The organism is Agromyces sp. G08B096 (assembly GCF_040267705.1).
Lineage (GTDB): Bacteria > Actinomycetota > Actinomycetes > Actinomycetales > Microbacteriaceae > Agromyces.
Window position 1 is genome coordinate 1 of sequence record NZ_CP158374.1, and the last position, 55735, is coordinate 55735.

Sequence of the window (55735 nt, forward strand, 5' to 3'; positions counted from 1 at the left end):
AGGCGGTTGCTCGTTAACAATCCACAGCTTTTCCACACTTGTGGGGAACGTCCCCCGAGCGGGGCGCACAGCGCGTGCAGGCCGCGGCTCGAGGCATCCGTCAGCGGACCCTCGAGGTCTGCTTGATGCGCGCCGTGAGCTCGGTCACCTGGTTGTAGATCGACCGACGCTCCTTCATGAGCTCCGAGATCTTCTTGTTCGCGTACATCACCGTCGTGTGATCCCGGTTGCCGAACAGCTGGCCGATCTTCGGCAGCGACAGGCTGGTGAGCTCGCGGCAGAGATACATCGCGATCTGCCGCGCCGTCGCCACCGCCTGCGAACGGCTCGAACCGTAGAGGTCGTCGACCGTGAGCTTGAAGTAGTCCGCCGTCGCGGTGATGATGTCGACCGGCGCGACGACGTTGTCGGTGTCGTCGGTGATGAGGTCCTTCAGCACGGTCTGGACGAGCGGCATGTCGACCGGCGTGCGGTTGAGGCTCGCGAACGCGGTCACCCGGATCAGCGTGCCCTCGAGCTCGCGGATGTTGCTCGACACCTTCGACGCCATGTACTCGAGGATGTCGTCGGGCACCTGCAGCCGCTCCGACTGCGCCTTCTTGCGGAGGATCGCGATACGGGTCTCGAGGTCGGGCGCCTGCACGTCGGTGATGAGGCCCCACTCGAAGCGGCTGCGCATGCGGTCCTCGAAGCCGGTGAGGTGCTTCGGCGGCACGTCGCTCGTGATGACGACCTGCTTGTTGTGGTCGTGCAGGGTGTTGAAGGTGTGGAAGAACGCCTCCTGCGTCTCCGCCTTGCCCTGCAGGAACTGGATGTCGTCGATCAGGAGGATGTCGATGTTGCGGTAGCGCTGCTGGAACAGCGATCCACGGTTGTTCGCGATCGAGTTGATGAAGTCGTTCGTGAACTCCTCGCTGGAGACGTAACGCACGCGGATGCCGGGATACAGGCTCATCGCGTAGTGCCCGATCGCGTGGAGGAGGTGGGTCTTGCCGAGGCCGGAATCGCCGTAGATGAAGAGCGGGTTGTACGCCTTGGCCGGCGCCTCCGCGACGGCGACCGCGGCCGCGTGCGCGAAACGGTTCGACTGGCCGATGACGAAGCTGTCGAACGAGTACTTCGGGTTCAGCCGGGAGTCGCGCGGGCGGTCTCCCCCGGTCGGCTCGAACACGGCGTGCGGCGTCTGCGGGAACTCGGCTGCCTCGGAGAAGTCGTCCGCGTAGCCCGCGGAGCCGATCGGGCCGCCGGGCATGGCGGCGGGGCCGCCGGGCATGGCGGCCGGACCGTCGTCGTGCGCCGGACCGTCGGCCCCGCGCTCCTCGAGCTCGGGGTTCACGACGACGTAGAACGAGCTGACGGGGCTCGGTGCCTCGATCGCGCCCATCGCGTGCAGGAGCGGGACGCGCATGCGCTGGTTGAGCATGCTCGCGGTGAAGTCGTTCGGCACCTCGAGGTAGAAGGTGCCGGCCGCGATGCCCTTCGGTTCGACGAGGTTCAGGAAGCCCTGCAGCATCGGGGTGATGGCCTCGTCGCCGGCCAGTCGGTCAAGGACCGTCGCCCATGTCTCGGAAATGGGCTGTTCCGTCATCGTTCCCCGCAATCGTCTGGGCACCTGGCTGCGCCGCTCGTCGGTCCCCCGATCGACATGCGAGCGGCGCCAGGCAATTGTTCACAGCGTTATCCACGGCCTGTGGGCAGTCCCTGCGGAACCGCGGATTTCCGCGTCCGAAGCTGGGGATAACTGGTCTCAAACCGTAGCGAATGAGTGCGGCGGCGACAAATGCCGCGTCAGGGATTCGAAGGTCCGGGCGTGTCGTTCCACAGCGGATCCGCAGGCTGCTGGGATACTGTCGGATTCGATCCGCGCCTCCCGCACCGGCGGCCGGTTTGACCGCGTGCCCCTGAGGCCGTAGTTTTAATCAGTTGACCGCAGCCCGTACGGGCACCCTGCTTTCCCGACGACCGCACGTGTGACGCGATCGCTCGAGGAGATCCGAATCGCCGGAGAAGAAGAATGAGCAAGCGTACCTTCCAGCCGAACAACCGCCGCCGCGCCAAGAAGCACGGCTTCCGTCTGCGCATGCGCACGCGCGCCGGTCGCGCGATCCTCGCGGCTCGTCGCCGCAAGGGTCGCACCGAACTCTCCGCGTAGTCACTCGGTGCTCGCCAAAGCCAATCGCATCACGAGCGCCGACGACTATCGCAGCGTCGTGCGCCGTGGGGCGAAGGTCGCCGGTGCCCACACCGTGAGCTACGTGCGCTCACGGGAGTCGGGCACCGACGCGCGCTTCGGCTTCATCGTCTCGAAGAAGGTCGGCACCGCCGTGCGCCGCAACCTCGTGCGCCGCCGGCTGAAGGCCGCCGGCCACGAGGCCGTGCGCGACGGTGCCGCCGGCTTCGACCTCGTCGTGCGTGCACTGCCGTCCGCAGCCGAGGCCGACTTCGCGTCGCTGCGCGACGAGGTCCGCCGGGCGGCGCGATCTCGCGCAGCAACCGCCTCGCAGCACCGCGGCACCCGGGCGGATGCCTCCTCACCGCCGTCCCCGCACGACGGAGCCGCTCGTGCGTGACGCTGCGCTCTTCGTGCTCCTCCTGCCCCGCAACGCCGGGGTGCTGCTGATCCGCGCGTATCGCAAGCTCATCTCACCGCTGTACGGCGACGTCTGCCGCTACTACCCGTCGTGCTCCGCCTACGGGCTCGGGTCCGTGCAGCAGCGGGGCCTCCTGGTCGGTAGCCTCCTCACCGCGTGGCGCATCCTCCGATGCAATCCCTGGAGCCCCGGCGGCATCGACGATGTGCGCGCCGCGCGCCACGGGCGCTACCGCACGACCCGGTTCGGATGGGTGCTGCCCGCCGCGTGGGTGCGGGATCAGGTCGCCACCGCCACCGACGACCACTCCGACCACGCGCATGCGCAGCTGCCGGCGCAGCTCGAGTACGCCTCCCCTGCCAGTTCCCGAAAGGCCTGACCTCCGCAATGGATCCCATCAGCATCATCCTCTGGCCCATCAAGTGGGTCATCGAGCTGATCCTCGTCGCGTTCCACTCGCTGTGGACGTTCATCGGCATGGACCCCGATCAGGGCGTCACGTGGGTGCTGTCGATCGTCGGTCTCGTGATCGTCGTGCGCGCGGCGCTCATCCCGATCTTCGTCCGCCAGATCAAGAGCCAGCGGCGGATGCTCGAGGTCGCGCCGCAGCTGAAGAAGATCCAGGACAAGTACAAGGGCAAGAAGGACCAGTTCTCGCGCGAGGCGATGTCGCGCGAGACGATGGAGCTCTACAAGCGGACGGGCACCAACCCGCTCTCCTCGTGCCTGCCGCTCCTGCTCCAGATGCCGATCTTCTTCGGCCTCTACTCGGTGCTGAACGACGCACAGCACGACAAGGCGGGCGTCGGCCTGTTCACGCAGGACCTCGCGAACTCGTTCGCGAACTCCGAGTTCCTCGGTGCCCCGCTGAAGGGCACGTTCATCGGCGCCCTCAACGGCGAGTTCCCCTGGCAGACCATGGTCATCGCCGTGACGATGATCATCCTGATGACCGCGTCGCAGTTCATCACGCAGCTGCAGATCGTGTCGAAGAACATGTCGCCCGAGACCAAGGCGAGCCCGATGTTCCGGCAGCAGCGCATTCTGCTGTACCTGCTCCCCCTCGTCTTCGCCTTCTCCGGCGTCGCGTTCCCCATCGGCGTCATGTTCTACTGGCTGGTCTCGAACTTCTGGACGATGGGCCAGCAGTTCGTCGTCATCCGCAACATGCCGACCCCGGGCAGCGAGGCCGCGAAGGCCCGCGAAGCGCGCCTGGCGAAGAAGGGCAAGCTCGTCGTCGAGCAGCCCGAGGTCGCCGAGGAGCCCGCGAAGAAGCAGCCCACGCAGCGCCAGCAGCCGGTCGGCAAGCAGCGCGCCAAGAAGCAGAACAACCAGGGGAACAAGTCATGACCGACGTGCAGCACGACACCGCCGAGCGATCCATCGGTCAGCTCGAAGAAGAGGGCGACATCGCCGCCGACTACATCGAGGAGCTCCTCGACATCTGCGACCTCGACGGTGACATCGACATCGATGCGCGCAACGGTCGCGCCTATGTCTCGGTGAACGCCGGCGAGGGTGCCAACCTCCGCCTGCTCTCGAAGCCCGAGACCGTCACTGCGCTGCAGGAGCTCACGCGGCTCGCCGTGCAGACGAAGACCGGTGCCTTCTCGCGGCTCATCCTCGACATCGGCGGGTCGCGGGACGCGCGTCGCGACGAGCTCGCTTCGCTGGTGTCGCGCGCCGTCGAGCGGATCGAGGCCGGCGCGGCCTCGGCGGCGCTCCCGCCGATGTCGTCCTACGAGCGGAAGCTCGTGCACGATCTCGTCGCCGAGCGCGGGTTCCACTCGGAGTCGAGCGGCGAGGGCGCCGAGCGCCACACGGTCATCACGCGCGTCGGCTGACGCCTCGCCACCCCGCAACGACGTTTCACGTGGAACGATGACCGACCGTCTCGAACTCGAGCCCGAGCCCGCCGCAGCATCCGCGCTGTTCGGCGAGCACCTCGCGACGGGCCGCGCCTTCACCGAGTCGCTGGCCCGCCATGGTGAAGAACTCGGCCTCATCGGGCCGCTGGAACTGCCGCGGCTCTGGACGCGGCACATCCTGAACTCCGCGCTCGTGGCGCCCCTCCTGCGCCCGGGGCGAGTCGGCGACGTCGGCTCGGGCGCCGGTCTGCCCGGCATCGTGCTGGCGATCGCTCGACCGGACGTGCAGTTCACCCTCATCGAACCGATGGAGCGGCGCGTCGCCTGGCTCGAGCGGCAGGTCGCCGAACTCGAGCTCGAGAACGTCGAGGTCGTTCGTGCTCGGGCTGAAGACGCCAAGCTGTTCGGGCGGCTCGACCAGGTCACCGCGCGCGCGGTGAGCGCGCTTCGGACGCTCATCCCGATCACCGCTCCCCTGCTTCGCGATGGCGGCGAACTGGTGCTTCTCAAGGGAGCCGGCGTCGACGGCGAGATCGGCGCGGCCGAGAAGGTGTTCCGGAAGTTCCACGTGCACGACGCCGAGGTGCTGGTCCTCGGTGAAGGTGTACTGAGCGAGGTCACCCGGGTGTTCCGGGCCATCGTTCGCTGACCACGTCAGTTCGGTTGCGGTGTCCGCGTGCGCAGGCGATTCTGCGGCACACCGCTCCCCCGGACTCGGCGTCAGAGCACGTCATTCGTCCAACGAGAGTCGATAGCGAGCGGGCGACGTCGACCGTCGTCGCCGACCTACGGTGCTTGAGTGGGCTCGGCGAAACGTTCCGTGGAGCCGAGGATGAGGAACGGGGACTCCGCTAACGCCTCCTCGAGCGGGGACCACCTCACGCTCTACTCCTGGCCAGAGAGGTGTTTCAGATCGTCGATCAGTGCGGCCGGGCTGAAACCTACAGGAGGGTTCTCGCGAGTCGCGAATGCCACGGTGGACACCCGATCCCGGCGAGTACGTACCCATGCCGCTCGCGGATGCGCGTGACGACCGCGCGCAGCTGGAACGGATTCCAGCCGCCCTCGAAGTAGCCGTCGGGAAGATTCGCGAGGAGTGCGTTCTCGCGTTCACTAGGGAGGCACTGGACGACGTGTGATTCCTCGACAAGGAGATCCGCTCTCCGGTTGAGCTCGAGGAGGGCGTCGATGTCGTGCGCGTCGGTGGGAAGCAGGCCGCGCAGCCCCGCCCCCGGCGCCCGCGTGCTTCGGGTCACTGAGCGCCTGCTGTGTCGCTCGGAAGAGTGGTGCGTCGAGTGCCGGACCATCGCCAGCTCCGTCGTGGTGTCGCCGCAGACGGTGATCGGGGCCGTACTCGGATCTCGCGTGCCCGCTCGTGTGGAGCTACTGCTCGTGATAATCCAACGCGAGGACGCAGCGCCCCGCGCCAGCACGGTCGCGGCAACGTGCTGGAACACCTCGAACAGCGATGACCACGAGGGAGCCCCCCGGATGTTCGCGACGCCGAACATGTCGACCCTCCTCGGGTGGTGGGATTGTCGGCTCATACTCACGGTCGACTCATCGTCGGGAGTCATCACTCTCTGTGCACCGGCCGAGGGCCGGATGGCTGACGGTCGGCGCGGAGTATGGATGTATCGGAAGAACTGACCCCTGTGCGATCGACGTACCCGTTTCTGCGATCGACGTACCCGTTTCACGTGAAACGAGTTCCGGCCTCCCCGTCGGGGTCATGGTCTGGCGCAACCCTCGCCGCAACTGTTGGGCCCTGACCGGCCCCGCCCATCGCGTACAAGCGACGAACGCGCGTCCCAGCGGGATCGATCGTCATGCGTCATCGACGTTTCACGTGAAACATCGCGCTGTCATGCGGAGCGTGACTGACGGCGCACTACTTCATCGCCCTCTGCCGGAAGCGCCGAGCCCAGGGCTGTCCGGGAAAGGCGAGTCGGTCGCCAACTAACGTCCAGCGGCCGACTGAGTCGATCTCAGATGTTTCACGTGAAACGCCCACACTTCGGCGGCGATCGCCGCCCTCCGCTTTCCATCGATGCGCAGAAATCTGACGCCCTCTGGCGATCGACACGGTCCAAGTCGGAGCGCGCGGTTAGGCTGGTGTGTCAGGTCCGGCGATCGCCCTCGCGACCGTCGGGCACACGCACGACGAGCGCGGTTGGAGAATCCGGAATGGCGAACGGTGGGGGTCGCGGCTGGTTCCGCAGACGGACGCACCACGACACCACACCACCCGAGCACACCGAGAACGAACCCGAGGTCTCCGCGTCGATGCCGCCTGCACCCACTACTGCCCCGGCGGACCATCGACTCGCGCCGAACCCGTCAGTCGAATCCGACGCGTCGACGAACCCGACCAGTGCCACCGGTCCGACGACCCCGATCCCGCTCGACGTCGCGCCGCCTTCGGAGCTGGCCGAGGGGACACCGTCCGCCTCCTCCAGCGCAGGCGCCCGGCGTGCCGCGATCGACTGGGACGCGGAGACCGCCGCCGCTCTCTCGGGCGAGGATGAGCCGGCGTCGGCCGGCGATGAACGCTGGCGAGTTGTTACGGGGCCGACGGGCGCCGATCAGATGCTCGAGGACATCATCCGTGAAATCGTCGGGGATGCGGCCGCCGACACCGTCTCGTCCCTGCATCCGCCGACGGGCCAGGATCCCTCCGGTGCGGTGGCGAGTCTCCGCGAGCCGGATGATCACGCCGATCTCGCGGCGTCCGCGCGCATCGCGAACACGCCGCCGACGGTCTCCGAGCCGCAGTCGTCGGAGGCACCACGGGCGGCTGTTGCGCCGACTCCGCCGAACGGGGGCGGCGCCGAGGGTGCCGACGGTGCACCGGCTGTCGAGCCTTCGAACGCCGGACGCTCGCCGGCTATCGGCGAGCTCATCTCCCCCGTCCCGCCCGCGCCCGCCGACGATCCGTGGAAGGAACAGAGCGACGAGCCGCCCGTTCCATCCATGGCGGACGACGCGCCCGCAACTCCGCCTGAACCCCCGGCCGCGACCACCGACTCGCCCGTCCCCGCGCCGGCCACCGAGCCGTGGGCGCCCGTGGCGACTGAACCGGCTCCGCCCGTGGCGACTGAACCGGCTCCGCCCGCGACAGCCGTCGCCTCGACGGCGGCCGCTGCTGCCCCCGCTCACTCGCCCGCACCACCTGATGTTTCACGTGAAACATCGACGATCTACGGAGGAACTCCCCTGGCCGACGAACTGATCGACGAGACTCGTCGACGCATCGCGCTCGAAGAGGCCGTCCTGCCGCTGCCGGCAGAAACGCGTGTCTTCACCATCTCGAATCAGAAGGGCGGGGTCGGCAAGACCACGACGGCGGTGAACCTCGCCGCCGCCCTGGCCCGGTCCGGCGCCCGAGTGCTGGTGATCGACCTGGACCCGCAGGGCAACGCCTCCACCGCGCTCGGCGTGGACCACCGCTCGGAGCAGCGAAGCGTCTACGACGTGCTCGTGCAGGATCTCCCCCTCGCCGAGGTCGTTCGACCGTCGACCGAGCACGAGCGTCTCGACTGCGTTCCCGCGACGATCCACCTCGCCGGTGCCGAGATCGAACTCGTCTCGCTCGTCGCGCGCGAGCAGCGACTCCGGCGGGCGCTCGACACTCATCTCGCGCAGATGGAGGAGCCGTACCACTACGTCTTCATCGACTGCCCTCCCTCGCTCGGGCTGCTCACGATCAACGCCTTCGTCGCAGCGCGCGAAGTGCTCATCCCGATCCAGTGCGAGTACTACGCCCTGGAGGGACTCTCGCAGCTGCTCAGCAACATCGAGCTCATCGAGAAGCACCTCAACCCCGTCTTGCGGCTCTCGACGATCCTGCTGACCATGTACGACTCGCGCACCAACCTCGCTCAGCAGGTCGCGCAGGAGGTTCGCGACCACTTCCCCGAGCAGACGCTCGGCACGATCATCCCCCGCTCAGTGCGAGTGTCCGAGGCCCCGAGCTACGGGCAGAGCGTGATCTCGTACGACTACGCCTCGAGCGGGTCGTTGTCCTATCGTGAAGCCGCCGCCGAGATCGCTCGCCGCGGCGCACCCGTGCTGGAGGAGAAGAACTGATGGCGACCAAACGAACCGGCCTCGGCCGTGGCATCGGCGCACTCATCCCGACCGGCGACGACTCGCCGAGGGCCACCCGCCCGGTCGACGTCTTCTTCCCGGAGTCCGACCGCTCTTCCAACGCGGCGGGTACGGAGCACACCACGACGTCCGATGGGGGCGCGACCGCCTCCGCCGGCGCAACCACCGCCGTCGGCGTGGTCGAGCAGGCTGCGGCCTCGGAGGGCCTTCTCGCCGTGCCGGGCGCTCGCCTCGCCCGCCTGAATCCGCACGACATCGTGCCGAACGCGCAGCAGCCGCGCACGAACTTCGACCCCGAGGACCTCGCCGAGCTCGTGCACAGCGTGCGCGAGTTCGGCGTGCTGCAGCCGATCGTCGTCCGGCCGCATCCCGAGGAGGCGGGCAAGTACGAGCTCGTCATGGGTGAGCGTCGCCTCCGGGCAAGCAAGGCCGCGGGACTCGAAGCGATCCCTGCGGTCATCAAGGACACGGCCAATGAGGCCATGCTCCGCGACGCACTCCTCGAGAACCTGCACCGTTCGCAGCTGAACCCGCTGGAAGAGGCATCCGCCTACCAGCAGCTGCTCGCCGATTTCGGCATCACGCAGGAGGAGCTCGCGACCCGTATCGGCCGCTCGCGTCCGCAGATCTCGAACACGCTGCGCCTGCTGAAGCTGCCCGAGTCGGTGCAGTTGCGCGTCGCTGCGGGGGTGCTGAGTGCCGGCCACGCACGCGCGATCCTGATGATGCCCGACGCCGAGTCGATGCTGCGTCTCGCCGACAAGATCGTGAACGAGGATCTGTCCGTCCGCCAGGCCGAAGCCATCGCAGCCGGGACGCCGAAGCCGGCGAAGCAGAAGCCGGCCGCGGGGAAGCGGCAGGAGTTCCTCGACGACCTCGCCACCCGGCTCGGCGATCGCCTCAACACGCGCGTGAAGATCAACCTCGGCGCGCGGAAGGGCACCATCAACATCGACTTCGCGACGGTGCAGGACCTCCGACGCATCCTCACCGACCTCGGCGAGGAGCTCGAGGGCGTCTGACCCGCGTCTGCAGAACACCGGAGGGGTGGAGTGCTCAGGCACTCCACCCCTCCACTGTGTTCGGCGTGGTGCCGAGGTCCGTCGCGATCAGCCGCGTGCGGCGGCCCGTCGAACCAGCCCGTCGTACACCTCGGCCGCGGTGCGACCCGACGCCTCGATGGCGAGCGGAACGAGTGAGGTCTCGGTGAGTCCGGGCACCACGTTCGCCTCGAGGAACCACGGGCGGTCGTCGGCGTCGACGATGAAGTCCACCCGCGACAGGTCTTCGAGTCCGAGCGTGCGGTGCGCGAGCACCGCAGCTTCGGAGACGGCGGCGGCCACGGACTCGGACAGCCGCGACGGAGCGTAGAACGTCGTCTCGCCGGCGTTGTATCTGGCCTGGAAGCTGTACACCCCGTCGATGGGCACGATCTCGACCGGCGGCAGGGCGACGGGTCCCTCCCCCAGATCGATCACGGTGACGGCGATCTCGGTGCCGAACACGCGTCGCTCGACGACGGCCACCTCGGCGTAGGTGAACGCATCGACCATCGCGCGGGGCAGTTCGTCGGGATCGTCCACGATGGTGACACCCTGGGCCGACCCGCCGGAGGCGGGCTTCACCACGAGGTCGCCCTCGAGCGAGCGGCGGACGACACGGAGCACGCTCGCGGCGCCGAGCTCGCGGAACGACTCGTGCGAGAGGACGATCGAGTCGGGCACGGCGATGCCGGCGTCGCGAACGAGCGAGCTCGCGACGGGCTTCGACCAGGCGCGACGCGCCGCGGACGCGGGCGAGCCGACGGTCGGCACGTCGAGCGCACGGAGGAGGTCGAGGAGCGAGCCGTCTTCGCCGCTCGAGCCGTGCAGCGCCGGGAACAGCACGTCGGGTCGGTGTTCCGCGAGGTACGGCAGCAGCCCGGCGTCGGGGTCCCGCAGGGTCACGCGGTGGCCCGCCGAGACCAGGGCGTCGACGACTCGGCGACCTGATCGCAGCGATACGTCGCGCTCATGCGAGATGCCGCCCGCGAGGACGACGATGTCGAGACCTGCGTCCGGCCCAGCCGCGACGGAATCCGACTCGGGAAGCTCGGAATTACTCATGATCAGGGATTTCTCCGCTCTTCGAGGCGAGGCTACTTCAGGTCCGACGGGGGTGCGAGCTCGATGCCGGGGGTGGACGGCGCCTGCAATTCGCCGGTGCCGGCGAACGTGTCGAGCAGGTCGAGTTCGCCGTTGACGACGGTCGCGAGGCGGCGGATGCCGAGCCGGATCGCCTCGGGAGTCGGATAGCAGAACGAGAGCCGCATGGCGTGCCGGCCGCGACCGTCGGCGAAGAACGCCGTACCCGGGGTGTAGGCGACGAGCTCGCGCACGGCGCGCGGCAGCATCTGCTTGGAGTCGAGCACATCGGGGAGGTTCAGCCAGACGTAGAACCCGCCGCTCGGGTTCGTCCACGACAGCTGCGGGAGGTACTCCCCCAGCGCCTCGGTCATCGCGTCCTTCCGCTCCCGGTAGACCCCTCGGAAGGTGTCGATCTGCCCACGCCAGTCGGCGGTCGAGAGGTATTCGGAGACGACGAGCTGGCTGAACGAGGACGGCGACAGGATCGCCGACTCCGCGGCGAGGATGAGCTTCTCGCGGATCGCGTGCGGGGCGAGCGCCCAGCCGACCCGGAACCCGGGCGCGAGCGTCTTCGAGAACGACCCGAGGTAGATGACGCCCTCGGGATCGAGCGAGCGCAACGCGTTCGGCGCCGGCTCGTCGAAGTGCAGCAGGCCGTACGGGTTGTCCTCGAGGACGAGGATCTCGTTCTGCCGGCAGATCTCGAGGATTTCGGGCCGGCGCGACGCGGAGAGAGTCACGCCCGTGGGGTTGTGGAAGTTCGGGATCGTGTAGAGGAACTTGATCCGGCGGCCCTGACCGCGAAGCACGGCGATCGTCTCGCGGAGCGCCTCGGGGATGAGGCCGTCGTCGTCCATCGCGACGTGCACGACCGACGCCTGGTACGAGCGGAACACGCCCATCGCCCCCACGTACGACGGCGCCTCGGCGAGCACCACGTCGCCCGGATCGAGGAAGAGCTTCGCCACGAAGTCGAGGGCCTGCTGCGAACCGGTGGAGGTCACGACGTCGTCGACCGACGCGCCGCGGATGCCCTCGAGCGACATGACGTCGAGGATGTGCTCGCGGAGCTCGGGGATGCCGGCTCCCCCGCCGTACTGCAACGCCGTCGGGCCCTGCTCGCGCATGACGCGCTCCATCGACGACATGATGAGCTCCTGCGGGAGCGCCGACACGAACGGCATGCCGCCGGCGAGCGAGACCACCTCGGGCCGCGACGCGACGGCGAACAGGGCTCGGACCTCGGATGCGGCGAAGCCGGCGGCTCGCTCGGCGTAGTTCGCGTACCAGGGGTCGAGATTGTTGCCGGTCCGCTGCGGGACGCCGTCGGTGGTCACATCACATCCGTTCTGCTCAGGGTTTTCATGCTAGTCACCGCGAATGGGTGGGTCTGACGGATGCCTCGCGGCGCGACATCCGCTCACGGCCTGTCATCCCCGGCGTCCGGAGACGCGAAAGACCCGCCCGGCTCAGCCGGGCGGGTCTCAGGACGAGGCGGCCGACTACTGGATGTAGGCGGCGAGGTCGGCCTCGAGGGCGGGCTTCGGCTTGGCGCCGATGACGGTCTTCACGACCTCGCCCGCCTGGAACACCTTGAACGCGGGGATCGCGGTGATCTGGTACTTCATCGCGAGGCTCGGGTTCTCGTCGACGTTGAGCTTCACGATGTCGATCTTGTCGCTGTGCTCGGTGGCGATCTGGTCGAGGATCGGGCTCACCGCGCGACACGGGCCGCACCACTCGGCCCAGAAGTCGACGACGACGGGCTTGTCGTTCTTCAGCACCTCCTGCTCGAAGGTGGCCTCGGTCACTGCGCGTGCAGTCATGGTTGTCTCCTTTGGTGGAAGTCTCGGGCCGCGGTCAGTTGACCGCGGCGAGCCGCTCGACGGCCTCGGCCTCGATCTCGGCCTCCTCGGGCGAGGAGGTGTCTTCGAGCGCGGCGAGGTAGTGCTCGGCGTCGAGGGCCGCGACCGTGCCCGAGCCGGCCGCGGTGACGGCCTGCCGGTAGTGCGGGTCGATGACGTCGCCGGCGGCGAACACGCCGGGGACACTGGTGCGCGAGGAGCGGCCCTCGACCCAGACGGTGCCCTCGCCGGTCAGCTCGAGCTTGCCGTGGACGAGGTGCGTGCGCGGGTCGTTGCCGATCGCGACGAACAGGCCGTCGAGGTCGAGCGCGCGGAGCTCACCGGTGACCGTGTCGCGCAGCGTCACGCCGGTGACCGCGTCGGTGCCGTGGATCTGGGTCACCTCGACGTTCCAGACGAACTCGATCTTCTCGTTGTCGAACGCGCGCTGCTGCATGATCTTGGAGGCCTTGAGCTCGTCGCGGCGGTGCAGCACGTAGACCTTGTCGGCGAAGCGGGTGAGGAACGTGGCCTCCTCCATCGCGGAGTCGCCGCCGCCGACGACGGCGATCGTCTTCTGCCGGAAGAAGAACCCGTCGCAGGTCGCGCACCACGACAGTCCGTGACCCGAGAGGACCTCCTCCTCGGGCAGACCGAGCTTGCGATAGGCGGATCCGGTCGCGTAGATCACGGCGCGCGCCTCGTGCGTCTCGCCGCTGCCGAGCTTCACGCGCTTGACCGGGCCGTCGAGCTCGAGCTCGACGACGTCGTCGTAGACGACCTCGGTGCCGAAGCGCTCGGCCTGCTGCTGCATCTGCGCCATCAGGTCGGGACCCATGATGCCCTCGGGGAAGCCGGGGAAGTTCTCGACCTCGGTCGTGTTCATCAGCTCACCGCCGATCTCGACCGAGCTGGCGATGAGCAGCGGCTTCAGCTCGGCGCGAGCAGCGTAGATAGCTGCCGTGAAGCCGGCGGGGCCCGAGCCGATGATGATGATGTCGCGCAACACTGCTCCTTGGATCGTGGCGTGCACGTGGCATCCGCCGGATCGCGGAGGTCACGACATGGTGAACACAGTCTAGGCGGCCGCTATTCCAGCCGGTCGCGCCAGGAGGTGCCGGGCGGATGCCTCCGCCTCCGGCGCGTCAGCCGCGGCGGAGACGGGCGACGAGCGGCTCGGCGAAGCTGCGCAGCTCGGGCGAGCGGAGGAGCCAGAGGCCGCCGAAGTACAGGGCGGCCATGACGGCACCGATGATCGCCATCGATGCGATCGCCCCCGCGATGCCGTCGATCGCGAATCCGCCGGGGGTGGTGCCGCCGAGGGCGACGAGCAGGACGACGCCGACGCCGACGGGGAGGACGAGCGCGAGCAGGGATCGCCCGAACGAGGCGAGGATGCGGCGCCCGTCGAGCGGGCCGAGGCGCCGGCGGAGCAGGATGACCGCGAGGACGAGCTGAGCGGTGCCCGCGAGCGTGGTGACGGCGGCGATGCCGAAGGCCCGCCAGGAGATCGGCAGTGCCAGACAGGCGAGGGCGCCCGCGATGAACAGCACGACCTGGAAGAGGGTGAAGAAGAACGGCGTGCGGGTGTCGCCGAGCGCGTAGAACGTGCGCTGCACGATGAAGAGCACGCTGAAGCCGAGGAGCCCCGCCGTGAACGCCATGATGACGTTGCCGACGGCCTGGGTCTGCGCGAAGCCGTCGCTGAAGACGGCCGCGAAGGGGTAGGCGACGACGAGGAGCACGGCGGCGGCGAGCAGGATGATGAGCCCGACACCCCGGATCGCGCTCGAGAGATCGGCGCGCACCTCGTCGAGGCGTTCCGCGGCCGCGTGCTCGCTCATGCGAGTGAAGTACGCCGTCGCGATCGAGACGGTGATGACCGAGTGCGGCAGCATGAACACCAGCCAGGCGGTGTCGAGCGCGAACACCGACGGGTCGTCGCCCGAGGCCGAGCTCGCCACCCGGGTCTGCACGATGCCGGCGACCGTGGTGAGCAGGAGCATCCCGAACGTCCAGCCCGCCATGCGGCCGGCAGCGCCCAGCCCCACGCCGCGCCAGGCGAAGTCGGGCCGGTACCGCAGCCCGATCCGGCGCCAGAACCAGAAGAGCACCACGGCCTGGGTCACGATGCCGAGCGTGGTCGAGCCGGCGAGCACTGCGATCATCGCCGGCGTCCACGCCTCGGCGCCGCGTGAGCCCGCCGAGTCGGAGCCGAAGGCGAGCGCGAAGACCGCGAGGCCGGCGAGCGCCACGACGTTGTTCAGCACCGGGACCCAGGTGAACGGACCGAAGCTGCGGCGTGCGTTCAGCACCTCGCCGAGCAGCGTGTAGAGGCCGTAGAAGAAGATCTGCGGCAGGCACCACCAGGCGAACGCGATGGCGAGGCCGAGCGTCGCCTCGGGGAGGGAGCCGCCCCAGAGGGTCGTGAGGAGCGGCGCGAGTGCCGTGGCGCCGAGGGTCGCCGCGCCGAGGATCACGAGTGCGAGCGTGAGCAGCTTGTTGATGTAGGCGCTGCCGCCGTCGGCGTGGGCGGCGGCGCGCACGATCTGCGGGACGAGCACGGCGCTCAGCACGCCGCCGGCGACGATGACGTAGATGGTGTTCGGCAGGGCGTTCGCCGTGGCGAAGGCGTCCGCGCCGGCGCCCACGACGCCGATGACGGAGGCGAACACGATGGTCTTCACGAAACCGAGGAGGCGGGAGACGATCGTCCCCGAGGCGAGGAAGACGCTCGCCCGGCCGATGCGGTCGTCAGCCATGGGTGCGATCTCCGTCATCATGCGCGTCGGCGCTGTTGGGTGCGGCGGGCTGGGCCGCGGCATCCGCTGAATCGGCGGGTTCTGCTGAATCGGCCGGTTCCGCTGAATCGGCCGGTTCCGGGGAGTCGGCGACGTCCGCCGGCTCCGCCGACTCGGCCGCTGCCGCGCGCTCCCGGCGGCGACGGCGGATGTTCCGCCAGATGCCGATGCCGAAGAAGGCGATGACCAGCACCGCGAGGACGGTGGCGCCGATGCCCTCCCAGTCGGCCTGCACGTTCGCCGAGATCTCGGTCGTGCGGCCCACCTGAACCCCGTCGGGGGAGAACAGTGACACGGCGAGGGTCACCTCGCCACGACCGACGCCCGCCGCCACAGGGACGACGACGTTGCTGCGGGACTCGGGTGCGACCGTCGTCTCGACCCGCTCGTCGACGATGAGTCGCCCGTTCGACGGTTGCACGTCGACGAACACGGTCACGGGGAACGGCAGCTGGTTCTCGACCGTGGTGGGCACCCCGGTGTCGCGCGAGAACACGTTCACCTGGCTGCTCGGGGCGACCGAGATGGAGTTGAGCGTCTCCGTCTGGGCGACCAGGCGTTCGCCGACCGCGGCCGACCACGCGGCCGGATCGTCGAGCCAGGCGACGTCGAGGAGCGCGAGCAGGGCGCGGCGGGTGGGACCGGTCAGCAGCGCCGGGTCGTCGAGCACGCCGGAGAACTGCTGGATCGCGGCCTCGCTGTCGAGCAGCCGCCGGATGTCCTCCAGTCGCTGCGCACCCTCCGGGAGGGAGACGAGGGTCCGCGCGGCGGGCGGCGCGCCGATCGCGTCGGTGAGGCTCGCCGACGCCGACCACGGCCATGCGGCCAGCTCGTCGAACACCGCGGAGACGCGCGAGCTCTGGGTCGCGGCGCCGCGCTGGAACGTGCCGAGGATGGTGGCCGTGTCGCCGAGGGAGGCGCGCAGCGCGAGCTCCGCTCCGAGGCGTCCGGATGCCTCGCCCCACGAGGCATCCGTCGTCGCCGCGGCGGCATCCTGCAGCGCATCGGAGATGTTCGCGTCGGCCACGACGGCCGACTCGCCCTCGACCGTCGCCGCCGCTCCGGCCGAGGATCCTTCGACGTTGGACGCGGAGAGGATCGTCGTGGTGAGCCCTGCGGCGCGGAAGACCGCGAGGTTGCCCGTCGCGACGCTGCCCTGGGCGGGCCAGGCGAGATCGGTCCGCGTGTACGGCCAGGCGAGCAGGTCTTCGGTCGTCGGCAGCGTGCCGGCCGGCGGCGGCGTCTCGGTCGGGCCGGCGGTCGCGGCGGGGTCGGCGCCGGCGGAGGGGTCGCCCTCGACCGATCCTGGGGCCGGAGCGGGGTCGGGCTCCGTCTGCGTGAAGTCGGCGGGGTCGAGCACATCCGTGAAGCTCGTGGGTCCGAGCGCGCCGACGCCCGACTGGGCGAGCGCCGCGAGGTCGCTGTCGGCGTAGGAGAGCGGGAACACCTCGTTCGTGACGAGCGCGAGGCGGTCGAGCCAGGCCGTCGCCGACGGCGGCGCTGAGGCCCCCAGCACACGGATGGACGCGAGGATGCGCGGGTCGAGCGCGATCGCCACGGGCCGGTTCGCGACGGCGTCGAGTTGCCGGGTGAGCAGGCCCGTCGGCCCGGTCCAGAGGGTCAGGAGGTCGGGGTCGATGAGCCCCGTCGTCTCGGCCGGGACCGTGAGGGGATAGGCCAGCGCGAGCCGCGGCCCGGTCGCGCCGGGCGCGCCGGACGAGCCCGTGCGTGCGAACACCGCCGTGCCCGACGCGCTCACCATCTCGTCGACGACCACCTCGGCGCCGAGGCCGATGACGGGGCCCTCGCCGGCCGCGCCGAGCGAGCCGGGCGGGAGGGTGAACGAGACGACCTCGCTCGCGCCGCTCGCGAGCGCGCGGGACTGGAGCTCGGCGACGGGCTCTGGGGCCGGCGGCTCGGTGTCGGACTCGGTCGCCTCGCCGGGGCCGGCCAGCCATGCGTCGAGCTCGGCCTGCTGGTCGATCGGCTCGGCGGCGCGGGTCAGCCGCACGGTGCCGGCGGCGATCGGCTCCGTCGTGCCGTTCACGATCTCGACGTCGAGGGTCAGGGGCGCGGCAGGGTCGAGCGTCGTGCCCGCGGTCGGCGCGATGCTGAGCGAGACGGTGTCGGCCTCGACCTCGGCCGAGACCCGGGAGGCCCGCTGCGCGCCGTCGCCGGCGGAGGCATCCGTCGGGGTCAGCACCTCGAGCGCATCGGTGAGGACGCCCGCGTTCGCGACCAGCGGGACGGCGAGGACGGTCGCGGCGGCGGCCGCCGCGACCGCGACGAGCAGTCGCGGGCGGTTCGCGGGGAGTCGGCGGCGTCGACGCACGCGGTTCGACTCGGCCACCATGCGTGCGATTCTACGGCGTGGCACCTGGGCGCCCGCTCGCTCTCCCCAGCCCAGGAGTGCCTCGCTGCGGCGGCTCGGGAGGGCCGTCGAGACGGCCGGTGCAGGCCGCGCCGCCTACCATGAGAGGCATGCAGGACGTCGCCGCGGCACTCGAACGCCTCCGGGAGCTCGCGGCCTCGCCGACGGTCTCGACGCTCGCCGCCGCCTTCGACGCGGCCGGTCGCGAGCTCGCCCTGGTGGGCGGTCCGGTCCGCGACGCCTTCCTCGGCCGGCCCGTGCACGACCTCGACTTCACGACGGATGCCGCGCCCGACGACATCCTCGCCATCGTGAAGCCCATCGCCGAGGCGCACTGGGACATCGGCCGGGCGTTCGGCACCATCGGCGCGAGGATCGCGGGCGAGCAGGTCGAGATCACCACCTACCGCGCCGACACGTACGACGGCGACTCGCGCAAGCCCGAGGTCGAGTTCGGCGACTCCCTCGAGGGCGACCTCGGCCGCCGCGACTTCACGGTCAACGCGATGGCGCTGCGACTCCCCCGGCTCGAGCTCGTCGACCCCTCAGGCGGCGTCGAAGACCTCATGGCGCGCGTCCTCCGCACGCCGTCGCCGCCCGAACGGTCGTTCGGCGACGACCCGCTGCGGATGCTCCGCGCCGCACGGTTCGCCGCGCAGCTGGGCTTCGACGTCGAGGCCGGCACACGAGCCGCGATGGCGTCGCTCGCGCCCGAGATCGACCGGATCTCGGCCGAGCGGGTGCGCGACGAGCTGTCGAAGCTGCTCCTCACCGACGCCCCGGTGCCCGGCATCCGCCTGCTCGTCGACTCCGGCCTCGCCGACCGCGTGCTGCCCGAGGTGCCCGCGCTCCGCCTCGAACGCGACGAGCACCACCGGCACAAGGACGTCTACGAGCACAGCCTCACCGTGCTCGACCAGGCCATCGGCTACGAGAAGTCACGCGGTGTGCTCGAGAGCCCCGACCTCGTCATGCGCCTCGCCGCACTGCTGCACGACATCGGGAAGCCCGCCACGCGGCGGCTCGAGCCCGGCGGGGCGGTCAGTTTCCACCACCACGACGTCGTCGGCGCGAAGCTCGCGAAGAAGCGGTTGCGTGCGCTGCGCTTCGACAACGACACCATCGCGGCCGTCGCACGGCTCATCGAACTGCACCTCCGCTTCTTCGGCTACACGGATGGCGCGTGGTCGGACTCCGCAGTGCGCCGCTACGTCCGCGACGCCGGCGACCAGCTCGAGCGGCTGCACATCCTCGCCCGTGCCGACGTCACGACGAGGAACCGCCGCAAGGCCGACATGCTCTCCTTCGCCTACGACGACCTCGAGGAGCGCATCGCCGTGCTCGCCGAGGAGGAGGAGCTCGCCGCCGTGCGGCCCGAGCTCGACGGCGCCGAGATCATGCGACTGCTCGGCATCTCCCCCGGCCCGGTCGTCGGCGAGGCGTACCGCTTCCTCCTCGAGCTGCGACTCGACGAGGGACCCATCGGCGAGGATGCCGCGCGCGAGCGCCTCCTCGCATGGTGGGCCGCCCGCGGCGGGGACGCGGCGGGCGCGTAGCGCGGATCATCCCCCGGCCACTCCTGAACCCACCGAGTGGGTCCGTTCGAGCGGAGTGTGTCCGCTCTCGCGGCCGCGCTCGGTCGGAACGGAAACGCTCGGCCTGAGTCCGGGACCCGGCCACCACCTCTCCACCGGCGTCGGACCGCGGTGGGCATCGACCGAAACGGGCGAGAGGCGCGGCCGCCGGCGGCGTGCCGGCCAGCATGAGGGGATGTCGCCGCCCCAGCCCCAACCGCTCGTCCGGGCCGCAGCGCTCGCCGCCATCGGTCGAGACCTGCGATCGGAACCTCCGGGGACCCTGGTTCGGTTACGGCGCGGCGTCTACGTGGCATCCGAGGCCTGGAACCAGGCGCAGCGGGAGGAACGACATCGCACGATGATGGCGGCGGTGGCCGCGACGCGGCGGAGTGCCCCGATCTTCGCGCACGTCTCGGCGGCGGTCGTGTGGGGCATCCCGATCGTGGGCCCGCACCTCGATTGCGTGCATCTCCACACCGGCGGGCGGTCGGTGGCACGAACGAAGAACGGAGTCGTCTGGCATCACGACGCGCTCGGCGCGGAGGAGCTGGCGGAGATCGGTGGCGTCACGGTGACCTCGTACGCACGCACCCTGCTCGACCTGGCGCGCACGCTACCGTTCGCATCCGCCGTCGCGGCGATCGATCACGGCATACGACCGCGCCTGCGGCCCGACCGTGCGGCCGTCGTGGTCGCGGAGCAAGCGGGGCTGTTGGAGTCGCTCGCTTCGCTCGGGCGGGTTCGAGGCGTGCGGCCCGCGAGGGCCGCGATCGAGTTCGCCGACGCGCGGTCGGACTCCGCCGGCGAATCCATCAGCCGGGCGAATATGCACCTGCTCGGGTTTCCGGCGCCCGACCTGCAGGTCGCGTTCCACCGAACGGACGGCGGCAAGGATGTCGCCGACTTCGACTGGCCGGAGAACAACGTCTTCGGCGAGTTCGACGGGTATGGCAAGTACGTGAAGCGCGAGTTCACCGGCGGGCGGCCGATCGCCGAGATCGTCGCGGCCGAGAAGGCGCGGGAGAACCGCATTCGAAAGCACCGGTCGTTCGGGGCTCGGTGGGACTGGCCGATCGCCATCCGGCCGCAGCTGCTGCGCGCCGAACTGCTCGGCGCAGGGTTGCGACCGCAGCTGTGACCCGCTGCGCCCACGTCTGGGTGGGGCCCGGGCGTCTCGGTGCCGGGTGTTTCCGTTGGCACAGAGAGTTTCCCGGCTGCGGGAAACCCTCGGTGCGAACGGAAACACTCGACGGGAGGCGCGGAGGGTCCGAGGCGGCGGAGGTGAGGATCGGGGTGGACGAGAGAGGCGGGCCGGTGACGTGCGCGGACGGTTCGCGTTGAACGTGAGGGATCCGCTAGACTGTCGAGGTTGCCCATGTGCCGCATTCGCGGCCTCCATGGCGCGACGCGTGAACACCCTCCTGCTGCCGGGAAATGCCCGGTGGCCGCTGAGTCCGAAGGAGGTGGGTACGTCATGCACCAGTACGAGCTGATGGTCATCCTCGATCCCGAGATCGACGAGCGCACCGTTGCTCCCAGCCTCGACAAGTTCCTGAACGTCATCCGCAACGATGGCGGCAGTGTCGACAACGTCGACATCTGGGGACGGCGTCGTCTGGCCTACGAGATCAAGAAGAAGGCCGAGGGCATCTACGCCGTCGTCGACTTCACCGCCACGCCCGCGACCACCGCGGAGCTCGACCGCCAGCTGAACCTCAGCGAGGCCGTCATGCGGACCAAGGTCCTCCGCGCCGACGAGAACATCGCTCAGGTCGCCGCGGCGAAGAAGGCCGAGGAGGCGAAGGCCGCGAAGAAGGCCGCCGCCGCCGCGAAGAAGGCCGCCGCACCGGCCGCTGCGCAGAAGGACGCCTAGTCCCCATGGCCGGCGAGACCATCATCACCGTGGTCGGCAACCTCACCGCGGACCCCGAGCTGCGCTACACGCAGAACGGGCTCGCGGTCGCGAACTTCACCATCGCGTCCACCCCCCGCACGTTCGACCGTCAGGCGAACGAGTGGAAGGACGGCGAGGCGCTGTTCCTCCGCGCGAGCTGCTGGCGCGAGTTCGCCGAGCACGTGGCGGGTTCGCTCACCAAGGGTTCGCGGGTCATCGCTACCGGGCGGCTGAAGCAGCGTTCGTACGAGACCAAGGAAGGCGAGAAGCGCACCAGCATCGAGCTGGAGGTCGACGAGATCGGCCCCTCGCTCCGGTACGCCACCGCCCAGGTCACGCGCGCGCAGTCCAACCGCGGTGTCGGCGGGGGCTCCTCCTACGGAGGCGGCTCCTCGTCCGATGACGCATGGGCGCCCAGCGCTCCCGCCGCCTCCGGCGGTGCGGACGTCTGGAACACGCCCGGCGCCACCTACGGCGACGACACGCCCTTCTAGGCCGGAAGGCCGCTGACGGATGCCCCGGTCGGGGCCTTCGTCGCACGATTCGTTTTCACAAGACAGGAAAGATCCATGGCTGGAAAGAGCAGCGGCGACCGCCGCAAGCCTCGCGGCAAGGGCGCGAAGAACGCCGCCCCCGCGAAGTCCGTCAAGGTCGGCGTCATCGACTACAAGGATGTCGCGACCCTTCGCAAGTTCATCTCGGAGCGCGGCAAGATCCGCGCCCGTCGCATCACCGGTGTCTCCGTGCAGGAGCAGCGCCTCATCGCCCGCGCCGTCAAGAACGCCCGCGAGATGGCGCTCCTGCCCTACTCGGGCTCCGGCCGCTAAGGAGCACCATCATGGCAAAGGTCATTCTCACGCACGAAGTGTCGGGTCTCGGCGAGGCCGGCGACGTCGTCGAGGTCAAGAACGGGTACGCCCGCAACTACCTCGTCCCGCAGGGCTTCGCGACCCCGTGGACCCGCGGCGGCCAGAAGCAGGTCGACCAGATCAAGGCTGCGCGCACGGCGCGCGCCCTGCACTCCCTCGAGGACGCGCAGGCGCTGAAGGCCTCGCTCGAGCAGGGCAAGGTCAAGCTGGCCGTCAAGGCCGGCCTCGGCGGCCGCCTGTTCGGCTCGGTCAAGACGGCGGATGTCGCCGCCGCGGTCGAGGCCGCCGGCCTCGGCTCGGTCGACAAGCGCAAGATCGAGATCCCGACGCCCATCAAGGCCGTCGGCGACCACGAGGCGACCGTTCGTCTGCACGACGACGTCACCGCCACGATCACCCTCCAGGTGGTCGCCGCGAAGTAGTTCGCGACACGCTCCGCACGAGGCGGCGGCGGGCTTCGGCCCGTCGCCGCCTCGTCGTGTTCCGGGGGCCGTCCGGTCGTGCTCGCGCCCCGTTGCGCGGTGGGGCGGGCCGTGGCGCGTTCCGTGCGTCCGAAGGCATGCAGCAGCGTGTCCGGATGCCCCGGGGCGGCCTCTCCGTTTACACCCGGCGCCGCGCCGCGCGCAAGAGTGATACTCGGGTTTTCCAGATGGTTGTGCACAGGTGCGCATGGGCCCGAGGTGGGATTCCAAAGAAGTTTTCCCCCACAGGTGTGGATTCAGAAAAAGCCAGGTCGCGACTGAATTCAACCCATGTAATTCACATGAATTCCACAGTTGTCCACAGGCTGAGTGCACATGATCATCGGCGTTTCGCCCAGATTCTCCCCAGAGTTATCCACAGGTGCAGTTGTATGTGGATGGAGTCGTTCTCTATGGTGAAGCAGCGTCTCCCGACCGGCCTCTCGGCCATCCTTCCGAAACCGGGTGTCGGCGGTTCTTGATAGGACTGCCGCAGGGTCAGACGCGCGCTCGCGCACGTCGGATGCGAGTCGGAATCGGAGGTCATGGAGTTGTCGATCGCGCACATCGGTCTCGCCGAACCGGCAGACGAGGGCGAGGCGCGACGAGGCGAACGCACTCCGCCGCACGACCTCCTCGCCGAGCAGAGCGCGCTCGGCGGCATGATGCTCTCCAAAGACGCCGTCGCCGACGTCATCGAGACCGTCCGCGGCGTCGACTTCTACGTGCCGAAGCACGAGGTCGTCTTCAACGCCATCCTCACGCTCTACTCGCACGGGGAGCCCACCGACGTCATCGCCGTCACCGACGAACTCACCAAGACGGGCGAACTGCAGCGCGCCGGCGGAGTCGAGTACCTCCACACCCTGACGAGCCTCGTGCCGACCGCCGCGAACGCCGGCTACTACGCCTCGATCGTCGCCGAGCGCGCGTTGCTCCGCCGGCTCGTGGAGGCCGGCACGCGCATCGTGCAGATGGGCTACGCCGGCGAGGGCGAGGTCACCGAACTCGTGAACCACGCCCAGGCCGAGATCTACGGCGTGACCGGCTCGGTCGAGACCGAAGACTACGTGCCGCTCACCGAGGCCGTCACGGCCGCCATCGACGAGATCGAGGCCGCCAAGCACACCGACGGGAAGATGACCGGCGTGCCGACCGGGTTCCACGACCTCGACGACCTCACCAACGGGTTCCACCCCGGCCAGATGATCATCGTCGCCGCCCGCCCCGCCATGGGCAAGTCGACGCTCGCGCTCGACTTCGCGCGCGCGGCATCCATCCACCACGACCTGCCCACCATCGTGTTCTCACTCGAGATGGGCAAGGCCGAGATCGCGATGCGCCTGCTCTCGGCCGAGGCATCCGTGCCGCTGCAGAACATGCGCAAGGGCACCGTCGACGGCCGCGACTGGACGACCATCGCCGCCACCCGCGGTCGCATCAACGATGCGCCGCTCTACATCGACGACTCCCCCAACATGACGCTCGTCGAGATCCGCGCGAAGTGCCGCCGCCTCAAGCAGCGCGTCGGCCTGAAGATGGTCGTCATCGACTACCTCCAGCTCATGACGAGCGGCAAGCGCGTCGAGAGCCGCCAGCAGGAGGTCTCCGAGTTCTCGCGTGCGCTGAAGCTCCTCGCGAAGGAACTGCAGGTGCCCGTCATCGCGCTCTCGCAGCTGAACCGAGGCCCCGAGCAGCGCGCCGACAAGATGCCGGCGCTCTCCGACCTCCGCGAGTCGGGCTCGATCGAGCAGGACGCCGACATGGTGATCCTGCTGCACCGCGAGGCGGCCTACGAGCGCGACAGCCCCCGCGCGGGCGAGGCCGACCTGATCGTGGCGAAGCACCGAAACGGCCCCACCCGCACCATCACGGTCGCGTTCCAGGGTCACTTCTCGAAGTTCGCGGATATGGCGCAGGTCTAGGCACTCGTGTGCGGTGGCTGAATCCCGTGCCGCCCGAGGCTCACGGGGGTCACGGAGATGCGAAGCTCAGCCGCGGCGCTGCGCTCGACGCCGAATACCCGCGGCGTACTCGTCGAGCACCGCGATGATGCCGGAGTGCTGCCAGACACGGTTGCGGCCGTAGCCGGTCCGTTCGACCAGCACCTCGCGCTCGACGAGGGTCGCGAGCGCCCGCAGCGCCGAGGCCTCCGTCATGCCGAGGCGGCGCTGCAGGTGCCTGGTGTTCACGACCGGCTGGCCGATCAGCGTTGGCAGGAGCTTCCAAGCTGCGGCGTCGGCGCGTACGCCGCGGAGCTTCTCCCGGGCGAGCTCCAGCTGCTCGGCGAGCTCGTTCACGAGCTGCGTGCCGGTGAACGCCGCGAGCCGCGAGGCATCCGTGAACGCGCGGACGATCGGGCCGGCGTCGCCAACGCGGTAGGCGCCCAGCGCATCGAAGTAGCGCTCGGTGTCCGCGAGGAGCCCCGCCGAGATCGGCACCGTGGTGCTGGTGACGAGGCGCTTGTTGCGGATCACCGACTGCGCGAGCGCGCGGCCGGTTCTCCCGTTGCCGTCGACGAACGGGTGGATCGTCTCGAACTGGGCGTGCGAGATGGCCACCTGCGCGAGCACCGGGATGTCCACACGGTCGATGAAGGAGATCAGGTCGTCGATGGCGGCGGGCACACGGTCATGGTGCGGCGCAACGAAATCGGCGCCGATCGGGCCGGCGTGGTCGCCGCCGATCCACACCTGCTCCCTCCTGAACCGCCCGGCTTCGTCCTCGAAGCCGAACTGGTGGCGGAGCAGCTCCTGGTGCATGGCGAGGATTGCCTCGGCGCTCACCTGCTCGGAGAGCGCCAGCGCGGCCTCCATCGCTCGGACATTCCCGATCACCGTGCGCGCGTTCGTTCGGCTGCCGCGCGCACCGATCTCCTCGATCTCAGCGAGGGCGAGCTGCTTGGCCGAGGTGGTCAGCTGCTCGATCTGCGAGCTCGACGCGCTCTCCGTGCGCAGCAGGATTGCCGACATGGGGCCGAGCGCCGGGCTGTCGAGGCCGAGGGTCTTCTGGGCGTGGTTGTCGAAAGCGACGAGCGCAGCGGTCGACTCCTCGAGATCTCGGGCTTCGACCGCGCTGAGCGAGACGTCGAGCTCCGCGATCTTCGGCGGGACCGCGGCGAAGTACTGCCCGGTCTGCCGACGCACCTCGGCGTTGGAGTGGATCTCCGGCGCACGCGGAGCCCAGCTGTACTCTTCCGAACCGAGCGCGGGCCAGGGCACCGTCGAGCTGAGTTCGGCGGCGCTGATCCGATCCGCGGGCATGAGGCGAGTATACCTTCACGTAGCGCAGTAAATGCAGGTATGGCGTGTTCGCGCCCTCGGATCACCATCGGCGGACGCGGTGCCTCGACACGGGCGCCTGCCGCCCGAAGTCGCCAGATCCGCAGATTCGGCGGTGCCTCGAGCGGCTCAGTTCTTCTGGAGCTTGACCGCCGATCCCCGCCATCGTCTTGTTGGGGATCGGTGTGATCGCACGGTGGGTCCACACGCCGTGACCCGACGTGCGGTGCTGCAGCTGCTTCCCCGTGAGGGATGCCCGCGCTCCTCGAGGCGGACACCCCTCACGGGTTCGCGGTGGGGCGATCCTGCTCAGGCGTTGAACGGCTTCGCCCATCGGATCCGTCCGCTCGGCAGCGCGCGGCGCGGGTCGACGCTCAGCGCCATGACGGCGTCATCCGGAGCGTCGATCGGTGCCGTGATCCCGTGAGCCGAGGCCCGCTCGAACCCGAACCGCGGGTAGTAGCCGGGGTGTCCGACGAGCACGATGGCGTGCTCGCCTCGTTCAGCGGCGGCCGAGATCGCCGCGCGGATCAGCGCTCCGCCCACGCCGCGGCTCTGCACCTCGGGACGAACCGAGACCGGGCCGAGGATCAGTGCCGGCCATTCGTCGATATGACAGCGCGTCAGCAGCACGTGCCCGACGAGGCCCCCCTCCGGATCCTCCGCGACCAACGACAGGCCACGGATCCAGGCTGGATCGTCGCGCAGCGCGTCGATGAGGTCGGCCTCGAGGGCGGTGGTGAATGCCGCGAGGGTGATCTCGCGGATGGTGGTGAGGTCAGTGCGCGATTCAGCGCGGATGATCCACTTGGTGGACAACGTGGTGACTCCGTTCAGGTGTTCGTACGATGCCCCGCGAACTCGCGCTCGAGCAGGGCGATGACAGACGATTCAGGCCAGAACCCGGGAGGCGAGCACTGCCCGGGCGCGACGATGCGCGGCCGACGGCGCGGTCATCAACTCACCTCGAAACGACGGTCGGTACGAACAGGAACCGCCTGAGCCTATGCCCCTTCACGCTCCCGTTCAAGGTGTCGCGCAGGCGGCCGGCACCGCATCTCCGGCCAGGACAGGAGATACTGGAGCATGTCCTCCTCCGTGGAACGCCGCTCCAACCCCGCCGCCTGGGCCGCCTTCTGGTTCGGGCTGGCCGGCCTCGTGCTCATGCCGATCCCGCTGTTCATCGGGCTGATCCTCGGCGGCGGCCTCTCGATCGTGGCCGCCGTCCTCGCCGTGATCGCCCTCCTCAAGGGGCTCGCGCGGAGCGGCAAGGGCATCGCGCCCGTCGTGTTCGCCGCGATCTTCATCGCGCTCACTTGGGCCGGTATCTCAGCCGGCGGCGGCACCATCTGGTAGATCGTCCGGAGCCCCGTGGCGCTCAGCGCCGGAGCATCCCCGGCGGTCCCGGGGCGCACGCCCGGGATGCGACCAGGGTGGCCGACCGGTGCCCGCCCACCCCATGGTGGCCGATCGTCGGAACGACTCGCGGCACCCGCCGCGAGCCCGACCGAACGGGAGAGCAACGACCATGACCACTTCGAACCCCACCATCGTCCTCGTGCACGGCGCCTTCGCCGATTCCGCCAGCTGGAACGGCGTGCTCCAGCGCCTCCAGGCCGTCGGCCTCCGCACCGTGGCCGTCGCCAATCCGCTCCGCAGCCTCGAGGGTGACGCCGCCTATCTTCGCGACGTCGTCGCGACGCTGGACGGACCCGTCGTGCTGGTGGGCCATTCGTACGGCGGCATGGTGATCAGCGAAGCGGCCGCCGGCCTCGACGCCGTCGCGGCGCTGGTCTTCGTCGCCGCATTCGCGCCTGACACGGGGGAATCGGCGCTGGAGCTCACGAACCGATTCCCGGGCGGCACGCTCGGCGACGCCGTCGCATCGTACGCCCTCGCGGGCGGCGGATCCGAGCTCGCGATCCGCGCCGAGGCGTTCCACGCCCAGTTCGCGGCGGATGTCCCGGGCGAGGAAGCCGCACTCATGGCGGCGACCCAGCGCCCGGTGGCCGAGGTCGCGCTCACGAGCGGGCTCACGGCGGCATCCCCGGCGTGGCGCCGCCTGCCGTCGTGGTTCGTCTACGGCGACGCCGATCGGAACATGCCGGTCGCCCTGCACCGGTTCTTCGCGGAGCGGGCCGGATCGCGCGGCACCCGGGAACTCCGCGGCGTTTCGCACGCGCTCACGGTCTCCGCGCCGGAGGAGGTCGCGGCGACGGTGCTCGACGCGGTCGCGGCACTGCGAGCCTGACCGGGCTCCGGTCCGGCGGCACGGGCGTCTGCTGGAAGGCACCCGTGCCCTGCCCGGGGGTGGACCAGTCACGGGCACCGGCGCGTGAGCGCGCACCTCCGCGGGATCGTGAGGGAGTGCCGATGGACGGCACCGCCACGAACAGGAGAGCGACCATGACCACCGTCCGTTTCACCCTCACGTCGGAACTGACCGCGCCGGAGCTCATGGCCGTGCTGACCGACTTCAGCCCGGCACGCGCGGAGCGCTGGCCCACGATCGACGCGGAGCACCTGGAGGTGCATGCGATCGGCGAGGACTGGGCCGAGGTGACCGAGGGCACGGCAGCCGCGTGGGAACGCGCCCGTTATGAATGGGATGCCGCGGCCAACCGGGTGGAGATCACCACGATCGACTCCAAGGTGTTCGGCCCCGGCGGCGGCTGGATCTTCCAGCTGACCCCCGAGGGCGAGCAGACCCGCGTCGATGTGGAACTCGTCCGCCGGCCGACCGCCCTCAAGGGGAAGCTGCTCGCCGCCCTGCTGCCCATCGTCGCGCCCGGGTCGCTGAGCCGTTCGTTCAGCGGTCCGCTGCGAGCGGTCCCGGCTGAGACGCCGGCCGCAGCCGCCTGACGACGGCGCGCCGAGCACCAGCCGGAACGGGCCCAGAAGAACCGAGAACCGAGAACCGAGAAACGAGGAACCGACCATGACCCGACTCATCGATCGCATCTTCGGGCGGAAGCCCGAGACGCCCGATCTGCCGCTGCCGAGCGGCACGTCCATCGAGGACGCACGCGCCGTCGAGCGGTACGAGCGGATGATCCGCACGGCACCCGCCGGCGTCATCGAGCGCGCCCACGTCGAGGCGTTCGAGCGCCTGACCCCCGCGCAGCTCGACCTGCTGTTCGCCAGACTGACCGCGGACGCTCAGCACGACGACGAGCGACCGGCGGATGCCGCGCCGGCCGAGCTCGCGCGCTCGGCGACCCGCGCCGAGCGGCGGCGACCCGGCGCCCTCTCCCGCAGCCTCGACGGCGCACCCGCCAGGACCGATGCGAGCGCACCGGCCGGAGCCGACGCGGGCGTCTGGGCCGCAGCCAGCATGTTCGACGCCATCGCCTGGTACGCCATCGCGTCTGTGGCATGGACCGCATGGGCCGGGTCGGCCGATCCGGCCCCGGACGACACCACGGCCCATGCCGCGGACGTCGACGGAAGCGACGCGGGCGACGCCGCAGGCGGCGGGGGCGGTGCAGACGCCGGCGACTTCTGGGACTTCGGCTTCTGACGCTCGGGGGCCGAACCGATCGCGAACCGGTCGGGAAGCGACGGAGGGCTCAGCCGGCGCCGGTCGCCGCCGGCAACCGCACCACGACCCGGAGTCCGCCGTCGTCGAGCGCCTCGATCGCGAGCTGCCCGTCGTGGGCCCGCACGATGCTCTGCACGATCGCGAGGCCGAGGCCCACCCCGACGTGATCCGACCGGATCCGCTCGGTCCCGCGCTGGAACGGCTCGGTGAGCGTAGCGACCGCCTGCGGGCTCAACCGCTCGCCCGTGTTCTCGACGCTCAGCCGCGCCTCTCCCCCGATGGTGGCCGTCTCGACGCGCACCGTGCCGCCGTCGGGGAGGTTGTGCACGACGGCGTTGTGCACGAGATTCGTCGCGACCTGCTGCAGCAGGGCCGGGGAGCCCTCGGCCCACGCCACGTCGCCCGAGACCGCGATGCTCACGCGGCGTCGCTCGGCGAGGGGCAGCAGCGTCTCCGCCGCCTCCTCGGCCACCAGCGAGAGGTCGACCTCGGTGCGGGTGAAGGCCCGCTGGTCGCTCCGGCTGAGCACGAGCAGGGCTTCCGTCAGCTCGATCGCGCGGGTGTTCACGGCCTCCAGCCGCTCGATGAGCTCAGGGCTCGGTCCTCCGGGGTCGCTGCGGGCGACCTCGAGCAGCGTGCGGCTGATCGCGAGCGGCGTGCGCAGCTCGTGCGAGGCGTTCGCGGCGAAGCGCTGCTGCTCGGCGACCTGCGCCTCGAGCCGGGCCAGCATGGTGTCGAAGCTGTCGGCGAGTTCACGGAACTCGTCTTGGCGGCCGGGCAGCTCGATCCGGTACGAGAGCGAACCCTTGGCCGCCCGGCGGGTGGCATCCGTGATCCGCGACAGCGGCGCGAGCATGCGGCCCGCGAGGAACCAGCCGCCGGCCAATCCGAAGACGAGCAGGAACAGCAGCGCCCACGCTGCGGCGGGCACGAACGCGCGCACCAGGTCGTCGCGGCCGGGGAAGAAGCCGTCGATCGTGTAATTCGCTCGTTCCGGGACGTATCGCAGCAGGAAGAGCCAGACCGCCGCGAGCAGCAGCGCGCTCGCCACGACGAGGAAGCCGGCGTAGCTGAGCGTGAACTTCAGGCGGACGCTGAGCCCCGGCTCCCTAGCCACGATCACCCGCCGTTCCTCCGGCGTCGATGCGGTACCCGACTCCCGGAACGGTGACGATCACCCACGGTTCGCCGAGACGCTTGCGCAGGGCGGAGACCGTGATGCGCACGGCGTTCGTGAAGGGATCGGCGTTCTCGTCCCAGGCGCGTTCGAGCAGTTCCTCGGAGCTGATCACGCCGCCATCGGCCTCCATCAGCACCTCGAGCACGGCGAACTGCTTGCGCGTGAGTGCCACGTACCGCCCGTCGCGGAACACCTCGCGCCGGAACGGGTCGAGCCGCAAGCCGGCGAGCTCGCGGATCGGCGGACGGCTGCGCCCGCGACGACGATCGAGGGCGCGCAGCCGCAGCACGAGCTCGCGCAGCTCGAACGGCTTGGTGAGGTAGTCGTCGGCGCCGAGTTCGAACCCCGTCGCCTTGTCGTCGAGGCGGTCGGCAGCGGTCAGCATGAGGATCGGGATGCCGCTGCCGGACGCGACGATGTGGGCCGCGATCTCGTCACCTGACGGCCCCGGGATGTCCCGGTCGAGCACGGCGATGTCGTACGCGTTCACGGCGAGCAGCTCCAGCGCCGTGTCTCCGTCGCCCGCGAGGTCGGCGGCGATCGCCTCGAACCGCAGCCCGTCGCGGATCGCCTCGGCCAGGTACGGCTCATCCTCGACGATCAGCACGCGCATGCCCCCATGGTAGGAGCGGGCGCATATCGCCGGCGTATCGCGCGCGACATACGCCCTCGCAACGGCCGGCTGCCTTGACTGGCCGCATGAGTCGAACGGTCCAGGCATCCATCGGTCATCGTCGCGCCGCCGGCGCTCGTCGTACTGCGGCGCTCGTCGCGACGGCCGTATGCGCGGTCGTCGCCGTGGCCGTCTTCGGCTGGGGCCCGTCGGTCGTCGGGTCGGTCGTCGACGCGGTCGGTGGTTCGAGCGGTGGTTCGGGCGGCTCGGCCGGTTCGGACGGCGCTTCGTGGGCCGACGGTGCGGTGGATGCCTCGGACGGCGAGCTGCCCGACGGGGTGAGCGTCTTCGACGACGGCTACCCCGGCGTCACTCGGCTCGAGCCGACCCTGCTCGCCGCGTTGCGGGCGGCGGGGTCGGCGGCCTCGGACGAGGGGATCGAGGTGCTCGTGACGAGCGGGTGGCGCTCGCCGGAGTATCAGGAGCGGCTGCTGCAGGATGCGGTGTCGACGTACGGCTCGGAGGAGGAGGCCGCCCGCTGGGTCGCGACGGCGGAGACCTCGGCGCATGTGTCCGGTGAGGCGGTCGATGTCGGCTCCTGGGACGCGATGGACTGGCTCGCCGAGCACGGGGCGGAGTTCGGTCTGTGCCGCACCTACGCGAACGAGCCGTGGCATTTCGAGTTCCAGCCGGATGCGCCCGACATGGGGTGCGCCGAGCTGTACGCCGATCCGACGGAGGATCCGCGGTTGCAGGGCTGACGCCGGCCAGGCCGTGTGCCGGATCCGTGCGTCAGTCCGGCAGCGTGACCGTGCCACCGGCGTCGAGCCGGCCGACGGAGAGCCCGCGTGAACCGTCGCGGTCGTCGATCGCGTACGGAACGCGGAGTCCGTCGCGCGGCAACCTGCCGTCGACGGTGCATGCGCTGCGGGACGTCCCGCCGGGCAGGAGGAGGACGAGGCAGAGTTCCTCCCCGTCGGAGGTACGCGCGATGTAGGCGGCAGGCCCGTCGAGCCGGCTGGCGAGCAGCCGCACGGAGGTCTCGTCGATCCCGCCCTCGACCTCGGCGGCGTTCGCCACCCGGGATGATTCGGCCGCCAGGGGGAGCTGGTCGATGAGGGCCAGCAGCTCGGTCTCCTCGAGCGGCATCCCCTCGTCCGGGCCGGCGCGCTGCGCCGCCGCCCACCCGAGGAACCCACCGACCACGAGGCCCCCGAGGCCCGCCACCGCCACCCACCGGGCGAGGCGAGCGCGCTCAGTGCGGTGCCGGCTCGGCCCGGCCTTCGCGGGGGCGGCCGCGGCGCCCGGTGCCTGCCGGGACGCGGCATCCGGATCGCTCGGATGGGCGGCGTGGCCCGAGACATCCGCCGGGCCGTTCTCCGGCGGACCGCCGGCGGGTGTCGGTCCGCTCAGTCCGCGCGCCGCCAGCGCCGCGAGTTCGTCGACCGCGCTGGCCCGCTCGGCGTCGGTCGAGTCCGCGCCGTAGGCGATCCGCTGCAGGTCGCGGATCCGGTATTCACTCGCGTCCACCCCGCCCCCTCGCCGACAGCCTGCACCGGTGGCCGGCGAGCGGCAAGGCGCGGCGCATGGTCGCCGGCCCGGTGCTGCGGCAGGATGGCGCCATGCAGCAGCGCTTCACGGCCATCGTCGAGCCGCACGAGAAGATGCGCGGACTCGAGGTCCCGCCGGAGGTCGTCGAGGCGCTCGGCGGCGGCAAGCGTCCGCGGGTCGTGGTGACGATCAACGGACACTCGTGGCGCACGCGCATCGCGATCATGCTCGGGCGCAACCTGATCGGCTTCAGCAACGCGAACCGGGCGGCCACCGGCGCGGAGGTCGGCGACGAGGTCGTCATCGACCTGTCGCTCGATGACGAACCGATCACCGTCGACGAACCGGCCGAGCTCAGCGCTGCCCTCGACGCCGACCCCGCTGCACGTACGGCGTTCGACGCCCTCACGCTCAGCCAGCGTCGGCAGCACGCCCGCGTGATCGGCCACGCGAAGGGGGCGGACACCCGCGCGCGGCGCGTCGAGAAGCTCCTCGCGGAACTTCGCGGCGCCTAGGCCCGGCACCGGGCACGGTTCCCACCGGCGCGGTTCCCACCGGCGCGGTCCGCGCCGCGCGCGTCACGCCTCGTGGACCGTGCGACCGCCGACCACGGTGCGGATGACCCGCGCCCCGAGCAACTCGTCGGGAGCCGACCCGAATACGTCCCGGTCCAGCACGATGAAGTCGGCGTGGAGGCCGGCCGCGATGCGACCGTACGACTCTTCGGCGCCGCACGCCCACGCCGCATCGCGCGTCGCGTGCTCGACCGCGGACACCAGCGGCAGCGCATAGGCCGGGACGTTCGGCGGCAGTGCGGGGTCGAGCGCCGAGCGCCTGGTCGCGGCGACGAACATGTTGGGCAGCGGCGCGTACGGCGAGGTGGGCGAGTCGGTGCCGAACACCAGGGGCGCGCCGGCGTCGGTCATCTCGGGCCACGGGAACCCGCGCTCGACGCGCTCGTCGCCGAGCATCGCTCGCCAGTTCTCCTGGATCGCGGGATCGGCGTGCACCGGCTGCATGCTCGCGGTGATGCCGAGCGCGGCCAGGCGGTCGATGTCGGCCCGCTCGACCACCTCGAGGTGCTCGATGCGATGACGGCGGTGCCGCGGGCCGTTCATCGCGATCGCGTGCTCGACGGCCGAGATCGCGATGCGGACCGCCTCGTCGCCGATCGCGTGCATGGCGATGCGCAGCCCGGCCGCGTCCGCCGCCGCGACCACCGGAGCGAGCTCGTCGAGGCTCCAGATCGGGTCGGGGTCGCTGCCGTCGGAGTACGGGTGCCCGACCGCCGCGGTGCAGCCGTCGACCGTGCCGTCGATCATGACCTTGACGCCCACGACCCTCAGCCACTCCGAGGCGTGAGCGGAGGCGAGCTCGACGGCCCGGGCGACTTCCGCCAGGTTCCGCGTCTCGTCGCCGGTGGGCTGCACGAGCCAATGGCCGGCGATGCGCGCCGTGAGCACGCCCGCTCGCTCGGCGCGCACCATGGCGGCGAGGTCGTCGTCGTCGAGACCCATGTCGGTCGTCGCGGTGACACCCGCAGCCGCGTACCCGCGCAGCGCCGAAGCCAGAGCCGCATCGAGGTCGTCGGCGGTCGTGAATCCGGCGAGCACCGGCCGGACGAGCAGGTGCATGGCGGTCTCGTCGACGAGTCCCGTGGCGCGGCCGTCGGCGTCGCGGTGGATCATGCCGCCCGCCGGATCGGCCGTGTCGTCGCCGATGCCGGTCTCGTCGAGCGCCGCCGTGTTGAGCCAGATGGAGTGGAAGTCGTACGCGTCGGCGTACACCGGGCGGTCGGCGACGACCGCGTCGAGCAGCTCCCGGCGGGGGCGACCGCCGACGGCGGCGTGCTGCCAGCCCTGCGCGCGGATGCGCGGCGCGTCGGGGTGGGCCTCGGCGAACGCCCGGATGCGCCGCTGGATCTCGTCGAGCGAGTCGGCGCCCCAGAGATCGACCTGCGCGGCCGCCTCCCCGGTGCCGATGACGTGCGCGTGCCCGTCGACGAACCCGGGCAGCACCGTCGCCCCGCCGAGGTCGACCACGTCGACGGCACGGTGCGCGGGGTCCGCGCCCGCGATCCTCCGGGCGGTGTCGTCGTCGCCGACGTAGGCGATCCGGCCGTCGCGGACGACGATCGCGGTCGCCCAGCGGCGTGCGTCGGCCGTGAAGACGCGGCCGTTCGTGTACAGGGCGGTCATGGCCGGCCCTCCTTCCCGAGCGGGGTGCGGATCAGCAGTGCGTACCCGGCGGCGGCCACCAGCATGCCGGCCGGCACCGACAGGTCGACGAAGCCGATGGCCTCGGCGATCGGGCCTGTCCAGACCGTGGTCGAGAGGCACAGCGCCGTCGCGACGCCGCCGGCGACGACGGCGACGGTGCCGGGGATGCTCCAGCCGCCGCTGTACCAGAACCGTCCGCCGCGCTCGTCGTCGAACAGTTCGGCGCCGTCGTAGCGGTTGCGGCGGAGCACCACGTCGGTGACGAACACCGTCATCGTGGGCGCCGACACGATCACGAGGAACTGCAGCATCAGGTTGACGGCGTCGAGGAGGTTCGTCGACAGGACGAGGTAGATGGTGAGGCCCGTGCCGATCACGCCGACCACGATCGCGGCGGGGATGCGCCGGAGCGGGATGCCGATCGCCTGCAGGGCCATGCTCGAGGTGTACGTCGTCATGCCGTTGAGCGCGACGGTGTTGACGACGACGCCGATGACGAAGACCGGCGCGAGCCACGGCGGCAGCAGTCCGAGCAGCGCGGACTCGATGCCGGCGTCCAGCCCGTCCATCACCGCGGTGCCCAGCAGCACGCCGACGATGGCGAACACGATGCCGGGCAGCGCGCCGCCGAGCGCGGTCGCCGCGATGATGTGCGACGGCTTCGTCGAGCGCGGCAGGTACCGGGCGAGGTCGGGGCTGTTGATGTACGAGATCGGGTTCGAGGCGATGAGCGTGAAGCCGATGGTCACGGCCGACCACAGCGGCGCACCCGACAGCGGATCGGCCGCCCGGTAGCCCCAGTCGACCTGGGGGAGGATGAACGCCGTGACCGTCGCGAAGATCACGGCCAGGACGATCGCGAACCAGGAGTACACGCGCACGATGAGCGCATGGCCGTAGACGGCGACGACCACGGTGATCGCCGAGATCACGAGGGTCACGATGATCGGCACGACGACGGGGTCGTCGAGGCCGATGCCGGCGAGGAGATCGGCGCCGAGGAACGACGAGGCGAGCCAGTTGAGCGCGAGGAACACGGCTCCGATCAACCAGCCCGTGAAGGTGACGACCGGCTTGTTGCCGACGATGCCGTAGATCGCGCGCGTGATGACCGAGCCAGAGGTGCCCGCGGCGGGCCCGCTGATCGCGATGATCCCGGGGAACACCCACAGCGCCGAGCCCGCGATGACGACGAGCACGGCCTGCCAGAGCTCGAGGCCGAGCAGGACGAGGGTCGCGCCCACGGTGAAGTTCAGGATGGTGACGCTCGGCGCCGCCCAGACGAAGAAGAGGTCGCGTGCTCGGCCGTGCCGCTCCCCCGCCCCGATCAGCTCGATGCCGCGGGTCTCGGGCTGCGTCGGGACATCCGGGAACTCCCCGGCCGGTGCCGGCGAAGCGGTGGTGGTCTGCGTCTCGTGTGGCACGGGGATTCCTCTCGGAGCGGGCAGGACGTCATCGTCGTTCTCCGGCGGCTACGTTCCCCGCGCTGCGGGCCGTCGTTGCCGGCTCTATTGGCCAAGCGGTCAATAGACTATTGGTCACACATCCAATAGCGTGGACGGCATGGTGTCAAGCGCGAATCCGCGACGGGTCCGCAAGCACCCCGACGAGCGCCGCGCCGAGATCCTCGCCGCGGCGGCCGATCTCGCGATCTCCGAGGGGCTGGAGCGCATCACGCTGCGCGCCGTCGCCGCGCGCATCGGCGTGCGCCCGGGGCTCATCACCCACTACTACCCCTCGGCCGAAGACCTCGTGGTCGCCGCGTTCGTGCGGGCGGCCGAGCAGGAGCGCGAAGCGGCCTACCCCGTGGAAGGCGCCCCGCTCACTCGGCTGGCGACATTCGTCCGTGCGATGCAGGCGCCCTCGTCGGATCCGCTGTCGAAGCTCTGGCTCAACGCACGGCATCTGTCGCGGTTCACCCCCGCGCTCGCCGAGGCCGTGCACGAGCAGGGAAAGCTCAACATCTCGAGCCTCCTCGCGATGATCGAAGCCGGGGTGGAGGACGGCACGTTCCGGTGCGATCCGCTCGCCGCGTCCGTGCGCATTCTCGCGGCGGTCGACGGGCACGGCTCCTACGTGAACGATGTCGGCGCCTTCGCCCACGAGGCGATCGACCGATTCGTGAGCGACACCGCCGAATGGGCGCTCGGGCTGGCGCCCGGAGCGCTGGCGGGAGCCTGACGTTGACGCTGAGCGGCCAGGTCACCGCCGTTGCGAGCAATCCGTAGGCTGAAGGCGTGACTCCCGCACGCTCCGAGGGATCCGCCGGCTCCGAGGCATCCGCCGCGCGAGACGCGGCTGCGCGGGCGACCCGGCCTGCCGTCGCGTTCATCATCGCCGCGGCAGCGCTCGACGCGCTGCTGGTCGTCGCGTTCGCGTCCACCGGCCGCGCGACCCACGGGGAGCACGCGTTCACCGGACTGTGGCAGACGGCGTGGCCCTTCCTCGCCGGCCTCGCCGTGGGGTGGGCCGCGACGTTCGCGTGGCGGGCGCCCGCGGCGCCGGTGCGGACCGGCCTCGGCGTCTGGGCGGCGACGCTCGTCGCGGGCATGCTGCTCCGCGCGGCGTCCGGTCAGGGCACCGCGCTGCCGTTCGTCATCGTCGCGGCGCTCGTGCTGTTCGCCGCGCTCGTCGGGTGGCGGGCGATCGCGGCTCTGGTGCGGCGCATCCGCACCGCCCGCACTCGCTGACGCGCGGACGTACGGACCGGCGCGCACCCGTTGATCCGCAGAGCTCACGCGCGACGGCGGTTGCGAGCGCCCGAGTGCCGCTCTAGCATGCACTTGCGCGATATGAGAATGGCACGTTCGCATATCGAACATCCGCCGGATGCCGCCACGGAGGCCACCCGCACAACGACGTGAGGAGACACAGTGCAGTTCCACCACCACGGGTACGTCTCGGGCGATCCCCGCGTGCAGCCCGCGGCGGGCATCGGACTCGACCGCCCGGCCGATCTGCCCGACGAGATCGACGTCCTCATCGTCGGATCGGGCCCGGCCGGCATGCTCATGGCCGCTCAGCTGTCGCACTACCCCGACGTGGTGACCCGCATCATCGAGCGTCGCGAGGGTCGCCTGGTGCTCGGGCAGGCCGACGGCATCCAGCCCCGCAGCGTCGAGACGTTCCAGGCGTTCGGCTTCGCCGAGCGCATCACCGCCGAGGCCTACAACATCGGATACATGAACTTCTGGGGCCCCGACCCCGCCGATCCGCGCTCCATCATCCGCACCTCGCGCACCGAGGACTACGGCTACAAGATCAGCGAGTTCCCGCATCTCATCGTGAACCAGGCACGCGTGCTCGACTACTTCGCCGAGGCCGCCGTGCACGGGCCCGGCCGGATCACGCCCGACTACGGCGTCGAGTTCCTCGGCCTCACGGTGCACGAGCCGAGCACCGGTGAGCCGAGCACCGGTGAGCCGAGCACCGGTGAGCCGAGCGCCGGTGGGCCCGGCGCCGGCGACTACCCCGTCGAGGTGCGGCTCCGCTACACGGCGGGCGAGCGCGCCGGCGAGGAGCGCACCGTGCGGGCGAAGTACGTCGCGGGCTGCGACGGTGCACGGAGTGCCGTCCGCGAGGCGATCGGTCGCAGGCACGTCGGCGCGTTCGCGGCGCACGCGTGGGGGGTCATGGACGTGGTCGTGAACACCGACTTCCCCGACTGGCGCACGAAGTGCGCGATCAACTCCGCGGCGGGCAACATCCTGCACATCCCGCGCGAGGGCGGGTACCTGTGCCGCATGTACATCGATCTCGGCGAGGTCTCGGCCGACGACCACCACCGCGTCCGCGCGACCCCGATCGAGACGATCATCGCGAAGGCGAACGAGATCCTGCACCCGTACTCCATCGATGTCCGCGAGGTCGCCTGGTACAGCGTCTACGAGGTCGGGCACCGGGTCACCGACCACTTCGACGACCGTGCCGACGAGGCAGCGGCAGGCGGTGCGGATGCCTCGCCGCGCGTGTTCCTCGCGGGCGACGCGTGCCACACGCACAGCGCCAAGGCCGGCCAGGGCATGAACGTCTCCATGCAGGACGGCTTCAACCTCGCCTGGAAGCTGGGCGCCGTGGTCACCGGCCGGGCGTCTGCCGACCTCCTCTCGACGTACTCGGCCGAGCGGCAGCCCGTCGCGCAGCAGCTCATCGACTTCGATCGCGAGTGGTCGAGCCTCATGGCGCGCAAGCCCGAGGAGATCTCGGACCCCCAGGAGCTCGCGAACTACTACCTCGGCACGGCGGAGTTCCCGTCCGGGTTCATGACGCAGTACGGCCCCTCGATCATCGTGGGCGAGGCGACGCACCAGGAGCTGGCGTCGGGGTTCCCGATCGGCAAGCGCTTCAAGTCCTCGCCGGTGTCGCTCGTGTGCGACGGCAACGTCGTGCACCTCGGCCACCACGCGCGGGCCGACGGCCGCTGGCGGATCTACGCCTTCGCCGACGGGGCCGCGGCGGGCGAGGCATCCGCTCTCTCGTCGTGGGCCGAGTGGATGGCGTCGGCCGAGTCGCCGCTCGCGCGGTTCACGCCGGCGAACGGCGACGTCGACGCGGTGTTCGACGTCAAGGCGATCTACCAGCAGCCGCACGAGGGCGTCGACCTGATGCGCGTGCCCGAGGTGTTCCGCCCGAGGACGGGGCCGCTGGGGCTGATGGACTGGGAGAAGGTGTTCGCCGCGGCGCCGAGCGTCTGGTGCCCGACCGACATCTTCGAGGAGCGCGGCATCTCGCGCGACGGGGCCGTCGTCGTGGTGCGGCCCGACCAGTACGTCGCACACGTGCTGCCGCTCTCGGCGATCGACCCGCTCGCCCGGTTCTTCGCGGGCGTCCTGGTTCCCGCGAGCCCGTCCGCGGAGTAGCGGCGCCGTCGCGGCCTCGCCCTCGGGCGCCGCCGCGCTCAGGCGCCGTAGGCGCGGGCGATCCGCTCGGCTGCGAGCTGCAGCCGCGCGGCGATCTCCACCTCGGGCTTCGGGAAGGAGACGTGGATCACGGCGATCGCGGCCGGCGGCTGCCCGGGTAGCGCGAGCGGCACGGCGACGGAGCGGAGCGAGGGCACCACCTCGTCGTGGCTCAGCGCATAGCCGCGCGCCTGGCTCTCGGCGATCTCCTCGCGGAGTCCGTCGGGCACATCGGCGGGCCAGTCGCGGGCGGGCAGGCCGAGCAGGATCGCCTTGCCGGGTCCGCCGCGAGTGATGGGATGCCGGTGTCCCGGACGGTACGAGACGACGGCCATCGTCCGCCGAGGGGCCGCACTCACGAGCGTGACCGCTTCGTCGGCGTCGACGGGCACGGCGACGAGGCAGGTCATGCCGAGTTCGTTCGCGACCTCGTCGAGCTCGGGCAGCGCGACCTGCTGGAGGTCGCGCGCGACGCCCGAGGCGAGCGCCGCCAGGCCGGTGCCGAGGGCGACGCGCCCGGCGGGGTCACGGGTGACCAGCCGGTGCTCCTCGAGCGTGCGGAGCAGCCGGTACGCGACGGAGCGGTGCACGCCGAGCGCGGCGGCGAGCTCGTCGATGGTGAGGTTGCGGTCGGCGGCGGCGAGCACCTCGAGGATGCGGATGCCTCGGCTCAGGGTCTGCGATCCGGCCGTCGGCGTTCCACCGGTCGGTGCCATCGCTCGCCTCCCTCGTGCCGTCGGTCGGGCGTCCTCCCGGACGCTCCGTCCGATAGTAGGACGCGCTGACCGAAGATCGAACGCGGCGATGTTCTCCGGAACGAAAGATTGCCGGAATTCGGCCTCCCGAATCGCCCGCCGGCACCCCGCCGGGACGCCCGGGCACCCTACGCTGATCGACATGCTGCTCGGACGCCGTGGGCGTCCGCTCGATGAGGAGGAGGCTGCATGGCCCGGATCGGCATCGTCACGGAACAGGCGCCGGAGACGCGCGTCGCCGCGACCCCGGCAACCGTCGCCCAGCTCGTCGCCCTCGGCTACGACGTCGTGGTCGAGGCCGGCGCGGGCGCCCGTTCCTCGTTCCCCGACGACGCGTACTCGGCCGCCGGCGCGACCGTCGTGGCGGGCGGGGAGGCGCTGGCGAGCGACATCCTGTTGAAGGTCAATGCACCGACGGAGGCCGAGGTCGCGGCGCTCCGCCCGGGGACGACGCTCATCGCGCTGCTCGCGCCGGCGTTCCGGCCCGAGCTGCTCGCCGCCCTCGCCGAGCGGGGGGTGACCGCGCTCGCGATGGACGCGGTGCCGCGGATCTCCCGCGCGCAGTCGATGGACGTGCTGAGCTCGATGGCGAACATCGCCGGCTACCGGGCCGTCATCGAGGCCGCGCACGAGTTCGGCCGCTTCTTCACCGGGCAGGTGACGGCCGCCGGGAAGGTGCCGCCCGCGAAGGTGCTCGTCGCGGGCGCCGGCGTCGCCGGCCTCGCTGCGATCGGGGCCGCCTCGAGCCTCGGCGCCATCGTCCGTGCGACCGACCCTCGCCCGGAGGTCGCCGATCAGGTGCGCTCGATCGGCGGCGAGTACCTGAAGGTCGAGGTCGACGAGGAGATGGTCTCGACCGACGGCTACGCGAAGGCCACGAGCGAGGCGTACGACCGACGGGCCGCCGAGATCTACTCGGAGCACGCGCGTGAGGTCGACATCGTCATCACCACGGCGCTCATCCCCGGGCGTCCGGCGCCGAAACTGCTGACGGCGGCGGATGTCGCGAGCATGAAGTCGGGCTCGGTCGTGGTCGACATGGCCGCCGGGCAGGGCGGCAACGTCGAGGGCTCGGTCGCGGGCGAGCGGATCGTCACCCCGAACGGCGTGATCATCCTCGGGTACACCGACCTCGCCTCGCGGCTGCCGACCCAGGCGTCGCAGCTCTACGGCACCAACGTCGTGAATCTGCTGAAGCTGCTCACCCCAGCCGCCGACGGCGAGCTCGTGCTCGACTTCGACGACGTGGTGCAGCGCTCGGTGACCGTCGCCCGCGGCGGCGAGGTGACCTGGCCGCCGCCGCCCGTGCAGGTGTCGGCGGCGCCCGCGGCAGCCGCCGGCTCGGGCAGCGGTGCGGGCGGTTCCGCGACCGGCGCAGCGGCCGTCGGTGCGGCGGGCGCCGCCGGGCCGGGCGGTACCGCCGAGGCATCCGCGCGTCGCCCGTCGCCCGTCCGTCGCGCCGTCCTCGTCGCCGTCGGGATCGCCGCCCTCTTCGCCGTCAACGCGGTCGCGCCACCCCCGTTGCCGCAGCATCTCACGGTGCTCGTGCTGTCGGTCGTAGTCGGGTTCTACGTCATCGGCAAGGTGGCGCACGCGCTGCACACGCCGCTCATGAGCGTGACGAACGCGATCTCGGGCATCATCATCGTCGGCGCGATGGTGCAGATCACCAGCGACCAACCGGTCGTGCAGGTGCTCGCCGGCGTCGCGGTGCTGCTCGCCAGCATCAACATCTTCGGAGGGTTCGCCGTGACCCGGCGCATGCTCGCGATGTTCTCGTCCGGACGGGGGGCCGACCGTGGCTGAATCCGCCCCGCTGGTCTCCGCGGCCTCGATCGCGACCGCGGCCTATCTCGTCGCCGCGCTGCTGTTCATCATGAGCCTCGCCGGCCTCAGCAGGCACGACACCGCCAGAGCCGGTGTCGGCTACGGCATCGCCGGCATGGCGATCGCGCTCGTCGCGACCGTGTGGACCACCTTCGCCGGCGCCTGGGGCACCCCCGAGGTGACCACGGGCCTCGTCCTGCTCGTCGTCGCCGTGCTCGTCGGCGGCGCGGTCGGCCTGTGGCGCGCCCGCGTGGTCGAGATGACCGGCATGCCCGAGCTCATCGCCCTGCTGCACAGCTTCGTCGGCCTCGCCGCCGTGCTCGTGGGCTGGAACGGGGCGCTCGACGAGACCGGCATGTCCGGTGCGCTCCTCGACATCCACCACGCCGAGGTGTTCATCGGGGTGTTCATCGGAGCGGTGACGTTCACGGGCTCGATCGTGGCGTTCCTGAAGCTCTCGGCGCGCATGTCGTCGGCGCCGCTCATGCTTCCGGGCAAGAACGCGCTGAACCTCGGCGCCCTCATCGCGTTCGTGGCGCTCACGGTCTGGTACGTCATCACGCCCGAGCTGTGGCTCCTCGTCGTCGTCACCGTGCTCGCCCTGCTGCTCGGCTGGCATCTCGTCGCCTCGATCGGCGGCGGCGACATGCCCGTCGTCATCTCGATGCTGAACAGCTACTCGGGCTGGGCGGCCGCGGCCGCCGGCTTCCTCCTGAACAACGACCTGCTGATCGTCACCGGCGCCCTCGTCGGCTCCTCGGGTGCCTACCTCTCCTACATCATGTGCAAGGCGATGAACCGCTCGTTCATCTCGGTCATCGCCGGCGGCTTCGGCATCGCCGCACCGACCTCCACCGGCGAGGTCGAGGGCGAGATCGCCGAGATCAGCGCCGCGGATGCCGCCGCGCTGCTGCGCGACGCGCCGAGCGTCATCATCACCCCGGGGTACGGCATGGCCGTCGCGCAGGCGCAGGCACCGGTGGCGGAGCTGACCCGGCGCCTCCGCGAACGGGGCGCCGAGGTGCGGTTCGGCATCCACCCGGTGGCCGGGCGCCTGCCCGGGCACATGAACGTGCTGCTCGCCGAGGCGAAGGTGCCGTACGACATCGTCGAGGAGATGGACGAGATCAACGACGACTTCGCCGAGACGGCGGTCGTGCTCGTGATCGGCGCGAACGACACCGTGAACCCCGCTGCGGCCGAGGACCCGGGCAGCCCCATCGCCGGCATGCCGGTGCTTCGGGTGTGGGAGGCCGGGACGGTGATCGTGTTCAAGCGCTCGATGTCCGCCGGCTACGCCGGCGTGCCGAACCCCCTGTTCACGCGTGACAACGCCCGCATGCTCTTCGGCGACGCGAAGGCGCGGATCGAGGACATCCTGCGGGCGCTGTAACCCCGGGGCGCTCAGGCGCAGACTGGAGTGGATGGGCTGCACCGGCCGCGGGGAGGGCGGCGGCGACGCGACGTCGCCGTCCGTTGACGCCCGCCCGCGCCGACGCGAGGCGGGGACGGCCGGCGGACCGTCCGCCGAGCCGCGCGGCGGTCCGGCGGATCCCCGCGGTGCCCGCCGTGGTCGGACGCTCGGCGACGGCACCGTGGCCCTCCTCGTCGGCGCCGTCGCCGCGGTCGTCGGCATCGCCGGCGCCTGGATTCCGTCGTACTGGGGCGACGAGGCCGCCACCCTCATGTCGGCGTCGCGCGACTGGGCGTCGCTTGCCGCCCTCCTCGGCACGGTGGACGCGGTCCATGGGCTCTACTACGCGTTCATGCACCTCTGGACCGATCTCGTCGGCACCTCGCCGTTCGCGACCCGCCTGCCGTCGGGTCTCGCCTTCGGCGCCGCCGCGGCCGGCCTCACCCTCCTCGTCCGCACGGGCGCCGACCGGGCGACCGCGCTCCTCGCGGCCGCCCTGCTCATCGCGACGCCGCGCGTGACGCAGGCGGCGACCGAGGCGAGACCGTTGGCCTTCGCGACCGCGACCGCGGTCTGGCTCACCCTGCTCCTCGTGCGGCTGGCGGATGGGCGGATGTCCCGCGCCTGGTGGTGGGTCTACGCGGTCGGGATCGGGGCCGCGACGACGCTCAACCTCTACGTGCTCCTCCTCGTGCCGGTGCATGCGGTGGTGCTGCTCGCCGATCCCCGCCGGCGGGCCGGACTCGGCGCGTTCGCGCTCGCCGCAGCGGGAGGCGTCCTGCTGTCGGGCCCGGTGCTCGCCGCCGCGGCGCTGCAACGCGACCAGATCGCCTTCCGCGCCGAACAGGAGGTCGTCACGCCCGCAGGGGTGCTCGTCGGCCAGTGGTTCATGCTCGGACCGTTGGCGGTGGTGATGTGGCTGCTCGTGCTCGCGGGCGTCGCCGCGGCGGCCTGGCATGGGTCCGACCCCGGATGGGCCGGTCGCCGCCGGCTCGTGGTGCTCGCCGGGGCCTGGATCGCGGTGCCGACGGCCGTGCTGCTCGCCGTGACCCTGCTCGTGACGCCCGCGTATACGCCCCGCTACCTCGTGTTCTGCGCGCCGGGCGTGGCGATCGCCGCCGCCGTCGCGATCCGCCTGCTTCCGTCGGTCTGGATGCGCGTCTTCGCGGTCGTCGTCGTGGTCGCGCTCGCCCTGCCCGCCTACGTCGATCAGCGCACGCCGTACGCGAAGAACGCCCGCACCGACTGGCAGGACGTCGCCGCGACCGTCGACCGGCTCACCGACCCGGGAGACGGAGTGGTCTTCGACGACGGGGTCCGGCCGTCGCGCCGGCCGCGGCTCGCCATGCACACCTACCCCGACGGGTTCGCCGGGCTGCGCGACCTCGCCCCCATCCGGCCGTACCACCGGACGGACGGCCTTTGGGACGTGACGGCGCCGCTCGCCGACGTCGCGCACCGGCTCGACGCCGTGGACCGCGTCGTCGTCGTGTCGAGGAGCCGGACCGGCACCGACGGCGACGTGGCCGTGCTGCGCTCGGCCGGCTTCGTCGAGCGGGAACGGGTGCGGCTCGCCTCCGACACCGTGATCCGGTTCGAGCGGCGGTGACGCGCGGCGGCGGCCGCAGGCTCTCGGCGGGCTCCCGGCAAGCCCGCGCGTAGGATTGAACGGTTCCCCGAGTGAAAGAGGTCGTCGTGACCGATGCCCGTGGCGGTGCCGTCGAGCTCCCGCGGTACTGGGTTGTCCCCGTCGTCCGGGGCGCGCTGGCCATCGTGCCGGCGGCGGTCATCACGTTCTCGCAGGACCACTCCCCCGCGCTCGGGCTCACCGTCTTCGGCGTCTGGGCGGTCGTCTCCGGCCTCGTCACGGGGCCGCTGTCGTTGCGCCTGCTCGCCGACCGGGTCATCCGCTGGCTCGCCGCCGCGCAGGCGGTCGCGACCGTCGCCGCCGGGATCACGGCCCTCATCGTGCCGCCGGGCCTGCCGGCCCTCGTTGTGCTGCTCATCGCGTGGGCCGCCGTGTCGGGGCTGCTCGAGCTGTTCGCCGGCCTCCGCGCCCGTGGCCGCAGCGCCGTCGCACGCGACTGGCTCACCGTCGGCGGGGCGACCGCGCTCGCCGCGATCCTCTTCCTCGTCTTCCCCTTCGATCCGGTGAGCATCGTGGGCCTGCTCGGCGCCTACCTCGTCATCGTCGGCGTGCTGCTCGTCATCGGGGGGCTCTCGCTCAAGTGGGCCGGCGCCGCGCGTCCGGCCGCCGCACCCCAGGCATCCCGATCGGAGCAGTCGTGACCCAGCCCGGCCAGCACCCCGGCCAGTACGAGCCGAGCCGTCGCGAGGTGCTCCGTCCCGCGGAGTACGTCGGCGGCGCGGCGATCGCGGCGATCTTCGTCGGCGCCATCACGCTGATGGTCACCCGCGACTGGACCCTCACGCTCATCGGCACGGGCGCCGTGTTCATCATCGTGCTCGTCGTGCTCGCCCTGCTGCAGATGGCGGTGAAGCCCGACGCCACGGAGCGCGCCGAGATCGCCGAGACGGATGCCTCCGCCTCCGGCGACGCGGCTCCCGGCGAGGCGGGCGGCGGGGCGGAGCCGAAGGGTCCCGCGCACTAGCGCGAGCCCCTCCGACCGGCGCTCCGGCGCGCGGTCAGCCCCGCCCGGGCGCGCCCCGCCGGTGAGGCCGGATCAGAGCGCGTCGACGAGCTCGTCGGCGAGGCCGACGTACGAGGCGGGCGTGAGCGCGAGCAGACGCTGCTTCGCGGCATCCCCGATCTCGAGGCCCTCGACGAAGGCCGCGAGCTCCTCCGCACCGACTCGCTTGCCGCGCGTGAGCTCCTTCAGCAGCGCGTACGGGTCGGAGATGGTCGAGCGACCGGCCACCACCTCGGCTCGGATGACCGTCTGGATGGCCTCGCCGAGCACCTCCCAGTTGTGGTCGAGGTCGTCGAGCAGCAGCGCCCGGTCGAGGTCGATCTCGCCGAGGCCGCGCTGGATGTTGTCGAGCGCGAGCAGCGAGTGCCCGAAGCCGACCCCGATGTTGCGCTGCGCGCTCGAGTCGGTGAGGTCGCGCTGCAGCCGGGAGGTGACGAGCGTGGCGGCGAGGGAGTCGAGCACGGCCGAGCTGAGCTCGAGATTCGCCTCGGCGTTCTCGAACCGGATCGGGTTGACCTTGTGCGGCATCGTCGAGGAGCCCGTCGCCCCGGCTGCGGGGATCTGGCGGAAGTAGCCGAGGGAGATGTAGGTCCAGATGTCGGTCGCGAGGTTGTGCAGCACCCGGTTCGCGTGCGAGACCTTGCCGTAGAGCTCGGCCTGCCAGTCGTGCGACTCGATCTGCGTGGTGAGCGGATTCCACGTCAGGCCGAGCGACTCGACGAATTCGCGCGAGACCTCGGGCCACGAGACATCCGGCGCCGCGACGACGTGCGCCGAGAACGTGCCGGTCGCACCGGAGAACTTGCCGAGGTACTCGGTCTGCTCGATCTGGCGCTCGATGCGGCGGAGCCGGTGGGCGAACACCGCGAGCTCCTTGCCCATCGTCGACGGGGTGGCCGGCTGCCCGTGCGTGCGGCTCAGCATCGCGGCATCCCGGTGCTCGCGGGCGAGGGCGGCCAGCGCTTCGACGACCTCGCGCAGCTTCGGCAGCCACACCTGCTCGACCGCGTCGCGCACCGTGATCGCGTAGGAGAGGTTGTTGATGTCCTCGCTGGTGCAGGCGAAATGGGTGAGCTCGGCGATGGCGTCGAGGCCGAGTGCCGAGAGGCGGCGGCGCACGTAGTACTCGACGGCCTTCACGTCGTGGCGGGTGGTGGCCTCGAGGGTGGCGAGCTCGTCGATCGCGTCCTGGCCGAAGTCGGCGACGATCCCGCGGAGTGCCTCCTTCTGCGCGGCGTCGAGGGGCGACGTGCCGAAGAACCCGCGGTCGGTCTGGGCGATGAGCCACTCGACCTCGACGTGCACGCGTGCCCGGTTCAGGCCGGCCTCCGAGAGGTGCTCGCCGAGCCCGCCGACCGCTGCGCGGTAACGTCCGTCGAGGGGGCTGAGCGGCTGGGGAGGCAGCGACATCATCGGATTCCTTGTCTGAGTGCGGGGGCGAGTTGCCGGAAGAGCGACTGAGTCGACCGCTCTATCATCCCAAGAACTCGATCGAAGGTTTCCGCGTCGGAGTAGTAGGGGTCGGGCACGTCCTGCACGTGGGCGAGCTCGGGGTCGAACTCGAGCAGCAGCCGCACCTTGTGCTGGTCGACGGCTGAGCGCGCCCAGTTGCGGAGGATGCGCGCCTGCCCGCGGTCGAATGCGACGACGAGGTCGAGCTCGGGGAACGTCGTCGGGTCGAACTGCCTCGCCCGGTGCCGTGACCCGTCGTAGCCCGCGCGTTCGAGTGCGTCGATGGTCCGGCGGTCGGCCTGCTCGCCGACGTGCCAGTCGCCGGTCGCGGCAGATTCGATCGCGAGGGCGCCGTCGAGGCCCGCGCGTTCGGCGAGGGAGCGCAGCACCACCTCGGCCATCGGCGACCGGCAGATGTTGCCGGTGCACACGAAGGACACTCGGAAGGGCTGCGCGGCGGCCCCCGCGGGATCCGCTCGCGTCATGGGTCTCATTCTGGACGAGATCGGCCGGTTCCACACCCGCCAGTTCGGGCGGCGGCGCTAGGCTGGCGGCTCGCGACGGGAGGGACGACGATGACGGATGCCCCCGCCCCCGACGTCGAGGTCGACGAGGCGCTCGTCGCGCGGCTCGTGCGCGAGCAGCATCCCGATCTCGCGGGAGACGTGCGGCTGGTCGCGAACGGCTGGGACAACGCGATCTTCCGGCTGGGCGAGCGGTGGGCGGTGCGGATGCCGCGACGCGAGCTCGGCGCTCGCCTCGTGGCGGGCGAGCAGCTGTGGCTGCCGGAGCTGGCGCGGATGCTGCCTGTCGCCGTGCCGGCACCCGTTCGGGCGGGAGTCCCGGCCGCCGGCTACCCGTACGCGTGGAGCATCGTGCCGTGGTTCGACGGGGTCGACGCGGCATCCGTCACCCCTGCCGAGCGCACCGGCGCCGCGGCGGATCTCGCGGCGACGGTGAGCGCCCTCGCGGTCCCGGCGCCGCGTGAGGCTCCGTTCAATCCGTACCGCGGGATCCCGCTGGCGGAGCGCGATGCGGGGATGCGGGAGCGGTTCGCCTCCCCCGCGCTCGCCGCGGCGGTGGCGGGCACGGACGTCGCACGCCTCGAACACGTCTGGCACGTCGCGCTGGCGGCGCCCGCATACGCCGGCCCCCCGGTCTGGGTGCACGGCGACCTGCATCCCGCGAACCTGCTGCTGCGACCCGACGGCGCCCTCGCCGCGGTGCTCGACTTCGGCGACGTCACCGCGGGCGATCCGGCGACGGACCTCGCGACGGCGTGGCTGACGTTCGATGCGGCCGGACGGGACGTCTTCCGCCGCGAGCTCGACGCGGCGGGCGTGACGGATGCCTCCGCCTGGGCGCGCGCCCGCGGGTGGGCGCTCGTGCTGGCGACGGGGATCGTGACGAGCGTCGGGGTCGAGGGGCGTCTCGGCACGATGGCGCTGCATGCGCTCGGCCAGGTGCTGTCCGACCCGGCGGACTGACCACTTCGCCTCCACAGGCGCATGGTGGCGGCTCCCGGGCACGGCGGGCGGTGCCGGGCGCCGGCAGGCGCGGGCGCTCGATGGAGGATCGGGCCATGCACGATTCCCGACCCGTCACGGTGCTCACCGCGGATCCACGTACGGCTGAGCGGTTGGAGGTCGCCGAGCGGCAGCTGGCGAGGCTCGAGTCGCTCGCCGACGATCTCGGCGCGCGTGCGAGGGCGCTCGCGCCCGCCGCGGGCCGGCTCGCGTGGCGAGGCGAGGCCATGGAGCACTACGACGTCGTCCTCGACGGACTGCGAGCCCGCCTGCGCCTCGCGAGCGACCTCGTCGGCGACGCGCGGACGGACCTGCGCGCGAAGGTCGCGCACCTCCGTGAGGTGCTCGAGGCGGATGCGGCGCGGGCCGCGAACGGGGCGGGCGCGTGGCCGACGACCTGATCGTCTCCTCGGGCGGCGGCACCCGTGTCGCCGTCGACGAGCTCTTCGCCGAGGCGGCCCTGCTCGGCGCGGCCTCGGCCAGTTGCCACGACTGGGAGGGCCGCGTGCGCGTGGCGCTCGTGGAGCTGCAGCACGCGGGCGTCGGCGACGGGGCGGGCTCCTGGGGCCGCTCGGGCCCGGCGGGGTCGCTCGCGCACGCGCGGATGCTGCTCCGCGACGCCGCAGACCACGCCGAGCGGCTCCGGCGCGCGCTCGAGGAGTCGGCCGAGCGGTACGGCGCGACCGAACGCCAGGTCGCGATGATGTGGGACCTCGGTCTGCGGCTCGGCGCGGCCCACGCCGGTGCGGTCGGCCTCCCCCTCCTCGCGGCCGGCGCGATCGTCGGCGCGGTGGCACTCGCGCCGGCCGCCGCCGCGGCCTGGGCGGGCGACGCGCTCGGCTGGTGGAGCCTCGAGGCGGGTGCCAGGCGCGTGCTCGCCGACCCCGCCTTCGTGCGGCTGGTGCGCGGCGCCGGTGAGAGCCTCGACGAGGGTCTCCTCGGACTGGCGGGTGTGCCGCTGCCCCTCGCGCTCCTGCTCGGTGCGAGGCAGGGCGCCCCCGAGAACGCGGCGACCCTGGTGGGTCTCGCCTCCGCGCTCGGCGTGCTCGGCAACCGCGCATTCGTCGAAGGTCCGGTCACCGTGAAGCCCGGGCGAACGGATGCCGCGGGCGCCCCGGCCGTCGTCCGCGTGCCGCCCCCGGCGGGCGTCGGGGAGCTGGCTCGCCGCGTGCCGAGCCCGGAGCACGGCGACCCTCAGGTCCGGGTCGAGCGGTACGACGTCGACAAGGAGCGCCGCTTCGTCGTCTACATCGCCGGCACCGTCGAGTGGTCGCCCATCGCCGGGCCCGAGCCGGTCGACCTCACGAGCGACGTGCACGGCGTCGCCGACGACGCGGAGCCGAACGCGATCGTCGATGTTCCGGAGCTCAGCGCGGGCGCCGAACGCGCCGCGCGGCTCGCGCTCGAGCAGGCCGGCGCCCGTCCCGGAGACCCGGTGCTGCCGGTCGGCTACTCCGCCGGCGGCATCGTCGCGACCGACCTCGCCCGCGCCGACGACGTCGACGTGCCGTTCGCGGTCACCTTCGGCGCCCCGAGCGCGGCGGCCGACACCGGACACGTCCCCGTGCTGGCGGTGGGGCACGAGGGTGACGTCGTGCTCGCGACGGGGGGCGCGGCGCACGACGCGCCGGGGCTCGTGAGCGTCACCAGGCGGCCGTTCGACGACCCCGGCGGCGAGAAGCCGTTCGCCGCGCACAGCCTGGCGATCTACCGAGAGACCGCCGCACGGATCGACCACTCCGAGGCGCCGCAGGTGCTGGAGTTCGAAGAACGGATCCGCGCGTTCACGACCGACTCCTCCGGAGACCGCGTGCCGGGCGAGCGCACCGAGTGGATCGCGACGCGCGAGCCCGCCGGAGAGAGGGCGCCGGTCGGTCCTTCAGCGGTCAGCCCTTCGCCGGTCAGTCCTTCGCCGGGCGCACGATGAGCCCGATCAGCCAGCTGATGAGCCCGAGCACGAGCGCACCGAGCACGCCCCACCAGAACCCGTCGACCTGCAGTCCGAAGCCCATGAGGTCGGAGATCCAGTCCACGAGCAGCAGCAGCAGGCCGTTGACGATGAACGAGATGAGGCCGAGTGTGATCACGTAGATCGGGAAGGCCACGATGCGGATGAAGCCGCCGACGATGGCGTTCACCAGGCCGAAGATCAGCGCGATGAGCAGGTACGTGAGCACGGTGGCGACCGTCGTGTCCTCCCACGGCACGACCTTGACGCCCGAGACGATGAGCGTGGTGAGCCACAGCGCGAAGGCGACGACGATGAGCTTGACGATGAAGCGCATGCCCCAACTCTGTCAGAGCGGCCGTCGGCACGACAGGTCCGGCCCGGCGCGCCCGCGAGCCGAACGAGTACGGTGGAACCCGTGACCGCACCGGAGCCCGCCCCCGCCGCTGTGCGCCTTCGCGCCGAGATCGCCGCCCTGCCGCCGTACCGGCAGGGCCGTCCCGCCCCGGCCGACGGTTTCAAGCTGTCGAGCAACGAGAACCCGTTCGAGCCGCTGCCGTCGGTGCGCGACGCCGTCGCGGCGACCGCCGCGACCATCAACCGCTACCCCGACGCCACCGCCCTCGCACTCCGTGAGCGGCTGGCCGAGCGATTCGGCGTCTCGGCCGACGAGGTGCTCGTCGGCGCCGGCTCCGTCTCGCTGCTCGCGGCGTTCATCCAGGCCGCCGCGGGCGCGGGCGACGAGGTCGTCTACTCGTGGCGCTCCTTCGAGGCCTACCCGGGGCTCGTCACCGTGTCCGGGGCGACCAGCGTGCAGGTGCCGAACCGCGCCGACCACGGCCACGAGCTCGACGCGATGGCGGCCGCGATCACCGAGCGCACGAGGGTCGCGATCGTCTGCTCCCCCAACAACCCCACGGGCGTCGTGGTCACCGCCGCGGAGTTCGAGTCCTTCATGCGGCAGGTGCCGAGCGACCTGCTCGTCCTCCTCGACGAGGCGTACGTCGAGTTCGTCCGCGACGAGGCATCCGTCGACGGGCGCACGCTCATCGGGCGCTACCCGAACCTCGTGATCCTCCGCACGTTCTCGAAGGCCTACGGCCTCGCCGGTCTCCGCGTCGGCTACGCGATCGGGCCGGTCGCGGTGCTCGACGCGGCCCGCGCCACCCTCATCCCGCTCAGCGTCACCGCCGCCTCCACGGCGGCCGCGCTCGCCTCGCTCGAGCCCGCCGCCGAGCCCGAGCTGCTCGCGCGCGTCGACGAGATCGCGGGCCGCCGCGATCGGCTCGTGGCGGCGCTCCGCGCCGACGGCTGGCCGGTGCCGGCCGCCCAGGGCAACTTCGTGTGGCTGCCGACGGGCGAGGCGACCGATCAGGTCGCCGAGGCGCTCTGGAACGCGGGCGTCGTGGCGCGTCCCTTCGCGGGTGACGGCATCCGCGTGAGCGTCGGCGAGCCCGACTCCCTCGACACCCTCGTGGCGGCCATCAAGCCGCTGGCACCAGGCTCGTCGCTGTAGCCTTCCGCGAACCGTTGAGGCTGAGGTTGTCGGAGACTCACAAGTAGGGCACTGGAACGACCGAGTACCGTGGAACGGTGGCCGCGCTTGATCGAGACTTCTCCGTGCCGACGCTCCAACTCCTGAACCACGAGGGCGAGCTGCGGCCGACGCCGGAGGCCGAGCAGTTCCTGCCGGTCGTCGAGGCGCTCGCCGACGGGGAACTCGAGCAGTTCTACCGCGACATGGTGATCTCCCGCCGCCTCGACGTCGCCGGCGCGAACCTGCAACGCCAGGGCCAGCTCGCGCTCTGGGTGCCGAGCCACGGCCAGGAGGCCGCCCAGGTCGGCTCGGCCCGTGCGGCGCGCCCCCAGGACCACATCTTCCCGTCGTACCGCGAGCACATCGTCGGCATCATCCGCGGGCTCGACCCGGTGAAGATCCTCACCCTGCTTCGCGGCACGACCCTCGGCGGCTGGGACCCGGCGGAGAACGGCAACTTCCACCTGTACACGCTGGTGCTCGCCTCGCAGACCCTCCACGCGACCGGTTACGCGATGGGGCTCGGGTTCGACGGCGCGAGCGGCACGGGCGACCCCGAGACCGATGCCGCGGTGCTCGTCTACTACGGCGACGGCGCCACATCGCAGGGCGACGCCAGCGAGGCGATGGTCTTCGCGTCGAGCTACGAAGCCCCGCAGGTCTTCTTCGTGCAGAACAACCAGTGGGCGATCTCGGTGCCGGTCTCGCGGCAGTCGCGCAGCCCGATCTCGCTCCGCGGCACCGGGTTCGGCATGCCGGGCATCCGCATCGACGGCAACGACGTGCTCGTGAGCTATGCGGTCACCCGTACCGCGCTCGAGGAGGCGCGGAGCGGGCAGGGCCCGAGCTTCATCGAGGCGGTGACGTACCGCATGGGCGCGCACACGACCGCCGACGACCCCACGAAGTACCGCACGCAGGACGAGGTCGACTACTGGACCCTCCGCGACCCGATCACCCGCTATCGCACCTGGCTCGAGCAGCGGGGCGCGTCGGCCGCCTTCTTCGACGGCGTCGACGCCGACGCGGCCGACCTTGCGGCCGACGTGAGGCGTCGCACACTCGAGGTCACGGCGCCCACGCGAGAGGTCATCTTCGAACACGTCTACTCCGAGCCGCACCCGCTGATGCGCGAGCAGTACGCCTGGCTCGACGCGTTCGAGCGCAGCCTCGACGTGGGCGACGCATGAGCGGCGCGGGCACGTATGCCGAACTGGGCATGGACACGGAAACGGAGGCCGGCGTGACGGACCAGGCGGTGAACGGCACGGAGGCGAGGGGCGCCGCCGAGGCGGCGAGCGGCACGGATGCTGCGACGACGGATGCCGCGACGAGCGGCGTGCGCGGCGTGCAGACCCTCTCCATGGCCAAGGCGATCACCGCGGGCCTCCGCGAGGCACTGCGCACCGACGACAAGGTGCTGCTCATGGGCGAGGACATCGGCTCGCTCGGTGGCGTCTTCCGGGTCACCGAAGGCCTGAAGGCGGAGTTCGGCGAACGCCGCGTGCTCGACACGCCGCTCGCGGAGTCGGGCATCGTGGGCACGGCGATCGGGCTCGCGATGCGCGGGTACCGGCCGGTGCTGGAGATCCAGTTCGACGGGTTCATCTTCCCAGCGTTCGACCAGATCACCACCCAGCTGGCGCGTCAGACGCTGCGGCATGACGGCACGGTCTCGATGCCGATCGTCATCCGGGTGCCGTACGGCGGCCACATCGGCTCGATCGAGCACCACCAGGAGAGCCCCGAGGCCTATTTCGCGCACACGCCCGGGCTGCGCCTGGTGAGCCCGTCGAACCCGCACGACGCGTACTGGATGATCCAGGAGGCGATCGCCTCGAACGACCCGGTGCTGTTCTTCGAGCCGAAGAGCCGGTACTGGCCGAAGGGCCCGGTCGACCTCGACCACTCCGGTCTCCCGCTGCACGCGAGCCGGGTCGTCCGCCAGGGCACCGATGTGACGGTCGTCGGGCACGGCGCGATGGTCGCGACCCTGCTCCAGGCGGCGGACATCGCGGCTGAGGAGGGCACGAGCCTCGAGGTCGTCGACCTTCGCAGCCTCTCCCCCATCGACTACGGCCCGCTGCTCGACTCCGTCCAGCGCACCGGCCGGCTCGTGGTCGCGCAGGAGGCCTACGGCAACGTCTCGGTCGGGTCCGAGATCGCTGCGACGGTCGCGGAGCGGGCGTTCTACACGCTCGAGGCGCCGGTGCTCCGGGTCTCCGGCTTCGACACGCCGTTCCCGCCTGCCGCGCTCGAGACCGAGTTCCTGCCGAGCCCCGACCGCGTGCTCGAGGCCGTCGACCGGGCGCTGGCGTACTGACCGACCTCCGGCTGTCGCGGAACCGCGACGTATGCAGGCCGGGCGATACACGTGGTGAAAGGGTGAAGGCATGAGCGAGATCCGGTTCCCCCTGCCCGACGTCGGCGAGGGGCTGACGGAGGCCGAGATCGTGCAGTGGCGGGTCTCTCCCGGTGATCGCATCGCGCTCGACCAGGTCTTCGTCGAGATCGAGACCGCGAAGTCGCTCGTGGAGCTTCCGAGCGCATTCGAGGGCGTGGTCTCCGAGCTGCTGGTCGAGGAGGGCACGACGGTCGACGTCGGGACGCCGATCCTGGTGATCCAGACGGATGCCTCCGCCCCGGTCTCGCCGGCGGATCACGCGCCGACCACCGGCCAGACGGCCCCGGACCCGGCCGCTGCGCCCGCGGCCGCCGCGCAGGTGGCGGCACCTGCTGCTCCGGCCCCGGTGTCGCCCGCGGCGACCGCCCCGGCATCGGCCGCGACCGAGGAGTCCGGTGGCGCCGTGCTCGTCGGCCACGGCAGCCA

At 71.3% G+C, this 55735-nt stretch carries 55 protein-coding genes (1 of these 55 cut by a window edge); 36 read left to right on the top strand and 19 right to left on the bottom strand.

Annotated elements, in window-relative coordinates; translation table 11 throughout:
- Window positions 1-100: 100 nt before the first annotated feature.
- Entirely contained in the window at window positions 101-1588 is a 1488-nt protein-coding gene (dnaA, locus tag ABIQ69_RS00005; RefSeq protein WP_350348354.1) for a chromosomal replication initiator protein DnaA, read from the bottom strand.
- Between the two features lie 426 nt (window positions 1589-2014).
- Here dnaA and rpmH point away from each other — a divergent pair, with 426 nt between their 5' ends.
- The 6 genes from rpmH to rsmG are packed head-to-tail and all read left to right on the top strand — an operon-like array spanning window position 2015 to window position 5108.
- A complete protein-coding gene (gene rpmH / locus ABIQ69_RS00010; RefSeq protein ID WP_021010601.1) occupies window positions 2015-2152 on the top strand; it encodes a 50S ribosomal protein L34 in 138 nt (45 codons plus the stop codon).
- A gap of 7 nt (window positions 2153-2159) precedes the next feature.
- On the top strand, window positions 2160-2570 hold the full coding sequence (rnpA, locus tag ABIQ69_RS00015) for a ribonuclease P protein component (protein WP_350348355.1): 411 nt from the start codon (window positions 2160-2162) through the stop codon (window positions 2568-2570).
- Entirely contained in the window at window positions 2563-2970 is a 408-nt protein-coding gene (gene yidD / locus ABIQ69_RS00020) for a membrane protein insertion efficiency factor YidD (protein ID WP_350348356.1), read from the top strand. Before rnpA ends, yidD begins: the two co-directional genes overlap by 8 nt.
- 8 nt (window positions 2971-2978) lie before the next feature.
- Complete coding sequence (gene yidC, locus ABIQ69_RS00025; protein ID WP_350348357.1) at window positions 2979-3941, top strand: membrane protein insertase YidC; 963 nt, start codon at window positions 2979-2981, stop codon at window positions 3939-3941.
- Window positions 3938-4435 carry a R3H domain-containing nucleic acid-binding protein gene (locus ABIQ69_RS00030; protein ID WP_350348358.1) on the top strand — a complete coding sequence of 166 codons (498 nt, stop codon included), beginning with the start codon at window positions 3938-3940 and terminating at the stop codon, window positions 4433-4435. The genes yidC and ABIQ69_RS00030 overlap by 4 nt, the downstream gene beginning before the upstream one ends.
- Window positions 4436-4472: 37 nt before the next feature.
- Window positions 4473-5108 (top strand): 16S rRNA (guanine(527)-N(7))-methyltransferase RsmG, encoded by a 636-nt coding sequence (gene rsmG / locus ABIQ69_RS00035; protein WP_350348359.1) that lies wholly within the window; start codon window positions 4473-4475, stop codon window positions 5106-5108.
- Between the two features lie 292 nt (window positions 5109-5400).
- Here the strand turns inward: rsmG and ABIQ69_RS00040 are convergent, their stop codons facing one another.
- A complete protein-coding gene (locus ABIQ69_RS00040; RefSeq protein WP_350348360.1) occupies window positions 5401-5970 on the bottom strand; it encodes a hypothetical protein in 570 nt (189 codons plus the stop codon).
- Window positions 5971-7657: 1687 nt separating this feature from the next.
- On the opposite strand from ABIQ69_RS00040, the gene ABIQ69_RS00045 reads away from it, so the two are divergent.
- Together ABIQ69_RS00045 and ABIQ69_RS00050 are read left to right on the top strand one after the other, a co-directional pair.
- Window positions 7658-8548, top strand: a complete 891-nt coding sequence (locus ABIQ69_RS00045) for an AAA family ATPase (RefSeq protein ID WP_350350046.1) — start codon at window positions 7658-7660, stop codon at window positions 8546-8548.
- Window positions 8548-9591: a ParB/RepB/Spo0J family partition protein gene (locus tag ABIQ69_RS00050; RefSeq protein WP_350348361.1), complete on the top strand. Its 1044-nt coding sequence runs from the start codon at window positions 8548-8550 to the stop codon at window positions 9589-9591. Before ABIQ69_RS00045 ends, ABIQ69_RS00050 begins: the two co-directional genes overlap by 1 nt.
- A gap of 87 nt (window positions 9592-9678) precedes the next feature.
- On the opposite strand, the gene ABIQ69_RS00055 is transcribed toward ABIQ69_RS00050, so the two are convergent.
- The 6 genes from ABIQ69_RS00055 to ABIQ69_RS00080 all read right to left on the bottom strand — a co-directional run bounded on the left by ABIQ69_RS00055 (window position 9679) and on the right by ABIQ69_RS00080 (window position 17693).
- The gene (locus ABIQ69_RS00055; protein ID WP_350348362.1) at window positions 9679-10674 is read right to left on the bottom strand and encodes a D-alanine--D-alanine ligase; all 996 of its coding nucleotides are present in this window, start codon (window positions 10672-10674) and stop codon (window positions 9679-9681) included.
- 32 nt (window positions 10675-10706) lie between these two features.
- The gene (locus ABIQ69_RS00060) at window positions 10707-12032 is read right to left on the bottom strand and encodes a PLP-dependent aminotransferase family protein (RefSeq protein ID WP_350348363.1); all 1326 of its coding nucleotides are present in this window, start codon (window positions 12030-12032) and stop codon (window positions 10707-10709) included.
- A gap of 165 nt (window positions 12033-12197) precedes the next feature.
- Complete coding sequence (gene trxA, locus ABIQ69_RS00065; protein WP_350348364.1) at window positions 12198-12521, bottom strand: thioredoxin; 324 nt, start codon at window positions 12519-12521, stop codon at window positions 12198-12200.
- 34 nt (window positions 12522-12555) lie between these two features.
- Entirely contained in the window at window positions 12556-13545 is a 990-nt protein-coding gene (gene trxB, locus ABIQ69_RS00070) for a thioredoxin-disulfide reductase (RefSeq protein ID WP_350348365.1), read from the bottom strand.
- Window positions 13546-13684: 139 nt separating this feature from the next.
- Window positions 13685-15301 carry a murein biosynthesis integral membrane protein MurJ gene (murJ, locus tag ABIQ69_RS00075; protein ID WP_350348366.1) on the bottom strand — a complete coding sequence of 539 codons (1617 nt, stop codon included), beginning with the start codon at window positions 15299-15301 and terminating at the stop codon, window positions 13685-13687.
- Window positions 15294-17693, bottom strand: a complete 2400-nt coding sequence (locus ABIQ69_RS00080) for a DUF6049 family protein (protein ID WP_350348367.1) — start codon at window positions 17691-17693, stop codon at window positions 15294-15296. The genes murJ and ABIQ69_RS00080 overlap by 8 nt, the downstream gene beginning before the upstream one ends.
- A gap of 128 nt (window positions 17694-17821) precedes the next feature.
- Here ABIQ69_RS00080 and ABIQ69_RS00085 point away from each other — a divergent pair, with 128 nt between their 5' ends.
- From ABIQ69_RS00085 to dnaB, 7 genes are all read left to right on the top strand, one after another.
- The gene (locus ABIQ69_RS00085; RefSeq protein WP_350348368.1) at window positions 17822-19267 is read left to right on the top strand and encodes a CCA tRNA nucleotidyltransferase; all 1446 of its coding nucleotides are present in this window, start codon (window positions 17822-17824) and stop codon (window positions 19265-19267) included.
- Window positions 19268-19595: 328 nt separating this feature from the next.
- Window positions 19596-20426 carry a hypothetical protein gene (locus ABIQ69_RS00090; protein ID WP_350348369.1) on the top strand — a complete coding sequence of 277 codons (831 nt, stop codon included), beginning with the start codon at window positions 19596-19598 and terminating at the stop codon, window positions 20424-20426.
- A 336-nt stretch (window positions 20427-20762) separates the two neighbouring features.
- Window positions 20763-21161: a 30S ribosomal protein S6 gene (rpsF, locus tag ABIQ69_RS00095; protein WP_350348370.1), complete on the top strand. Its 399-nt coding sequence runs from the start codon at window positions 20763-20765 to the stop codon at window positions 21159-21161.
- 5 nt (window positions 21162-21166) lie between these two features.
- The gene (locus ABIQ69_RS00100) at window positions 21167-21676 is read left to right on the top strand and encodes a single-stranded DNA-binding protein (protein WP_350348371.1); all 510 of its coding nucleotides are present in this window, start codon (window positions 21167-21169) and stop codon (window positions 21674-21676) included.
- Window positions 21677-21751: 75 nt separating this feature from the next.
- Window positions 21752-22009, top strand: a complete 258-nt coding sequence (gene rpsR / locus ABIQ69_RS00105) for a 30S ribosomal protein S18 (protein ID WP_092673953.1) — start codon at window positions 21752-21754, stop codon at window positions 22007-22009.
- 11 nt (window positions 22010-22020) lie between these two features.
- Window positions 22021-22473 (top strand): 50S ribosomal protein L9, encoded by a 453-nt coding sequence (gene rplI, locus ABIQ69_RS00110; protein WP_350348372.1) that lies wholly within the window; start codon window positions 22021-22023, stop codon window positions 22471-22473.
- A 590-nt stretch (window positions 22474-23063) separates the two neighbouring features.
- Window positions 23064-24437, top strand: a complete 1374-nt coding sequence (gene dnaB, locus ABIQ69_RS00115; protein WP_350350047.1) for a replicative DNA helicase — start codon at window positions 23064-23066, stop codon at window positions 24435-24437.
- 66 nt (window positions 24438-24503) lie between these two features.
- On the opposite strand, the gene ABIQ69_RS00120 is transcribed toward dnaB, so the two are convergent.
- Together ABIQ69_RS00120 and ABIQ69_RS00125 are read right to left on the bottom strand one after the other, a co-directional pair.
- A complete protein-coding gene (locus ABIQ69_RS00120) occupies window positions 24504-25775 on the bottom strand; it encodes a Fic family protein (RefSeq protein WP_350348373.1) in 1272 nt (423 codons plus the stop codon).
- A 327-nt stretch (window positions 25776-26102) separates the two neighbouring features.
- On the bottom strand, window positions 26103-26612 hold the full coding sequence (locus ABIQ69_RS00125; RefSeq protein ID WP_350348374.1) for an N-acetyltransferase: 510 nt from the start codon (window positions 26610-26612) through the stop codon (window positions 26103-26105).
- A 267-nt stretch (window positions 26613-26879) separates the two neighbouring features.
- Here ABIQ69_RS00125 and ABIQ69_RS00130 point away from each other — a divergent pair, with 267 nt between their 5' ends.
- The 4 genes from ABIQ69_RS00130 (at window position 26880) to ABIQ69_RS00145 (ending at window position 29313) form a co-directional block, all read left to right on the top strand.
- Window positions 26880-27149 carry a hypothetical protein gene (locus ABIQ69_RS00130; protein ID WP_350348375.1) on the top strand — a complete coding sequence of 90 codons (270 nt, stop codon included), beginning with the start codon at window positions 26880-26882 and terminating at the stop codon, window positions 27147-27149.
- A gap of 172 nt (window positions 27150-27321) precedes the next feature.
- The gene (locus ABIQ69_RS00135; protein ID WP_350348376.1) at window positions 27322-28044 is read left to right on the top strand and encodes an alpha/beta hydrolase; all 723 of its coding nucleotides are present in this window, start codon (window positions 27322-27324) and stop codon (window positions 28042-28044) included.
- 155 nt (window positions 28045-28199) lie between these two features.
- Window positions 28200-28655 (top strand): hypothetical protein, encoded by a 456-nt coding sequence (locus tag ABIQ69_RS00140; RefSeq protein WP_350348377.1) that lies wholly within the window; start codon window positions 28200-28202, stop codon window positions 28653-28655.
- 76 nt (window positions 28656-28731) lie between these two features.
- A complete protein-coding gene (locus tag ABIQ69_RS00145; RefSeq protein ID WP_350348378.1) occupies window positions 28732-29313 on the top strand; it encodes a hypothetical protein in 582 nt (193 codons plus the stop codon).
- A 49-nt stretch (window positions 29314-29362) separates the two neighbouring features.
- On the opposite strand, the gene ABIQ69_RS00150 is transcribed toward ABIQ69_RS00145, so the two are convergent.
- Both ABIQ69_RS00150 and ABIQ69_RS00155 read right to left on the bottom strand, forming a co-directional pair.
- Entirely contained in the window at window positions 29363-30451 is a 1089-nt protein-coding gene (locus ABIQ69_RS00150) for a HAMP domain-containing sensor histidine kinase (protein ID WP_350350048.1), read from the bottom strand.
- Window positions 30444-31127: a response regulator transcription factor gene (locus tag ABIQ69_RS00155; RefSeq protein ID WP_350348379.1), complete on the bottom strand. Its 684-nt coding sequence runs from the start codon at window positions 31125-31127 to the stop codon at window positions 30444-30446. The genes ABIQ69_RS00150 and ABIQ69_RS00155 overlap by 8 nt, the downstream gene beginning before the upstream one ends.
- Window positions 31128-31213: 86 nt before the next feature.
- Here ABIQ69_RS00155 and ABIQ69_RS00160 point away from each other — a divergent pair, with 86 nt between their 5' ends.
- Window positions 31214-31888: a M15 family metallopeptidase gene (locus ABIQ69_RS00160; protein ID WP_350348380.1), complete on the top strand. Its 675-nt coding sequence runs from the start codon at window positions 31214-31216 to the stop codon at window positions 31886-31888.
- A 31-nt stretch (window positions 31889-31919) separates the two neighbouring features.
- On the opposite strand, the gene ABIQ69_RS00165 is transcribed toward ABIQ69_RS00160, so the two are convergent.
- Complete coding sequence (locus tag ABIQ69_RS00165) at window positions 31920-32657, bottom strand: hypothetical protein (protein WP_350348381.1); 738 nt, start codon at window positions 32655-32657, stop codon at window positions 31920-31922.
- A 56-nt stretch (window positions 32658-32713) separates the two neighbouring features.
- Between ABIQ69_RS00165 and ABIQ69_RS00170 the strand changes: the two genes are divergently transcribed.
- Complete coding sequence (locus tag ABIQ69_RS00170; RefSeq protein WP_350348382.1) at window positions 32714-33193, top strand: YdeI/OmpD-associated family protein; 480 nt, start codon at window positions 32714-32716, stop codon at window positions 33191-33193.
- 63 nt (window positions 33194-33256) lie between these two features.
- On the opposite strand, the gene ABIQ69_RS00175 is transcribed toward ABIQ69_RS00170, so the two are convergent.
- Together ABIQ69_RS00175 and ABIQ69_RS00180 are read right to left on the bottom strand one after the other, a co-directional pair.
- Window positions 33257-34876, bottom strand: a complete 1620-nt coding sequence (locus tag ABIQ69_RS00175) for an amidohydrolase (RefSeq protein ID WP_350348383.1) — start codon at window positions 34874-34876, stop codon at window positions 33257-33259.
- Window positions 34873-36234 (bottom strand): cytosine permease, encoded by a 1362-nt coding sequence (locus ABIQ69_RS00180; RefSeq protein WP_350350049.1) that lies wholly within the window; start codon window positions 36232-36234, stop codon window positions 34873-34875. Before ABIQ69_RS00180 ends, ABIQ69_RS00175 begins: the two co-directional genes overlap by 4 nt.
- A 226-nt stretch (window positions 36235-36460) precedes the next feature.
- On the opposite strand from ABIQ69_RS00180, the gene ABIQ69_RS00185 reads away from it, so the two are divergent.
- The 3 genes from ABIQ69_RS00185 (at window position 36461) to ABIQ69_RS00195 (ending at window position 39756) form a co-directional block, all read left to right on the top strand.
- Window positions 36461-37078 (top strand): TetR family transcriptional regulator, encoded by a 618-nt coding sequence (locus tag ABIQ69_RS00185; RefSeq protein ID WP_350348384.1) that lies wholly within the window; start codon window positions 36461-36463, stop codon window positions 37076-37078.
- 149 nt (window positions 37079-37227) lie between these two features.
- A complete protein-coding gene (locus tag ABIQ69_RS00190) occupies window positions 37228-37587 on the top strand; it encodes a DUF3054 domain-containing protein (RefSeq protein ID WP_350350050.1) in 360 nt (119 codons plus the stop codon).
- 183 nt (window positions 37588-37770) lie between these two features.
- A complete protein-coding gene (locus tag ABIQ69_RS00195; protein ID WP_350348385.1) occupies window positions 37771-39756 on the top strand; it encodes an FAD-dependent monooxygenase in 1986 nt (661 codons plus the stop codon).
- A 38-nt stretch (window positions 39757-39794) separates the two neighbouring features.
- Here the strand turns inward: ABIQ69_RS00195 and ABIQ69_RS00200 are convergent, their stop codons facing one another.
- Window positions 39795-40511, bottom strand: a complete 717-nt coding sequence (locus ABIQ69_RS00200) for an IclR family transcriptional regulator (protein WP_350348386.1) — start codon at window positions 40509-40511, stop codon at window positions 39795-39797.
- A 228-nt stretch (window positions 40512-40739) separates the two neighbouring features.
- On the opposite strand from ABIQ69_RS00200, the gene ABIQ69_RS00205 reads away from it, so the two are divergent.
- The 5 genes from ABIQ69_RS00205 to ABIQ69_RS00225 all read left to right on the top strand — a co-directional run bounded on the left by ABIQ69_RS00205 (window position 40740) and on the right by ABIQ69_RS00225 (window position 46403).
- Window positions 40740-42356, top strand: a complete 1617-nt coding sequence (locus ABIQ69_RS00205) for a Re/Si-specific NAD(P)(+) transhydrogenase subunit alpha (protein WP_350348387.1) — start codon at window positions 40740-40742, stop codon at window positions 42354-42356.
- The gene (gene pntB, locus ABIQ69_RS00210) at window positions 42349-43770 is read left to right on the top strand and encodes a Re/Si-specific NAD(P)(+) transhydrogenase subunit beta (RefSeq protein ID WP_350348388.1); all 1422 of its coding nucleotides are present in this window, start codon (window positions 42349-42351) and stop codon (window positions 43768-43770) included. Before ABIQ69_RS00205 ends, pntB begins: the two co-directional genes overlap by 8 nt.
- Window positions 43771-43972: 202 nt before the next feature.
- Window positions 43973-45400 (top strand): glycosyltransferase family 39 protein, encoded by a 1428-nt coding sequence (locus ABIQ69_RS00215; protein ID WP_350348389.1) that lies wholly within the window; start codon window positions 43973-43975, stop codon window positions 45398-45400.
- Between the two features lie 86 nt (window positions 45401-45486).
- Window positions 45487-46080: a hypothetical protein gene (locus ABIQ69_RS00220; RefSeq protein WP_350348390.1), complete on the top strand. Its 594-nt coding sequence runs from the start codon at window positions 45487-45489 to the stop codon at window positions 46078-46080.
- Window positions 46077-46403, top strand: coding sequence for a hypothetical protein (locus ABIQ69_RS00225; RefSeq protein ID WP_350348391.1), 327 nt, complete (start codon window positions 46077-46079; stop codon window positions 46401-46403). The genes ABIQ69_RS00220 and ABIQ69_RS00225 overlap by 4 nt, the downstream gene beginning before the upstream one ends.
- A 72-nt stretch (window positions 46404-46475) precedes the next feature.
- Here ABIQ69_RS00225 and purB read toward each other — a convergent pair whose 3' ends face one another.
- Together purB and ABIQ69_RS00235 are read right to left on the bottom strand one after the other, a co-directional pair.
- Window positions 46476-47855 (bottom strand): adenylosuccinate lyase, encoded by a 1380-nt coding sequence (purB, locus tag ABIQ69_RS00230; RefSeq protein WP_350348392.1) that lies wholly within the window; start codon window positions 47853-47855, stop codon window positions 46476-46478.
- Window positions 47852-48379: a low molecular weight protein-tyrosine-phosphatase gene (locus tag ABIQ69_RS00235; RefSeq protein WP_350348393.1), complete on the bottom strand. Its 528-nt coding sequence runs from the start codon at window positions 48377-48379 to the stop codon at window positions 47852-47854. The genes purB and ABIQ69_RS00235 overlap by 4 nt, the downstream gene beginning before the upstream one ends.
- Before the next feature lie 90 nt (window positions 48380-48469).
- Here ABIQ69_RS00235 and ABIQ69_RS00240 point away from each other — a divergent pair, with 90 nt between their 5' ends.
- The 3 genes from ABIQ69_RS00240 (at window position 48470) to ABIQ69_RS00250 (ending at window position 51347) form a co-directional block, all read left to right on the top strand.
- On the top strand, window positions 48470-49381 hold the full coding sequence (locus ABIQ69_RS00240; RefSeq protein ID WP_350348394.1) for an aminoglycoside phosphotransferase family protein: 912 nt from the start codon (window positions 48470-48472) through the stop codon (window positions 49379-49381).
- A 95-nt stretch (window positions 49382-49476) separates the two neighbouring features.
- Window positions 49477-49821, top strand: coding sequence for a hypothetical protein (locus tag ABIQ69_RS00245; protein ID WP_350348395.1), 345 nt, complete (start codon window positions 49477-49479; stop codon window positions 49819-49821).
- Window positions 49806-51347 (top strand): hypothetical protein, encoded by a 1542-nt coding sequence (locus ABIQ69_RS00250; protein WP_350348396.1) that lies wholly within the window; start codon window positions 49806-49808, stop codon window positions 51345-51347. Before ABIQ69_RS00245 ends, ABIQ69_RS00250 begins: the two co-directional genes overlap by 16 nt.
- Here ABIQ69_RS00250 and ABIQ69_RS00255 read toward each other — a convergent pair.
- Window positions 51322-51705, bottom strand: coding sequence for a phage holin family protein (locus ABIQ69_RS00255; protein ID WP_350348397.1), 384 nt, complete (start codon window positions 51703-51705; stop codon window positions 51322-51324). The two genes, ABIQ69_RS00250 and ABIQ69_RS00255, sit on opposite strands and share 26 nt — an antisense overlap.
- An 81-nt stretch (window positions 51706-51786) precedes the next feature.
- Here ABIQ69_RS00255 and ABIQ69_RS00260 point away from each other — a divergent pair, with 81 nt between their 5' ends.
- The 4 genes from ABIQ69_RS00260 to ABIQ69_RS00275 all read left to right on the top strand — a co-directional run.
- Window positions 51787-52884 (top strand): histidinol-phosphate transaminase, encoded by a 1098-nt coding sequence (locus ABIQ69_RS00260; protein ID WP_350348398.1) that lies wholly within the window; start codon window positions 51787-51789, stop codon window positions 52882-52884.
- A 77-nt stretch (window positions 52885-52961) separates the two neighbouring features.
- Window positions 52962-54095 carry a thiamine pyrophosphate-dependent dehydrogenase E1 component subunit alpha gene (locus tag ABIQ69_RS00265; RefSeq protein ID WP_350348399.1) on the top strand — a complete coding sequence of 378 codons (1134 nt, stop codon included), beginning with the start codon at window positions 52962-52964 and terminating at the stop codon, window positions 54093-54095.
- 173 nt (window positions 54096-54268) lie between these two features.
- A complete protein-coding gene (locus ABIQ69_RS00270; RefSeq protein WP_350350051.1) occupies window positions 54269-55228 on the top strand; it encodes an alpha-ketoacid dehydrogenase subunit beta in 960 nt (319 codons plus the stop codon).
- A gap of 70 nt (window positions 55229-55298) precedes the next feature.
- Window positions 55299-55735, top strand: partial view of a dihydrolipoamide acetyltransferase family protein gene (locus ABIQ69_RS00275; RefSeq protein WP_350348400.1) — the 5' end (the start) only. Its footprint extends 1036 nt past the window's final position; only the first 437 of its 1473 coding nucleotides appear in the window; its start codon is at window positions 55299-55301; its stop codon lies off the right edge, out of view.

What these genes read in the sequence shown, in the direction of transcription:
- dnaA (WP_350348354.1), bottom strand. Translation starts at nt 1,588, where the DNA reads ATGACGGAACAGCCCATTTCCGAGACATGGGCGACGGTCCTTGACCGA.
- rpmH (WP_021010601.1), top strand. Translation starts at nt 2,015, where the DNA reads ATGAGCAAGCGTACCTTCCAGCCGAACAACCGCCGCCGCGCCAAGAAG.
- yidC (WP_350348357.1), top strand. Translation starts at nt 2,979, where the DNA reads ATGGATCCCATCAGCATCATCCTCTGGCCCATCAAGTGGGTCATCGAG.
- ABIQ69_RS00030 (WP_350348358.1), top strand. Translation starts at nt 3,938, where the DNA reads ATGACCGACGTGCAGCACGACACCGCCGAGCGATCCATCGGTCAGCTC.
- rsmG (WP_350348359.1), top strand. Translation starts at nt 4,473, where the DNA reads ATGACCGACCGTCTCGAACTCGAGCCCGAGCCCGCCGCAGCATCCGCG.
- ABIQ69_RS00040 (WP_350348360.1), bottom strand. Translation starts at nt 5,970, where the DNA reads ATGTTCGGCGTCGCGAACATCCGGGGGGCTCCCTCGTGGTCATCGCTG.
- ABIQ69_RS00050 (WP_350348361.1), top strand. Translation starts at nt 8,548, where the DNA reads ATGGCGACCAAACGAACCGGCCTCGGCCGTGGCATCGGCGCACTCATC.
- ABIQ69_RS00055 (WP_350348362.1), bottom strand. Translation starts at nt 10,674, where the DNA reads ATGAGTAATTCCGAGCTTCCCGAGTCGGATTCCGTCGCGGCTGGGCCG.
- trxA (WP_350348364.1), bottom strand. Translation starts at nt 12,521, where the DNA reads ATGACTGCACGCGCAGTGACCGAGGCCACCTTCGAGCAGGAGGTGCTG.
- murJ (WP_350348366.1), bottom strand. Translation starts at nt 15,301, where the DNA reads ATGGCTGACGACCGCATCGGCCGGGCGAGCGTCTTCCTCGCCTCGGGG.
- ABIQ69_RS00080 (WP_350348367.1), bottom strand. Translation starts at nt 17,693, where the DNA reads ATGGTGGCCGAGTCGAACCGCGTGCGTCGACGCCGCCGACTCCCCGCG.
- ABIQ69_RS00085 (WP_350348368.1), top strand. Translation starts at nt 17,822, where the DNA reads ATGCAGGACGTCGCCGCGGCACTCGAACGCCTCCGGGAGCTCGCGGCC.
- rpsF (WP_350348370.1), top strand. Translation starts at nt 20,763, where the DNA reads ATGCACCAGTACGAGCTGATGGTCATCCTCGATCCCGAGATCGACGAG.
- ABIQ69_RS00100 (WP_350348371.1), top strand. Translation starts at nt 21,167, where the DNA reads ATGGCCGGCGAGACCATCATCACCGTGGTCGGCAACCTCACCGCGGAC.
- rpsR (WP_092673953.1), top strand. Translation starts at nt 21,752, where the DNA reads ATGGCTGGAAAGAGCAGCGGCGACCGCCGCAAGCCTCGCGGCAAGGGC.
- rplI (WP_350348372.1), top strand. Translation starts at nt 22,021, where the DNA reads ATGGCAAAGGTCATTCTCACGCACGAAGTGTCGGGTCTCGGCGAGGCC.
- ABIQ69_RS00120 (WP_350348373.1), bottom strand. Translation starts at nt 25,775, where the DNA reads ATGCCCGCGGATCGGATCAGCGCCGCCGAACTCAGCTCGACGGTGCCC.
- ABIQ69_RS00130 (WP_350348375.1), top strand. Translation starts at nt 26,880, where the DNA reads ATGTCCTCCTCCGTGGAACGCCGCTCCAACCCCGCCGCCTGGGCCGCC.
- ABIQ69_RS00135 (WP_350348376.1), top strand. Translation starts at nt 27,322, where the DNA reads ATGACCACTTCGAACCCCACCATCGTCCTCGTGCACGGCGCCTTCGCC.
- ABIQ69_RS00140 (WP_350348377.1), top strand. Translation starts at nt 28,200, where the DNA reads ATGACCACCGTCCGTTTCACCCTCACGTCGGAACTGACCGCGCCGGAG.
- ABIQ69_RS00145 (WP_350348378.1), top strand. Translation starts at nt 28,732, where the DNA reads ATGACCCGACTCATCGATCGCATCTTCGGGCGGAAGCCCGAGACGCCC.
- ABIQ69_RS00155 (WP_350348379.1), bottom strand. Translation starts at nt 31,127, where the DNA reads ATGCGCGTGCTGATCGTCGAGGATGAGCCGTACCTGGCCGAGGCGATC.
- ABIQ69_RS00160 (WP_350348380.1), top strand. Translation starts at nt 31,214, where the DNA reads ATGAGTCGAACGGTCCAGGCATCCATCGGTCATCGTCGCGCCGCCGGC.
- ABIQ69_RS00170 (WP_350348382.1), top strand. Translation starts at nt 32,714, where the DNA reads ATGGTCGCCGGCCCGGTGCTGCGGCAGGATGGCGCCATGCAGCAGCGC.
- ABIQ69_RS00175 (WP_350348383.1), bottom strand. Translation starts at nt 34,876, where the DNA reads ATGACCGCCCTGTACACGAACGGCCGCGTCTTCACGGCCGACGCACGC.
- ABIQ69_RS00185 (WP_350348384.1), top strand. Translation starts at nt 36,461, where the DNA reads ATGGTGTCAAGCGCGAATCCGCGACGGGTCCGCAAGCACCCCGACGAG.
- ABIQ69_RS00200 (WP_350348386.1), bottom strand. Translation starts at nt 40,511, where the DNA reads ATGGCACCGACCGGTGGAACGCCGACGGCCGGATCGCAGACCCTGAGC.
- ABIQ69_RS00205 (WP_350348387.1), top strand. Translation starts at nt 40,740, where the DNA reads ATGGCCCGGATCGGCATCGTCACGGAACAGGCGCCGGAGACGCGCGTC.
- purB (WP_350348392.1), bottom strand. Translation starts at nt 47,855, where the DNA reads ATGATGTCGCTGCCTCCCCAGCCGCTCAGCCCCCTCGACGGACGTTAC.
- ABIQ69_RS00235 (WP_350348393.1), bottom strand. Translation starts at nt 48,379, where the DNA reads ATGACGCGAGCGGATCCCGCGGGGGCCGCCGCGCAGCCCTTCCGAGTG.
- ABIQ69_RS00240 (WP_350348394.1), top strand. Translation starts at nt 48,470, where the DNA reads ATGACGGATGCCCCCGCCCCCGACGTCGAGGTCGACGAGGCGCTCGTC.
- ABIQ69_RS00245 (WP_350348395.1), top strand. Translation starts at nt 49,477, where the DNA reads ATGCACGATTCCCGACCCGTCACGGTGCTCACCGCGGATCCACGTACG.
- ABIQ69_RS00255 (WP_350348397.1), bottom strand. Translation starts at nt 51,705, where the DNA reads ATGCGCTTCATCGTCAAGCTCATCGTCGTCGCCTTCGCGCTGTGGCTC.
- ABIQ69_RS00270 (WP_350350051.1), top strand. Translation starts at nt 54,269, where the DNA reads ATGGCCAAGGCGATCACCGCGGGCCTCCGCGAGGCACTGCGCACCGAC.